The organism is Methylocystis sp. sgz306128 (genome assembly GCF_056032725.1).
The window spans coordinates 57672-115342 of sequence record NZ_JBVYWO010000008.1 but is presented as its reverse complement, the minus strand read 5'-3'; the positions used below and the strand labels follow the sequence as shown (position 1 = coordinate 115342).

The following is a 57671-nucleotide window of genomic DNA, read 5'->3' as shown; positions in this document are numbered from 1 at the left end:
GACGACATAATAATCTTCCGTCAGCAACTGGCCGGACACATAGAAGGCCACCGAATCCGGCCCATGTTCGGCAATGGCCCTTGAAAAGCGCTCTGCGACGAGGTCAAGCGCCTGATCCCAGGAGGCTGGGCTGCCCTTGATGCGCGGCTCAAGCAGGCGGCCTTCGAGCCCGATGGTCTCGGCCAGCGCCGCGCCTTTCGAGCACAATCGCCCGAAATTGCTTGGATGATCCGGATCACCCTTGATGCGGACATCGCCCTCGCGGGTGCGCTCCGCAATGATGCCGCAGCCGACGCCGCAATAGGGGCAGGTGGTGCGCGCCTGCGACATAGCCTCGCCGCCCGTCATCCGGCGTCTGCCTGCGCTTGCGCCCGGTATTCGATGAAAACCGTGCCATTTTCCACCCGCGCCGCATAATGGCGCGTGCAGCCCTTGTCGGGCGCCACCACATTGCCCGTATCAAGTTCGATCACCATGCTGTGAAGCGGGCAGGTGACATGGCGGCCATGAACAATGCCCTGCGCCAGCGGCCCGCCCTTGTGCGGGCAGCGGTTGTCCAGAGCGAAGACCTCATCGTCGGCGGTGCGAAAAACGGCAATGTCCTTTTGGTTGATCCGCACCAGGCGGGCGCCGAGTTTTGGCAGGCTGTCGAGGGAGCCAATTTCAATCCATTGCATCAGGCAAGCTCCAGTTCGGCCATGGGCGTGAATTCATGCTTGTCCACGCCTTCTGCGGCGCGCTCGGCCCATGGATCGCGCTGGGCAAATTGCTGCGAATGGGCAAAACGGGCGAACAAGGCCTTGCGGTTTTCGAGGTCGTCGACAATTGATCTGCGGATGTTGTCGAGGCCCACGCGGTCGCACCATTTATATATTCGCTCCAGATATCGGCCCTGCTCGCGGTAGGCCTGCGTCAGGGCGACAATCACCTCCAGCGCCTCGTCTTCCGTTGCCACCTTGGTGAGGAATTCGGTGCCCTTGATATGCAGGCCGGCTGCACCGGCAAAGTGAATCTCATAGCCTGAATCGACGCAGATGACGCCGATATCCTTGCAGGTCGCTTCGGCGCAATTGCGCGGACAGCCGGAAACGGCCAGCTTGACCTTGGCCGGGGTCCATGAGCCCCACATGAACTTTTCCAGCCTTATGCCGAGCCCGGTCGAATCCTGCGTGCCGAAGCGGCACCAGTCGGAGCCGACGCAGGTTTTCACGGTGCGCAGGCCCTTGGCATAGGCATGGCCGGAAACCATGCCAGCCTTGTTCAGGTCAGACCAGACGGCGGGCAGGTCTTCCTTCCTGACGCCAAGCAGATCGATGCGCTGGCCGCCGGTGACCTTGACGGAGGGAATTCTGAATTTGTCCGCCACATCGGCAATGGCGCGTAGTTCGTTTGGCGTAGTGACGCCGCCCCACATGCGCGGCACAACCGAATAGGTTCCATCTTTCTGAATGTTGGCGTGGACGCGCTCGTTGATGAAGCGCGATTGCTGGTCGTCCTGATATTCGCCGGGCCAGCTTGCCAGCATGTAATAATTGAGCGCGGGCCGGCAGACATGGCAGCCATCCGGCTTTTTCCATTCCATGAACCGCATCGCGGCCGGAATGGTCTTCAGCTCCTGCGCGACAATGATGCGCCTGACCTCGTCGTGGCTGTAATCGGTGCAGGCGCAGATCGGCTTGACCTTTGGCGCCTCGGAATAATCGCTGCCAAGCGCATTGGCGAGAATCTGCTCCACCAGCCCGGTGCAGGAGCCGCAGGACGAGGATGCCTTGGTATGGGCGCGCACATCCTCGACCGTGAACAGCTTCTTTTCGGAAATGGCTTTGACGATGGTGCCCTTGCAGACACCGTTGCAGCCGCAGACTTCCGCTTCATCGCTCATGGCGGCGGCGGCATTCTGGCCGCCATGGCCGCCCTCGCCGATATGGGCCGCGCCGAACATCAGACGCTCGCGCATCTGTCCGACGTCGGTGCCGTCGCGCAGGTGCTGAAAATACCAGGCGCCGTCGGCCGTATCGCCATAGAGCACCGCGCCGATAATCTTGTGGTCCTTGAGCACGATGCGCTTGTAGACGCCGCGCCCGGCATCCTGCAGCACAATCTCCTCGCGGTCCTGCGCCGGAGCAAAATCGCCGGCCGAGAACAGATCAATGCCGGTCACCTTCAGCTTGGTCGAGACCTGTGAACCGCCATAGCTGGCGAAAGCCTTGAGCGCGAGGTGATTGGCGCAGACCTTGGCCTGATCCCAGAGCGGGGCCACGAGGCCATAGACCTGCTTGCGGTGCTGCACACATTCGCCCACCGCATAGATACGCCCGTCATAGGTCTGCATCGTGTCGGAGACGACAATCCCGCGTTCGCAATGAAGCCCGGCCTTGCGGGCGAGTTCCGCATTTGGCCGGATACCGACCGCCATCACCACGAGTTCAGCATCGATTTCGCTGCCATCGGCAAAGCGGACACCCGTCACGCGGTCCGTGCCGAGAATGGCCTCGGTCTGGGCCGGCATCTTGAACGCCATTCCGCGCTCTTCGAGGGACTTGCGCAGCAGGCCGGCGGCAACAGGGTCAAGCTGGCGCTCCATCAGGGTTTCCACCAGATGGACAACCGTGACCTTCATGCCGCGCTTCATCAGGCCGTTCGCGGCTTCAAGGCCGAGCAGCCCGCCGCCGATCACCACCGCACTTTTATAATGCGCCGCCGCGGCCACCATCTGGTTGACATCGTGAATGTCTCGGAAGCCGACGACGCCGGGCAGGTCCTTGCCGGGCAGGGGCAGCACGACGGGGCTTGAGCCGGTGGCGATGAGCAGCCGGTCATAAGCCGCGCGCGCCCCGCTCTCGCTCACCACCTCGCGGGTGCGCCGGTCGATCATGGCGATCGTCTCGCCGCTCCGCAGCTCGATATTGTTGGCCTCATACCATTCCGGGGTATTGAGCATGATCTGATCGATGGTTTTTTCGCCAGCCAGCACCGGCGAGAGCAGGATGCGGTTGTAGTTGCCGTAAGGCTCCGCTCCGAACACGGTGATGTCATAAAGATCGGGCGCCCGCTCGAGCAGCAGTTCGACCGTCCGCATTCCGGCCATGCCATTGCCGATGACTACCAGTTTTTGCCGTTTGACGCGTTCCAGCATGTTCGCCTCTCACATCTGAAGATGATGAGGGTGAAGCAAGCGGCGTGCCAACATATCGTAATAAGAAATATTGAACATTATCAATCATCGGCAGCCGGCTCATGCGAGCCACTCGTTGTGCAGCGCACAAAAATTGGGCGTTTGCGGAGAAGTTGAGCGCAATCTGCCTTCATTCATGGTTCTGACCGAATTTACGGGCACCCGGCGCGGGCCGGTTAGATCGGATGCCGATGGAATCCATGCGCTTTCTTCATTTGGCACGGCCATTGCTTGAATGTCGTCACGGCCCGGACGGATGGCATCCTCCGGTCTGCCCTCTCCCGCCCCGCGGGTTATGTCGAAAGGGTTCAGCATGAATTTGGGTGAATTCAAAAAAGCCGGACATTGGCCCACGCTGGTGGCGGCATTTCTATATTTTGACATCGGCTTCATGGCCTGGACGTCGCTTGGCCCACTCATTGTCTATATCACGCAGGCGCTGCATCTCTCTGTCGACGAGAAATTCACGCTGATCGCCATTCCCGTGCTGGCGGGGGCTATATTCCGCATTCCGCTCGGTGCGCTGGCCGACCGGATCGGCGCGAAAAAAACCGGCATCGGCGCGCAGGTGACCGTGATGCTGGCGACGGCCTGGGTGGCGGCATTCGGGCTTGGCAGCAAGGAAGCGGTGGAAATCTTTGGTCTGTTTCTTGGCATCGGCGGCGCATCCTTCGCCGTGGCGCTGCCTCAGGCCAGCCGCTGGTATCCGCCGCACTATCAGGGTGTTGTCATGGGCATTGCGGGAGCGGGCAATATGGGCGTCGTGCTCGATACGCTGCTTGCGCCGAGCATCGCCGAACATTTCGGCTGGCGCGGCGTGTTTGTGGCCCTGCTGGTGCCGATGGCGTTGATTCTTGGATATTACGTCATCGCCGCCAAGGATGCGCCGGGCGAGCGCAGGCCCTTTTCGCTGCGCGCCTATGGGCGTCTGTTGGGTGATCCGGACAGCCGCTGGTTCATGCTGTTCTATTTCATCACATTTGGCGGCTTTGTCGGATTGGCCAATGCGCTGCCGCTCTATTTCACTGTGCAATATCACGTCTCGGCAGTGGCCGCGGGGCTGCTGGTGGCGCTGATCGTGGCTTTCGGCTCCGGCTTCCGGCCTGTCGGCGGCATGCTCGCCGACCGTATCGGCGGGATAAAGGCGCTTTCTGGTCTGTTTGGCGTGGTGGCGTTGGCCTATGCGCTCATCGCTCTCCTGCCGGAAGGCGCGGCGCCCGCAACCGGCGCTCCCGGCTGGTCGCTGGCGCAGATGCCGCTTGTGGCCTGGCTGGCTGCGGCCATATTCTCGCTGGGCGCTCTGGCCCTTGGCATGGGCAACGGCTCTGTCTTTCAGTTGATTCCGCTGCGGTTCAAGGCCGATATCGGCGTTATGACCGGGCTTGTCGGTTGCGCGGGGGGTGTCGGCGGCTTTTTTCTGGCCAAGATGCTGGGACTGTCGAAAGGCTTGACGGGCGGCTTTGGCGCAGGCTTCCTGTTTTTTGCGCTATTGGCGCTTTGCGGTCTGATTGGCCTTGCACTGGTGAAGGCGCGCTGGCGCACCACCTGGGGCGCGGTTTCGGGCGCGCGCGTCTAGCGCTGAAAGGGTGTTCTGTTGAATATGGCGCAGCGGACCGCGCACTCCCGGAAGCTTCAGGTCCGGCTTGGCTTTGCCAGCCGGACGGGTCTGCGCGAAACCAATCAGGATTATGTTGCCGCGCTCATGCCGCAGGATGAGTCCCGGGCCATTGTTGCCGCAGTGGCCGATGGCGTGGGCGGCCACAAAGGCGGGCGCGAGGCCGCCGAACTTGCTGTCCGCAGCTTTATCGACGGCTATTATGCCCTGCCCGAGACCCTTGGCCCGCGCCGCGCCGGTTCGCGCGCGCTGGAAGCCATCAACAGCTGGATTCACGCTCAGGGAAAACATGATCCGCAGCTTGCCCGCATGGCCTGTACATTTTCCGGGCTCATCCTGCAGCGGCGCATCTGCCATATTCTTCATATCGGCGATTCCCGCGTCTATCGCCTGAGCGACGGACAGCTTGAGCGCCTCACCGAGGATCATGTCGCCGGACGCGCAGATTATGCCCATATCCTGCATCGCGCCGTCGGCTTCGAGGACAGCCTGCGGCTGGATTATGCCTCGGTCGGACTGCGGCAGCACGACCGCCTGATGGTGTGCAGCGACGGCGTACACGGCAGCCTTGCGGATGCAAGGCTGCGCCTGCTGCTGGGCGAGCGCCTTGACGCCGAAGAGACCGCCCGGAGCCTTGTTGAAGCCGCCCTGGCGGCCGGCAGCCAGGACAATGTCACGGCGCTTGTTCTTGATATTCTGGATGTTCCTCTGGCGCAGCCACTGGAACTGCAGGCCCATATGGCGGCCTTGCCCATACGGGATCTGCCGCGCAGCGGCGATGTGGTGGATGGGTTTCATCTGGAAGGCTTGATCTCCGACGGGCGCTATTCGCGTCTCTTCCGGGCGCGCGACGCTGCCATGAACCGCGCGCTGGTGCTCAAGTTTCCGCATCCGCGCGTGGCCTCCGAGGATACTTTCCGGCTGGCCTTCCTGCGTGAGAACTGGGTGGCGGCGCGGGTGCGCAGCCCCTGTGTCGGTGAAGTCATCGAGCTTGCGCCTTCGCGCCAGAGCCGCCTCTATTCCGTCATGCCGCTTTATGAAGGCGAGACTCTGGAACAACGGCTCAGGCGTCATCCGCGCCCTGCACTCGGCGAAGGCATCGCGATCGCGGCAAAGCTCGGGCGGGCGCTTAACGCCCTGCACCGCGCGGGCATCATCCACCGCGATGTGAAGCCGGATAATATCATACTGACACCTGACGGCGGCCTGCGGTTGATCGATCTGGGTGTCGCCCGCATTCCGGGCATCGAAGATCTGCCTGAGGCCGAACCGCCCGGCACGCCAAGCTATATGGCGCCGGAAATGTTCGACGGCGAGGCAGGCGACGAGCTTTCCGATCAGTTTGCCTTTGGCGTGACGCTCTATCGCATGTTTGCGGCGGCCTATCCTTATGGCGAGATAGAGCCGTTCATGCGGCCGCGTTTCGGCACGCCCGCGCCATTGGCGAAATACCGGCCCGATCTTCCCGCCTGGCTCGACAATGTCCTGTCGCGGCTCTACCACCCTCAGCGCCCTCAGCGCTATGGCGATATTGTCGAATTCATTCATGAACTTGAAAGCGCGGCCACGCTTGCCCGTCCCGTGCATCCGGTCAGGCGTTCGCTTTATGAGCGCAATCCGCTCTTGTTCTGGCAGGCGCTGGCAGCCGCGCTGCTGGTTGCGCTCCTCGTCGTGCTGGCGCGCCGTTAGAGCGGTTTCGTTCCGTTTACCCGGCTGTTACCGCGCAGGTGTCACAGTTCCAGCAGTCTTCTGGCCGCCGCCTCATCCGTGATCAGCGTGTGGCAGCCGGTGCGCCGGATCGTGGCGCGGATGGCGGGTGCACGGGCCGCGCCGCCGGAGGCGAGCACGACGTGGCGCGCCCGGCTTACCGTTTCAAGATCGACCGACATCACGCGCTCATTGAGCGGATGATTTACGGAGCGGCCCTCCGCATCGAGAAAATTGCACATCGTGTCGCCGATGCAGCCAAGCGCGATCAGTTCCTCAAGCTCCTGCGGCTTAAGCAGATTGCGCGACAGCGAACTGGCCGCCGTGCTGATATCGCCCGAACTCAGCACCGCAATATCGAGATTCTCCGCCAGTTCAAACAACCGGCTGAGGCCGCAAAGGTCAATGAGATGACGCTTGGTCGCTACCGAGTCGACAAGCAGCGGCGCGAGAAAAATATAGCATTCCGCGCCAAGCTGGCTGGCAAGCCGCCAGGTAAAATCCACCGGGTTGTTGAGATGCGCTTCAAGAATACCGCCGAGCAGTGAAATCACCTTGACGCCGTTCTTGCGCGCCGGGCGGAAACTGGCCAGCGATGCCGTCAGCGTGCGGCCCCAGCCGACGCCGATCGAGCAATTGTCGGTCACGGCCTCGGAGAGAAATTTGCCGAGCGCCAGCCCGACGGCCTTTGCCGTGCTCTCGACATCGGCCGCAGCCGGAACGACAATGGCCTCGTCAAGCCCGAAGGCCTTTTCCAGCCTGAAGCCCAGTTCGTCGCATTCCGTGATGCCGGAACTGATCCAGATCTGCACTTCGCCGCGCTTGAGTGCTTCCTCGAGAATGCGGATGACCGTCGTGCGGCTCACGCCGAGTTTTTCGGCGACATCCTTCTGGGTCAGGCCCTGATTGTAATAGAGCCATGCGGCCCGCAGACGCAGGGACGAAGCCTCGGATAGCGCAACCTGTGTTCCTCGTCTCAGTTTGGCCACGTATTCATCTCCCGATACCGCCCGCGCGCCGCTGCGCACAGTCGGATTTATGAAATCAGATTAGCGCAAAATAGGACATTTGCCAAATCATATTGACATAAGTCGCTAACGGGGCAATAGATGGTCGAGGTTGCATTTATCATTCAGCGCGGGATGGCGCGCCGTCAGCGGCGCCCAAGTCCATTGCCATAATTTGCCAGCGGAGGCGCTCATGCCCAAAGAACTCGTGGTTGATCCCAATCGCACGCGCCGGAGCGGCGAGATCAGTTTCGCCAGAATTCCGGTTCATGCCTATTCCACCCCATTTGCGCAGGAGCGCGCGGCGCGCGGCGATGTCGCTCTGCGGGAGGCGCTGCGCCACATGCTGGTTATCCGCGAATTCGAGAGCATGCTCAATTCGTTCAAATCGACCGGACGTTATGGCGATATTGCGTTCAATTATAAGGGGCCGGCGCATCTCTCCATTGGCCAGGAGGGTGCGGCGGTGGGCGCGGCCATGGCGCTGGAGCCGGAAGACCACATTTTCGGCTCGCACCGCAGCCACGGCGAATTCATTGCCAAGGGGCTTTCGGCTATTGGCAAGCTTGATGAAGACCGCCTCGCCGCGCTCATGCAGGGCCATCAGCAGGGCGCGTTGCTGGCCTCGGTGGACAAATTCCTTGGCGGCGAGGGCAAAAGGCGCGCCGAGAACTTTCTGCTTCTTGGCCTGCTGGCCGAAATCTTCATGCGGGCGAATGGCTTTAACGGCGGCATGGGCGGGTCCATGCATGCGTTTTTTCCGCCCTTCGGCGCTTTTCCCAACAATGCCATCGTCGGCGCATCCGCCGGAATTGCCACGGGCGCGGCCTTGCGCAAGATGCTCTCCGGTGCGCCGGGCATTACGGTCGCCAACAGCGGCGACGGTTCAACCGGTTGCGGACCGGTGTGGGAGGCCATGAATTTTTCCGCCATGGCGCAATATGGCACGCTCTGGAAGCGTGACATCGAAGGTCTGCCGGTTCTTTTCTTCTTCAATAATAATTTCTATGCCATGGGCGGCCAGACCAGCGGCGAGACCATGGGCTGGGATCGCCTCGCGCGCATAGCCGGTGCAGTCAATCCTCAATCCATGCATGCAGAGACGGTGGACGGGGCAAATGTGCTCGCCGTGGCCGATGCCGTGGCCCGCAAGCGCGCCTTGCTGCTGCAGGGCAAGGGACCGGCGCTGCTCGATGTCGAGTGTTATCGCCTGAGCGGCCATTCAACAACGGATGCCAATGCCTATCGCTCGCGTGAAGAAATCGCACTCTGGGAATCGCATGATCCGATCGTGCAGTTCAGGAGCCGGCTCATCGATGCGGGCGTTCTGAGCGAGGCGGAATATGCCGCCCTGCATCAGGACGTCGTCGGGCAGATCAGCGCGGTCACGGCCGCCGCGGTCAATCCCGAGGCCGCGCCGCCGGTCAATATTCAGGCTGATCCGATCTTGATCGGCAAGCTGATGTTCAGCGATACGCAGATCGACGTGCCGTCAGGCAAGGCCAGAGTGCTGGCCGAGCCCGAAGCCGCCGCACGTGTGCGCCAGGACAAGCGCAAGGCCAGATTTGGTCTGGGCGAAAATGGCGAGAAGCTCTCGTCCATGCGCGCCATAACGCTGCGGGACAGCCTTTTCGAGGCGATCCTGCACCATATGATCCATGACGAGAGCCTGATCGCCTACGGCGAGGAATGCCGCGAATGGGGCGGTGCGTTCGGCGTTTACCGCGGTCTTTCCGATATCCTGCCCTATGACAGGCTGTTCAATTCGCCCATCTCCGAGGCGGCGATCGTCGCCACAGCGGTAGGCTATGCGCTGGAAGGCGGGCGGGCGCTCGTTGAGCTGATGTATGGTGATTTCATTGGCCGCGCAGGTGATGAGATTTTCAACCAGATGGCGAAATGGCACGCGATGTCCGGGGGTATGCTCAAGGTGCCGGTGGTGCTGCGCTGCTCCGTGGGAAGCAAATATGGCGCGCAGCATTCGCAGGACTGGACAGCGCTTGTCGCGCATATACCCGGCCTCAAGGTGGTTTATCCGGCCACGCCCTATGACGCCAAGGGCCTGATGGCCTCGGCCCTTTCCGGCAATGACCCCGTCGTCTTCTTCGAAAGCCAGCGTCTCTACGACACGGTCGAGCAATTTCATCCCGAAGGCGTACCGGCCGATTATTATCGTATTCCTTTCGGCGAACCCGAGATCAGGCGCGAGGGCCGCGATGTCAGCATTCTGACCATCGGCCCCTCGCTTTATGCCGGCCTTGCCGCTGCCGATCAGCTGGAGGCAAGCCACGGCATTTCCTGCGAGGTGATCGACGCGCGCACGCTCGTGCCATTCGATTACGACAAGGTGCTTGCATCGGTGGGCAAGACCGGACGGCTGATTGTTGTCTCGGAGGCTTCGGAACGCGGCAGCTTTGCCATGACGCTGGCCAGCACGATCACCCGTTTTGCCTATGGCAGCCTGAAGGCCGCGCCGCGCGTGCTCGGCACGCCGAACTGGATTGTGCCAGGCGCGGAAATGGAATCGACCTATTTCCCGCAGGCTGATGATATTATCGATGCCGTCACCAGCGATTTCTATCCTGATCTGCGCCTCAACCGCCGCGGCGTGCGGAACTGGAATGATCTGGATCTGGCGAGACGGGCCCTGTGATCGGACAAAATTTCGGGAGAACTGCAATGGATGTGCCTGTACTAGTGCCCCAGCTGGGCAATGAAATCACGGAAGCCGAAGTCACCGAATGGATCAAACGGGAGGGCGATGAGGTCAGGGCCGGCGAGCAGATTGTCGTCATCACCACGACCAAGCTGAGCATGGAGATTGACGCGCCCGTTTCCGGCAGATTGTCCCGGATTGTTGCGCCAGAGGGTGATCTCGTCGAGGTTGGCGCAACTCTCGCGATAATTTCAGCCTGAGCCGGATCATGACCGACCTGAAAAAGGCTGCGCCGCTTCGCAAGCTCGCGGGGGAAGCTGGCCCCGATATTGTGCTGATTCATGGCTTTGGCGCGGATCGCCTGTCCTGGCTGGCCAATGCGCCGGTGCTCGGCGCGCATTTCAATGTCTGGGGGCTGGATCTGCCCGGCCATGGCGGTGCCCCGCCTGCACAGGCCCGCTCACTTGAGGATCTTACCGCTCTGGTGCAAGCCGCCATCGAGACCAGCCCTGTGCAGGACTTTCATCTGGCCGGTCATTCCCTCGGCGGCGCCGTTGCGCTTGCGCTGGCCTGCGCGCTGGCTGAGCGCGTCCGCTCCCTGACGCTGATAGCCCCCGCCGGTCTGGGGCAAGATCTTGACCGGGAGTTTGTTACGCAATTTGCCGCGCTCAGGGATGCCGGGGAAGCGGAACGGCTGCTCTCGCGCCTTGTTGTGCGCCCGCGTCTCATCAGCCGGCAGATGGTGGCCCGCGTGCTGGATCATCTCGAAAAGCCCGGCATACGGCAGGAACTTGCCGCCATCGGCGCTGTGGCCGTCCATGCCGAAAAGCCGGTCGCGGATCTGCTGCCGCGCCTGCCCGCGGCCCTGCCAAGGCTTGTTGTCTGGGGTGGCGAGGATCGGATCAATCCGATGGACCGCGCCAAGGCGCAGGCTGTTCACGCGCAGATGCATGTGCTGCCAGCCGCAGGGCATATGCCTCATGTTGAGGAGGCGCGCGCATTTAACGAAATTTTTGAGAGTTTCCTGAACCAGAGCCGGTAGGCGCTCCGGTTTCGGCCTCAGGGCACAAGCTTCTCAAGATCGGGCAGGAGCACCACGCTTTCCTGTTCATTGGGATCAGTGCGCGAGACCACCGCCGTGCAGGGTTCGGTCTTGCTCAGGTTATAGGGCAGATGCGGCACATTTGCCGGGATATAGACGAAATCCCCGGCCCGCGCGATCATATGGTTTTCCAGCCTTTCGCCATAATACATGCCGGATTCGCCGCTCAGCACATATATCGCTGTTTCATGCGATTCATGCTTATGGGCTCTGGCGCGAGCGCCGGGCGGCATGGACAGCAATTGCATATGGATGGCCTGCGCGGCCGTGGTTTGCGCGCTGATCGCGGGAGCATAGGTCAGGCCCTGCTTGCCGACGAAGGGCGCGCCGGCGCGCAGCAGCCTGCACTCTGGCGCTGATGTGTCCGGTATGGAATGCGCAGGCATGGAATCTTGCGACATGGCGATGCTCCGTTGGAAGACGGCTCAGGATATCAGCAATGCCAGCGCCGCGCCAATCCGCCGGACGGTGCCCGGATTTCCCTGCGGCCAACTCATGTTAATCGGAATCAGAACTCTCGCAGCGTGACTATGTCTTGATTTTGATACTTATAAGAATAATCAGAAATATCTATTCGTAAGATAAGAATAATATTTTTTTGATGTTGCTTATCCGGTCTCTTATCCTAACGTAATGCATTCACTTTTTGCAATCTTGCGTTGGCACCTGGCGCTGTGTCTTCTGGCCGCAGTGTCAGCAAGTATATACACATTGCCTGCCAAGGCCTACGTCCTGCTTCAGGAAGATTGCCGCGGCCGCGTCACCGACGATTGTCTTGCCGTCGGCAGCCTGAAGTTTGTCTTCGTCACCGGCCGCATTGTTTCGAGCGATCTCGATTTTTATGAAAAGCTGGAACGCTTCTGGCCGAGGAACAAGCCCTTTCCCGTTACCTATCTCGCTTCGCCCGGCGGCAATCTGAATGCAGCCCTCGGTATCGGGCGCATATTGCACGAGCATCAGGGCGTTGTCATATCCGGCAATCCGCTGACGAAGGAGGATCCGCGCAGCTGCAGTTCGGCTTGCACGTTCATTGCCGCGGGCGCGGTCGAGAGGCACATGAGTCACCTCGGGCTGCATGGTGCGGCGATCGTCCATAAAAACAACAGCCTCGAATCGGGCGGGGCGTTCCTGAAAGGCCTTGTCGAGAACTATCTCGACGAGATGGGCATGCAGCCTGAGATGAAACACATCATTTCGATCACGCCCTTCTATACCATGGTCAATCTCACCTATGACGAGACCAAGCCGGCGCAGGATCAGCTGATTGTCCGGCTTGGATTTCACATGCCCTACACGGGCGCTGTTCCCGACAATCACTTTCCCAACGCGCCGCTGCAAAGGCCGGCAGGCGAAGGCGTGGAATTACGTTTCATCGTGCAGAACGGCGATCTCAATGCCTTGCCTGAATTGATCAAATATGAGCTGTCCGAAGACAATGGTCACAAACCCGACTTTGCCGATGCAATAAAATGGCTCGAATTGGGTGCCGACCAGGGCGATGCCTTTGCCATCCATGCTCTGGCGGATGCCTATGCCAACGGACATCATGTTCTCAAGAACACGCAATATGCGCTCAGCCTTTATCAGGATGCCGCAGAGCATGGCTTTGCCGAAGCTGAAAACGATCTGGGTCTGGCCTATTTTGGCGGGGAAGGCGTGGAGAAAAATCCTTCGATGGCGGTGTTCTGGATTACACAGGCGGCTATACAAGGTTATGTTCCGGCCTATGGTTCGCTCTGCGAAATGTATATTGCGGGCAATGTCTTTGCCAGAAACGATGTGGACGCTTATAAATGGTGCGCGCTGGCCATGGACCAATTGCCAAACGGCCAGACGCGAACACGCGCCACCAGTTTTCTCAAAGCGCTCACCGCCCGCATGACGGACAAGGAATTGTCCACGGCCTCGCAGCTCGCATTGCGCATCAAGCTTTCCAAGCTGGCACAAAACGAAAAGGATGTCTGGCACCGCTGAAAAGAGCGAACGGCCCTCAGACCTCGCTGGTGCTTTCCTGTTCAAACTGATGATGATACAGGCTGGCGTAAAGCCCCTGCTTTTTCAGCAGCTCATCGTGAGCGCCGTCTTCCACGATCCTCCCGCCATCGAGAACAAGAATTCTGTCGGCATTCAGGATCGTTGTCAGGCGATGTGCGATGACCAGCGTGGTGCGCCCCTGCATCAGGCGGTCGAGCGCCATCTGCACCATATGCTCGGACTGGCTGTCCAGCGCCGAAGTGGCTTCGTCCAGCAGCAGGATCGGCGCGCCTTTCAGAATGGCGCGTGCAATGGCGATGCGCTGGCGCTGGCCGCCGGAGAGCTGGACGCCGTTCTCGCCGACATTGGTTTCGTAGCCCTTGGGCAATGCGCTGATGAATTCATGCGCATAGGCATCGCGTGCCGCGGTTTCGATCTCTTCGTCGCTCGCGTCAAGGCGTCCGACGCGGATATTGTCGCGGATATTGCCCGCAAACAGATAGGTGTCCTGGCTGACGAAGGCGATATGTCCGCGCAGCGACGCAACGCTCAGGTCGCGGATATCCTGTCCGCCGACACGGATCGTGCCCTTGTTCACGTCATAGAAACGCTGCAGAAGGGCGAACAATGTTGACTTCCCGCCGCCGGAGGGGCCGACAAGGGCCGTCTTGCTGTGCGGGGCAATATCGAGATTGATGCCGCGCAGCACAGGCTGACCCGCGCGATAGGAAAATTCCACAGAATCGAAGGAAATAAGCCCCGTTTTTCTGTCTTTCGCGTAAATATCCAGATCCCGGGATTGGAGAACAAGCCCATCCTCGCGTTCGGTCACATCGGCCGGAGAATCGAGGACATCGAACATCATGTTCACACCGAAGATGCTCTGTTCCAGATTGATCTGCAGGCGGGCAAGACGCTTGGCTGGTTCATAGGCAAACAAAAAGGCCGTGAGGAACGAGATGAAATTGCCCGGTGTCTGGTCGCCCTTGGCTGAAGCCCAGCCAGCATAAAGCAGAATGATGCCGATAGCCATGCCGCCAAGAGACTCCATGAGCGGGCTGGAACGCGCCTGCAGCGAGATCAGGCGGTTGGCGCGCTGCTCCAGCGCCAGCACCGCCTCTTCCATCTGCCCGCGCATCCGGGGTTCGAGATTGAAGCTCTTGATGATGCGGGCGCCCAGCACCGTCTCCTGCAGCAATTGCATTGCCCGCGTCGCAAGCAGGAATTCCTGTTCCATGACACCGCGCACGCGCCGGATCAGCCGCGAGACGCCGAGAATGGCAATGGGCGCAATGACGAGCGTAATGACCGTAAGCACAGGCGTCTGGATCAGCATGACCGAAATGAGGCTGACCAGCGTCAGGAGGTCGCGTCCGAAGCTGACAACGATCATGTTGATCACGTCGCGAGCAGAATTCGCGCCGCCCGATACACGCATGACCAGTTCGCTCGAGGGCGTCTTGGTGAAATAGTCAAGCCCGAACTTCAGCACATGCTTGTAGACGCGCTGCTGCACATCGGCCACGATGCGGTTGCCGACACGCCCGAGCGTCACATCCTGTCCGTAGCTCGAAAGCCCCTTGGTCGCGAATATACCAATGATGACGAAGCACAGCGGCAACAGCAATTGCATGTCGTGATTGATCAGCATGGCGTTGACCACATCGCGCATGATCCACGCCGAGAGGGCGGTGCTGCCCGAAACCATCACCATGAAGACCGCTGCAAGCGCATAATAACGCCAATAATGCAGAAAATTTTCTGAGAACAGCCGCCGGATCACCGCGCCGTTTTTGCCGCCAAGGATAAAAAGCCGCCGCTTTTTGCGCTGAACATGTTCGTCCACCAAATTATGCCCTTCTTGTCCCCGGCCGCATCTCAGCCTGACAGCCAACTATCATATTCGCGCGCGCCTGCAAATTGCGCATTGCCCGGTGATGCCCATTGAACCGGCTCGACGCAACCTGTTCCGTCTGCGGAACGGGGAAGAACCGGACTTCATTATGCCTTTGGGTCTGGTTGATTAAAAGTAATAAAGAGCAAAAATCCTTATATAATTTAAATATATTTCTAAATTTAGACTCATAACCAAATATTAATTCGAAATTGATAATTTTATTGAAGTAATAATAAAAGAGTATGCGATGAATATCCGAGTCTTGCGTTTTGTATTAAGCCTGTTGTTGCCGTGCGGCGCAATTATCGCATTTTCTGATCTGAAAGCGGAGGCTGAGACGTTGCAGAGTGCCTTGCAGGCCGCTTATGCGAACAATCCCTCGCTATCCGGCCAGCGTGCGGCAACACGGGCTGCGGACGAAAACGTTCTCAGAGCGCGTTCGGGCTTTCTGCCCCAGATCGGATTATCAGGGCAGAGCGGGTATCAGAGTTCTGGCTATGAATATCCGAGCTTCCGTTCGGTAACGAAATCTACCAGCCACCTTCGCCCGAGCTCAATCGGTCTGACCGTGCAACAGAACCTCTGGAATGGCAACAAGACGGCCAACAGCGTCCTGCAGGCACAAGCCGGCGTGAACTCCAGCCGCGAACGTTTGCGTCTGACCGAGGAATCCGTGTTCCAGTCGGGGATAAAGGCCTATATGGATGTTGTGCGCGACAGAGCGATTCTGGCGCTGCAAAGCTCCAATCAGGACGTGCTGAATGAGCAGCTCAAGCAGACGCGGGGCCAGTTTTCGCTGGACAACGCGACGCGCACCGATGTCGCTCAGGCCGAGGCGGCGCTGGCGCGCGGCACGGCCGATCGTCTGACAGCGGAGTCGAATCTCAAATCCAGCGAGGCGGCCTACCGCCAGGTTTTCGGCAGTCTGCCAGGAGAACTTCAATCGCCGCCGCCTGCGGGAAATGGCATCCCGGCCACGCTTGACGAGGCTGTTAGGGGTGCGCTCAAAGAGCATCCCGCAGTGCGCGGAGCCAGAGAAGATGTCCGGGCTGCTCAGCTGAATGTCGATATCGCCCGCGCGGCCTTCTTTCCGGTGCTCTCTCTGTCGGGGCAAATTCAGAAGAGCTACAATTCCTACAACAGTCTCGATAATTCACGGAATTGGGTTGCCGGCATCTCGGCCAGCCTGACCGTGCCGATTTACGATGGCGGGCTGACGGACGCAACGCAGCGTCAGGCGCGCGAGCAGCTCACGCAGCAGCAGGCGGATCTGGACGCCCAGCAAAACAAGGTGCGCGCCGAACTTGTCTCAGCCTGGGGCGTATTCAGGAACAGCGCGGCCGTCATCCGCGCCGCACAATCGGAGGTAGACGCCGCAGCCATTGCGGTGACCGGCGTGCGCGACGAGGCCCAGTTCGGCCGGCGCACCATTCTTGACATACTCAACGCCCAGCACGCGCTGGTCAGCGCCCGCGTCAATCTCGTCAAGGCGCAGCACGATCAGGTTGTCGCGTCCTATGATCTTCTCGCGGCGCTGGGGCGCCTGTCCTTCGAATATCTCCGGTTACAGGGCAAGGCCTATGACGCGGAGGCACATCTGCTCGAGCGCGTTCAGTTCGGTTTCGGCCTGCGCCTCGCTACCCTGACGGATGAGGATACAGGCGAAAACGCGCCGGTCGCAGCTCAGTCCCGGGACTCGCGCCAGTAGGGCTCCACCTTGCCCTTGAGCTTGATGGTCATCGCATTGCCGAAACGATCCCTCGCGTTCCCGGCCGTGACACGCACCCAGCCCTCACTGACGCAATATTCATCGATATTGGTGCGGTCCGCGCCGTCGAAAATGACGCCGACGCCGCGTTCCAGCGCGGCCTCGTCATAATAGGGACTCTTGGGATTGGCGCTGAGGCGGTCGGGCAATGCATCATTCATGATCGGCTCTTTCCTGAAGTTTTTCAGCCAATGGCCTGATCAGCGGCTTTTCGTCAAGAGCTTTGGCCGCGAGGCGGAAAATTTTGCAATTATCGACATTTGCGTCGAATTTGGTAATCTTGGGTAGCATTTGCAGAAAATAGGTTGAACTGTTCAATTTTTTGGTTTATGGAACGTTCCAATAAAGAGTTTCTGAAATAATGAATATGCCTGGGGAGGCAATAACTGGGAGGCTGAGGCAAAGGCTGCCTCGGGAAATTGTGCTGCGGCTCCGGAGCCCGACACAAACCGATTTTGCAGCCATCTCCCTTCATTTTATTTTCCCGGGCCCTATTCTTTATCGCAAGGAGGGGCATGAATGAGCGCGCTTCGCTGGGGTCTGATCGGGGCAAGCACGATCGCCAGGGAATGGGTGATTCCGGCTATTCGCGCCGCGGGTGGCCTGCCACGCATTGTCATGTCCTCAGATGCGGCGCGCGGCGCTGATTTTGCCGCCGCAAATGGTGTTGAGCACGTTGCCGGAAGCCTTGACGAGGTTTTTGCCGATGTCGATGCCGTCTATATTTCTACCACCAACGAGTTGCACAAGCAGCAGGCTCTGGCCGCCATCGCAGCGGGCCGGCATGTTCTGTGCGAAAAGCCTCTGGCTATGAGCCTCGGGGATGCGCGCATCATGGTGAAGGCCGCGCAGGAGGCCGGAGTGGTGATGGCCACCAACCATCATCTGCGCAATGCCGCCACGCACCGCGCCATGCGCGCGGCCATCGGCGCGGGCAGGATTGGCAAGCCCCTGTTTGCGCGGGTGTTTCATGCGGTCTATCTGCCGCCGCACCTGCAGGGCTGGCGCATCAATAATCCGGGAGCCGGTGCGGGCGTTGTTGCCGATATCACGGTGCACGACGCCGATACATTGCGATTCGTGCTCAACGATGATCCGGTGGAGGTAACCGCGTTCACGCAGGAAGGCGGCATGGGCGCGCCGGGCATCGAAGATGGGGTCATGGGCGTTGTAAGGTTCGGCTCCGGAGTTCTGGCGCAGTTTCATGATGCCTTCACCTGCCAATATGCCGGAACGGGTTTTGAGGTGCATGGCACGGAAGGCTCGCTCATCGCGCGCAACTGCATGACACAAAAGCCGGTCGGCGAGGTTGTGCTGCGGCATCAGGGCGGCGAGGAGCAACTGGCCCTCGTTCATGAAAATCTTTACGAGCGCGCGATACGCGCATTTCATGGCGCTGTCAGGGGCGAATGCGCCCCCGCTGCGACCGGAGAAGACGGCGTCAGATCCATGGCGCTTGCCTTTGCCGCGCTGCAATCGGCGCGCGAAGGGCGGGCCATAAAAGTGGAGCCGGGAATTTGAATGCCGGATGCGCAGGCGTTTCGCGCCCGCGGCGCGGGTGCACGCGGCGCGCTGGCAGGTGGACATTGGCGCTGAAAAGCGTCTGTATGAATGAGACCGGATACAGCCTGATGCGGACAGCCCGTAATAATGGGGTCGCACAGACTGTTGAAGGTTCATGCGGGCCGGTAAGGCCGGAAGATTCCGGTCGGGGCCAGAGTGATACGCGCCGGACGTTCTTCCGGCAAAGGACCAAGGGAGAAACAGATGTCAAATAGAACAAAATTGCTGGCCGGGGTTATGTTGGCTGCGTTCGGATTTGCAGCGCCGGCTCATGCCCAGGTTAAGGAAGTGCAGATGCTGCACTGGTGGACCTCGGGCGGTGAAGCTGCCGCTCTGAACGTCCTCAAGCAGGACCTCGCCAAGGAAGGCTATACTTGGAAGGACGTTCCGGTTGCAGGCGGCGGCGGCGATGCCGCCATGACCGCCCTCAAGGCCATGGTCGCTGCCGGCAACAACCCGACGGCCTCGCAGATGCTTGGCTACACGGTTCTTGATTACGCGGCTGCCGGCAAGATGGGCGACCTGACTGCGACCGCCAAAAAGGAAGGCTGGGACAAGGTCGTTCCCGCCGCTCTGCAGAAGTTCGCTGTCTATAAGGGCAAGTGGGTCGCTGTTCCGGTGAACGTGCACTCGGTCAACTGGCTGTGGATCAACAAGGCCGTCCTCGAAAAGATCGGCGGCACCGAGCCCAAGACCTTCGACGATCTCATTGCCCTTCTGCAGAAGGCCAAGGCAGCCGGCGTGATTCCGCTGGCGCAGGGCGGCCAGCCCTGGCAGGAAGCCACCATGTTTGACTCTGTCGTTCTCGCGACCGGCGGTGCAGACTTCTACAAGAAGGCTTTCAACGATCTCGACCCGGCTGCTCTGAAGTCGGATACGATGAAGAAGGCTTTCGACAATCTCGCCAAGCTGCGCGAATTCACCGATCCGAACTATGCCGGACGCGACTGGAACCTTGCCACCGCCATGGTGATCAAGGGTGATGCGCTCCTGCAGGTGATGGGTGACTGGGCGAAGGGTGAATTTGTCGCCGCCAAGAAGGTTGCCGGTACCGACTTCCTCTGCCCGCGCTTCCCGCAGACTCAGGGCAGCGTGATTTATAATTCGGACATGTTCGGAATGTTCAAGGTTCCGGCTGACCGTCAGGAAGCCCAGATCGCACTTGCCACGGCAACGCTGTCCAAGAGCTTCCAGTCCGCCTTCAACGTGGTCAAGGGTTCGGTTCCGGCCCGTGTCGACGTTCCGGATACCGCCTTTGACGCTTGCGGCAAGGCCGGCATGAAGGATCTGGCTGAAGCCAACTCCAAGGGTACGTTGTTCGGCTCGCTGGCGCAGGGTTATGGCGCGCCTCCGGCTGTGGCCAATGCCTACAAGGACGTCGTGACCAAGTTCTTCCATGGCGAAATCAAGACCTCCGAGTCGGCTGTTGCCGAACTCTCGAAGGCGATCGACGCTGCCAAGTAAGAACGGACCTCGCGTCCGGGACTCCGCCTCATCCCGAGCCTGTCGGAAGACAAGGCCGCGGGATGAGGTTGGATAAGGTCTCCGCTCATACGGAGGAGACAGAATCTCCTGCTTTGCATTCCCCACCCTGACTTATCGAAGGGTGGGGGAACACTTCCTGTTCACCCAGCTCAAGGATTGCAGCATGACGCTCGCAGCATCCAGTTCCGTACACGCGCGCCGCGACCTGCGCAGCCGTCTTCAGGACGCGCTGCCGAAACTGGTGCTGGCGCCCAGCTTTGCCGCTCTGCTGTTTTTTGTTTATGGGTTCATTCTCTGGACCATCTATCTTTCATTCACCAATTCCAAGGCCTTCCCGAGCTACGATCTGGTGGGCTGGATATCCTATAAGCGCCTGTGGGGCTGGACTTTCGAATATGACCCGCCTTCAAGCTGGTATACGGCGATTGTCAATATGGGCCTTTTCGGGGGACTCTATGTGGTCTTCTGTCTGGTTCTCGGCCTGACGCTGGCAATCCTGCTCGACCAGAAAATCCGCGGCGAGGGTGTGCTGCGCCCGATCTATCTCTATCCGCTGGCGCTGTCCTTCATTGTGACCGGAACCGCCTGGAAGCTGTTCCTCGATCCCGGCATCGGACTTGAAAAGGCCATGCATGTCTGGGGCTGGACAAGCTTCAAGTTCGATTGGGTGGTCAATCCGCGCATGATGATCTATTGCGTCGCGATTGCCGGCATCTGGCAGAGCTCGGGTTTTGTCATGGCCATGTTTCTTGCGGGCCTGCGCGGCATTGACGGCGAGATCCTCAAGGCGGCCCAGATTGACGGCGCGTCGGCCTTCCAGACCTATCGGCGCATCATCATCCCGATCATGCGGCCGGTGTTTCTCTCGGCGCTGATCGTGCTCGCGCATATGGCGATCAAATCCTATGATCTCGTGCTTTCGGTGACGGGCAAGAATCCGGGCGGGGCGGCGGAACTGCCCTCGACCTTCATGTATTCCTACACCTTCACCCGCAACCAGATGGCGATCGGCTCGGCCAGCGCCGTGATCATGCTGATGACGATTGCCGCCATCATGGTGCCTTATCTTTATTCCGAACTGCGGGAGAAGAAATAATGAGCGTCGACGCCCTTCTCAAAGCGCCGGTGCGCGAGCCCTCGCGTTCTTCGGCCACCAGCCGTGTCATCATCTATGGCCTGCTGCTGATTTTTGCCCTGATCTACCTGCTGCCGCTGGTTGTGATGGTCATGACATCGCTGAAGCCGCTTCCCGAAGTGACGGGCGGCAACATGTTCGCGCTGCCGCACCAACTGACCTTCGAGCCCTGGACCAAAGCCTGGGGCAAGGCCTGCGTCGGCCTGACCTGCGAAGGCATCAAGGGCTATTTCTGGAACTCCATCAAAATGGTGGTTCCGGCCGTGCTCATCTCCACCATATTGGGCGCGCTCAATGGCTATGTGCTGACCAAATGGCAGTTCAAGGGACACCGTCTGGTGTTCGGGCTGATGCTTTTTGCCTGCTTCATTCCCTTTCAGTCGGTGCTTATTCCCATGGCGACCGTGCTGGGCCAACTGGGCGGGCTGGGCGAGAGCCTGACCGAGACATTCGGCTGGGATTTTGGCTTCGGCGCGCCGACCGAAAATCTCGTGATCGTGCATGTGGTCTATGGTCTCGGCTTCACCACCTTGTTTTTCCGCAATTATTATGACGCCTTTCCCACCGAGCTGATCAAGGCGGCGCAGATGGACGGTGCGGGCTTCTTCCAGATTTTCCGCCGTATCCTGCTGCCCAATTCCATGCCGATCTTCATCGTCACGGTGATCTACCAGTTCACCAATATCTGGAACGACTTCCTGTTCGGCGCGACCTTCGCCGCAGGCGATTCGATGCCGATGACGGTGGCGCTCAACAATGTGGTCAACACCTCGACCGGCGTCGTTGAATATAACGTCAATATGGCTGCGGCGATCATCGCCGCCCTTCCCACCCTTTTTGTTTATATTGTCGCGGGCCGCTATTTTGTGCGCGGTCTCATGGCAGGCGCCGTCAAAGGATAGAACCATGGCCTTTCTCGATATTGTGAACCTGAAAAAAAGCTTCGGCGCGGTTGATATTCTCAAGGGCATCGACCTTGAACTCGACAAGGGCGGATTTCTCGTGCTGGTCGGGCCTTCGGGCTGCGGCAAATCCACCCTGCTTAATACAATAGCCGGGCTTGAAAGCATCACTGCCGGCGAGATCCGCATCGACGGGCAGGTGGTCAATGATCTGCACCCGTCCAAGCGCGACATTGCCATGGTGTTCCAGTCCTATGCGCTCTACCCCAACATGACAGTGGCGCAGAACATTGCCTTCGCGCTCGAAATGCGCGGCGTTCCGGCAGCCGAGCGCGCTGCGGCGGTGGACAAGGCGGCCAAAACCCTGCAGATCACGCATCTGCTGGGCCGCAAGCCCAGCCAGCTCTCCGGCGGCCAGCGCCAGCGCGTCGCCATGGGCCGTGCGCTCGTGCGCGATCCGCGCATCTTCCTGTTCGACGAACCGCTCTCCAACCTCGATGCGAAGCTGCGTGTTGACATGCGCGTCGAGATCAAGCGCCTGCATCAGACAACCGGCACAACCATTGTCTATGTCACGCATGACCAGATCGAGGCCATGACACTGGCAACCAAGATCGCCGTTCTGAAGGATGGCGAAGTGCAGCAGTTCGGCACCCCATCTGAAATTTACAACAAGCCGTCGAACCTGTTTGTCGCCGATTTCATGGGCTCGCCCGCGATGAACCTGATCGAGGGCACGATCGACCGCTCCGGCGGCGGGGTGCGCGTCGTCATGCAGCGCGAGGGCGATGACGCCATTACGCTTGCCCTGCCGGGCGAGGTGAAGAATGCCGCGCAGGGCCAGAAGGTGATTCTTGGCATCCGCCCTGAAGCCATCACCGATCCGGCCAGCGCCGACCATCATTCGACGCATATCGAAAAGGTCAGCGCCCATGTCGATGTGGTGGAACCGGCTGGCGCCGACACTTTTGTCGTCACCAAGCTTGGCGGCGCCGAGGTCACGGCGCGTCTTCGCGCCGATATCGACGTCGTTTCGGGCAAGCCGATGGTTTTCGCCTTCAACATGGAAAAGGCTGTCATCTTTGATCCGGCGACGACCAAGCGGATCGATTGATGACGAAGCAGCCGGATATTCTGATCATTGGCTCGGGCATGGGCGGGGCAAGCCTCGCCTATGGGCTTCGGGGTTCCGGTCTCAAGGTTCATGTTCTGGAGCGCGGCACCCACCTGCCGCGCGAGCCGGAAAACTGGAGCGTAACCAGTGTTTTTCATCAGAAGCGCTATCGCTCCGGCGAGGAATGGCGCGATCAGGATAACCGCGCCTTCAAACCGAACCAGCATTATTTTGTCGGCGGCAACACCAAGATGTACGGCGCCTGCATCATGCGCTTTCGTCCGCGGGATTTTGACGCCGTCGAGCATCATGAGGGCATTTCGCCTGCCTGGCCGATCTCCTATGACGAGCTGGAGCCCTATTATTCCCGCGCCGAATCCATGCTGGGCGTGCGGGGCGAGGCCGGGCTTGATCCGGGGGAGGGGCCGCGCTCCCGTCCTTATCCGCATGCGCCCATCGCGCATGATCCGCCGATCGCACGGCTTTTTGAACATCTCAGGAAGAGCGGCTACAGGCCGTTTCCGCTGCCGGCTTCCGTGCAGCAGGGCGATGGCGGCAAATGCATCCGCTGCAAGACCTGTGATGGTTTTCCGTGTCAGGTCGATGCCAAGGGCGATGCCGAGAATTGCGCCCTTCGTCCGGCGTTGCTTGATCCCGATATCACCATGGAAACCTCTGTCCGGGTTTTGCGCCTGCTCACCACGCCGGACGGCAGGCAGATTGACGGCGTCGAGGTGGAAACGCCGCATGGGCGCGAGATCCGCCGCGCGCCGGTTGTCGTGCTCAGCGCCGGTGCGATAAATTCCGCCCTGCTGATGCAGCGCTCGGCCAATGGCGCGCATCCCGATGGTCTTGCCAATGGCTCCGGCCAGCTTGGCCGCAATTATATGGCGCATCATCTTACGGCCATGATGTGCGTGAACCCGTTCAGACTCAACGAGACGGTCTATCAGAAGACCATTTCGATGAATGATTTTTACTGGGGCACCGACAGCTTCAGATATCCGATGGGTAATCTGCAGATGCTCGGCAAATTGCAGGCAGGCATGCTGACCGCCGAAGTGCCGCTTGTGCCGCGGCCCGTCATGCAGGCTTTGTCCAACCGCTCGATCGACTGGCTCGCCATGAGCGAGGATCTTCCCGATCCGGACAACCGCGTTCTGCCTGATGGCGAGGGCGTGAAGCTGATCTGGCGCCTGAACAACCGTGTGCCGAACCGCAGGCTTGCCGATGAACTGCGCAAGATCATGCGGGCCTTTGGTCATCCGCTGATTTTCGAGAAACATGGCGGCATCGAGACCACATCGCATCAATGCGGCACGTTGCGCATGGGCGCCGATCCCGCCTCCTCCGTTCTCGATCCGTTGTGCAAGACCTGGGAAATCGACAATCTCTACTGTGTCGACGGCGGGTTTTTCGTATCCTCCGCAGCCGTCAACCCGTCGCTGACCATCGCGGCGCAGGCCCTGCGTGTGGCCGACCATCTCCGGGCGCGGCTGGGGGTCTGATGGCGCGCGCTCCGGGGCTGTTTCCAGCCCTGACTGGGGTGCCCTTCTGAACCTCGCGCGATCTCCCCCGTCCTGAGCCTGTCGAAGGACGGGGAAAGGAATTGCCTTAATCGGCGATCACGGCCTCGGCGGCATGTCTGGCGCCGGCCTTGAGCGGCAGTTCGTCCATGCGCAGCAGGAAGAGAAAGGCGCAGAAGAAGCCCAGCGCCGCCGCCATGAAGATCAGGCGGAAAGCGGCGATCGCGACATCGCCGGTCAGCACCCGGTTGAGCATTTCCACGCTCTGTGCGCCGGTTCCGGCCAGCAGGATGGCGCCGAATATGGCCACCAGCAGCGCGCTGCCAAGCTGGCGGAAGAAATTGGCTGTGCCTGTGGCCGTGCCGAGCTGATGCGGCTCCACCGCATTCTGGATGGCGACCGTTGTGACCGGCAGCAACGTGCCCAGACCGATGCTCACCAGTCCGATGATGACCTCGACGCCGGCCAGCGGCAGGGACTTGCCGCCCAGCGCCAGAATGCTCAGTCCAAGAATGGCGAACAGAAGACCCCAGATCGGCAAACGCTTGTAATGCGTCAGATAAAGCATCACGCGCCCCGAAAGCGTTGCGCCGCAGACCGTGCCGATCATCAGCGGAATGAGCGCCAGCCCGGAATCGGCGGCGCTCAGCCCCGAGACGCTTTCAAAATAGACCGGCATGTAAATGGTCAGCCCGATATAGGTGCCCATGCCGAAAAAGGCCGAAAGCGTTCCGTTGAGCACCACTTTATTGCCCAGCAGTTCGACGGGAATGAGCGGTTCATGCGCAGTGCTGACGCGAAGGCCGAAGGCGGCCCAGAAAACCAGCGAAATGCCGACCAGCGCGGCGATGGGCAGCGACGTCCAGGCAAAGCGGATGCCGCCGAAGCTGAGCGCCAGCATGATCGACACAGTGGCGAGCATCATCAGCACCGCGCCCAGAATGTCGAGCTGGTGCGGACGGTCATGACGCGGCAGCCTGCGCAGCGACGAACTGGTCATGGCATAGGCGGCAATGCCGAGCGGCAGATTGATCCAGAAAATCATCGACCAGTGCAGATGCTCCGTGAAGAAGCCGCCCAGCACCGGCCCCAGCAGGCTCGACATCATGAAGACGCTGGCAATGTAAACCTGATAGCGCCCGCGCTCCTTGGGCGCGATGATATCGGCGATGATCGTTTGCGCCAGCGAGATAAGCCCGCCGCCGCCCGCGCCCTGCGCGGCACGGGCCACAATGAGAATGAGCATCGACGGCGCCAGCGCGCAGGCGATGGAACCGAGCGTGAAAATGACGATGGCGGTGAGAAGCACCACCCGCCGGCCATGAATGTCGCTGAGCTTGCCATAAAGCGGGGTGACGGCGGTCGCCGTCAGCAGATAGATGCTGGCCACCCAGGATATCTGATCCGGGTCGCCGAGGTCCCGTCCGATCGTGGGCATGGCCGTGGCGACGATGGTCTGATCCAGCGCGCCGAGCAGCATGGCCAGGATGATGCCGACGACAATGGTTTTGATATCCCGTTCGGAAAGAGCAGGAGCAGAATTGTGAACGTGCATGGAACTCATTTTACAATTGGCGCCGGATGCTTGGAGGGCGACGATAAGAACAAAAGCTTATACCCATCTGTCGCATACGTCGCAGCGTGACGATAATTTCTTGTTGCATGGCTGATACGCGAAAATTGAATGGCTCGGGGCAGGTGCCGGTTGCTTTGGCGGGAGAAGCCGCATAAAGACGGGCAATCAAAATGAGGAGAAGTTCATGCGCGCCAATAACAGAGCCGCCGACGCCCTGCGTCCTGTATCGATCGAACGCAACGTGGCGCGCTATGCCGAGGGCTCCTGTCTGATCAAGTTTGGCGAGACGCACGTGCTCTGCACGGCCTCTCTGGAGGAAAAGCCGCCGGCATGGCTGCGCGGTCAGGGCAAGGGCTGGGTCACGGCGGAATATTCCATGCTGCCGCGCGCCACCCATTCGCGCACACGGCGCGAATCGACCAGCGGCAAGCCTTCGGGACGCACGCAGGAGATTCAGCGTCTGATCGGCCGCTCGCTGCGCGCCGTCGTTGATCTTGGTCTGCTCGGGGAACGCCAGATCACGCTGGATTGCGATGTTCTGCAGGCGGACGGCGGCACGCGCACGGCATCCATCACCGGCGCCTTCATCGCGCTGACCGATTGCATTACCTGGATGCGCGGGCGGTCCATGCTGAAAGATTCGCCGATCAGAGATCATGTGGCGGCCATTTCCTGCGGGATTATCAAGGGCGTGCCGATGCTCGACCTTGATTATAACGAGGATTCCACCGCCGAGACGGATGCCAATTTTGTCATGACCGGCAAGGGCGGCATCGTCGAGGTGCAGGGCACAGCCGAGGGCGTGCCTTTCACCGAGGCGCAATTGGGCGAATTGCTCGGACTTGCGCGCGGCGGCATTGCGCAGCTGGTCGATGCGCAGAGGCAGGCGCTGATCGGCTGATCAGCGTATCGGCCCGTAGAAAATGAAAAATGCCCCCGCGGCGATGAAGCCGAAGCCGACGGCGTGGTTGAGCGTCAGCTGCTCCTTGAGCACGAAGGTGGAAAATCCGGCGAAGACCGTGAGGGTGATGATCTCCTGCATGGTCTTGAGCGCAGCCGTCGAATAGACCTGATGGCCGATGCGGTTTGCCGGCACGGCCAGCCAATATTCAAAAAACGCAATGCCCCAACTGGTGAAGACCGCGCTGTATATGGGCGAGCCGACATATTTCAAATGGCCGTACCAGGCGAATGTCATGAACACATTTGAGGCGAACAGCATGAATATCGGCAAGGCAGCCGGAGAGCGCAAAAATTAAATCATGGCGATCGTTAGTTCCAGGCGCGTCTCTCATAGTCGATAGCATAGGCTCGCGGGTTTGCCCCGATGGCTGCCATGCCATGAAGCACCGCTTCCGGATTGACAAGAAGGGCTGTGCCGACGCGCTTGGCCAGACCGTCCACCGGAGCCTTGTTTTCGAACGCAGCGCGGAATGTGGCCGGAGCAAGACGCGCGATGATGCGGGGCAGAATGCCCCCCGCCAGAGTGACGCCGCCGGTTGCGGCGAAGGTGATGGCCATGTCTCCCGCGAACCGGGCGACGATCTTCCAGTAGGCATTGATCGTTGCCGCCTCATTGCTTGCCGCGTCGGCCAGAGCGGCGGACACGATGGTCGGGCCGTCCTGCCCGGGAATGGCCAGCCCGCGGGCCTTGGCGCGGGCATTGTGGATGCGGATAAGGCCGGCGCCGTTCATCACGCTTTCGGTGGTGACGCGGCCAAAGACCCGCTCGAGATGCGGCCAGAATGCTTCTTCTTCCGCGCCGACGGGGCCAAAATCGATATGGCAGGCCTCGGAAGCCACCGGCACATGCCGGCCGCCCGTCTCGATCAGCGCGCCGATGCCAAGACCGGTGCCGGGGCCGAGAATGAGGCGCGGGCCGGGGCCGGCTGTAATCTGCGGGCCGATGACATGCAGCCATTCCGGGCGGAAAGCGGGCAGGCTCAGCGCCTGCGCCTCAAAGTCATTCAGGAGCAGTCCTTGGCTCAGGCCGAGCGCCGCCGCAATCTTCGGGCCGTCCATCAGCCATGGCGCATTGGTGAGCTTGAGCGTGAGGCCATTGACCGGCCCTGCCCCGCAGGCGATGACGGATCGCACTTTGACATCGAGCCCTGTCATGGCTGCCGTAATGGCTTCCGCAAGGCCAGGGAAGCTTGCGGTTTTCAGACGGGCAATGATGGTCAGTTCGCCGCCCGCCTCACGGATGAGGCCGAACCGGGCATTGGTTCCGCCGATGTCACAAACAAGAAGCGGGAATTCAAACATGCGCCCGGTCTCCGGAGAAGGAATGATTTCATTGAACTTTCGTCTGGTTTGGCGAAGGGCGCGCCGCCTGTCAATGGCCAAAACATCCAACCGGGCCAGTTTGCCTGTGCAACGCAAGCAGCGCTTGGAAAAGCAGGCCAAAGCGCTTATGAGGGAGCCACTTCCTTTCAAAAATACAGGTGTGTCATGGATCAATATGCCAGTCTTTTTCCTCTGGGCAAGGATACGACGCCTTACCGCAAGCTCTCCTCTGACGGCATCAAAGTGCTGCATCTTGGCGGGCGCGAAGTGCTTTCGGTGAGCAACGAGGCCATCCGCTTGCTGGCCGAGCAGGCGATGATCGATATCAACCACCTGCTGCGGCCGGGCCATCTCGCCCAGCTTGCAAAAATTCTCGATGATCCGGAGGCTACCGAGAACGACCGCTTCGTCGCCTATGACCTGCTGAAGAACGCCAATATCGCGGCGGGCGGCGTGCTTCCCATGTGCCAGGATACCGGCACAGCCATTGTCATGGGCAAGAAGGGCAATCATGTCTGGACGGAGGGCGAGGACGAAGCTGCGCTCGCGCAGGGCATCAAGGACGCCTATCTCAAGAAAAACCTGCGCTATTCGCAGGTTGCGCCTTTGTCGATGTTCGAGGAGCAGAACACCCGCACCAATCTGCCCGCCCAGATCGAGATTTACGCGGCATCGAAGCATGAGCAGGCCGAGGACACCTATAAATTTCTGTTCGTCGCCAAGGGCGGCGGTTCCGCCAACAAGACATTTCTGTATCAGGCGACGCCGTCTCTTCTCACCCATGACCGGATGGTCGCCTTCCTGAAAGAGAAGATTCTTACCCTCGGCACCTCCGCCTGCCCGCCCTATCATCTGGCTATCGTCATTGGCGGCACCTCAGCCGAACTGGTGATGAAGACGGTGAAGCTCGCCTCCACCAAATATCTCGACAATCTGCCCACCTCCGGCGGGCCGGACGGCCATGCCTTCCGCGATCTTGCCATGGAGGAGGAAATTCACCGGCTGACGCAGCAACTCGGCGTCGGCGCGCAGTTCGGCGGCAAATATTTCTGTCATGACGTGCGTGTCATCCGCCTTCCGCGCCACGGCGCCAGCCTGCCGATCGGGCTTGGCGTGTCCTGCTCGGCGGACCGGCAGGCCATGGGCAAGATCACGCGGGAAGGTATTTTCCTTGAGGAGCTGGAACATGATCCGGCCCGCTTCCTGCCCGCCATCGACGAATCCGAATTTGAGAAAGGTGTCGTCAAGGTCGATCTTAACCAGCCGATGACGGATATCCTGAAGCTGCTTTCGGCCTATCCGATCCGCACCCACCTTTCGCTGTCCGGGACGATGATTGTTGCGCGCGATGCCGCCCATGCCAAGATACGGGAGCGGCTTGAGCGCGGCGAGCCGATGCCCGAATATATGAAGAACCACCCTGTCTATTACGCCGGTCCGGCAAAGACGCCCGCCGGCTATGCCTCCGGCTCGTTCGGCCCGACGACGGCAGGGCGCATGGACAGTTTCGTCGATCAGTTTCAGGCCGCTGGCGGCTCAATGATCATGCTGGCGAAGGGCAACCGGTCGGCTGCGGTTCGTGAGGCCTGCAAGCGATATGGCGGCTTTTATCTCGGCTCGATCGGCGGGCCGGCCGCGCGTCTCGCGCAAGATTGCATCAAGAAGGTTGAAGTACTCGAATACCCGGAACTGGGCATGGAAGCTGTCTGGCGTATCGAGGTTGAGGATTTCCCGGCGTTCATTGTCATCGACGACAAGGGCAACGACTTCTTCAAGGAGCTCAATCTGGGCTGAGCGGCGGCCACGCCTCTCGCTTATGTTGCTTCTGCAGAACCTTATAGCAGCAGACCAACCTCACCCTGAGCTTGTCGAAGGGTGAGGCAAGGCAGGGCTTCAGCCGCACCAGTAAACCTGCGCCTTGCCGGTGTTGAGGGCGGCGCGGACCGGCATGTCCAGCACGTCGGCGGGCGCGGCGCAGGCCTGCTCATAGACGGCGCGCTTGCCTGCGCCCTCAAAATGCAGGAACAGGTTTTGCGCGGTGAGCAGTGCGGGTGCCGTGAAGGTCATCCGCGGCTCCGGCGCGCCGGGCGCACGCATCGGCAGCACGAGCGGCGCATCCGGCATCAGCGCCGCGGCCAGATTATCGCCCTCCGGAAACCATGAGGCCGTGTGGCCGTCATCGCCCATGCCCAGCACCACGGCGTCAATCGGCAGCGGCAGGGCGTCCAGTCCGGCCATGATGCCGTCAAGGCCCGCTTCCGGCGTTTCGGCCTCGCTTACCAGCGGCACGAAATGTGCAGGCGTCGCCTCATTGACCAGCAGATGCTGATAGACCAGCCGCGTATTCGAGCGCTCTGAGCTTTGCGGCACCCAGCGTTCATCGGCCAGCGTGACGAAAACCCGGCTCCAGTCGAGCTTCTGCCAGGAAAGCGCCGCGAAAAAGGCCAGCGGCGTTCGCCCTCCCGAAACTGCGAGCGAGGCGCGCCCGCGCTGGACGATGCCCTCGCGCAGACATTTGGCCACGGCTTCGGCCAGAGCCTCGGCCAGCAGCGCACCGGAGATGAAATGATGATCGTAAGCGCTCATTCGATGTCTTCGTTCCAGGTGCGGCCATCGCGCTCCACAAGCGCAATCGAGGAAACCGGCCCCCAGGTTCCGGCCACATAGGGCCGCGGCTGATCGGAACTGTTGGCCCAGGCCGCGCGGATCGGATCAATGAAACGCCATGCGGCTTCCACTTCGTCGCGGCGCATGAACAAGGTTGCATTGCCGCGGATGACATCCATCAGCAGGCGTTCGTAGGCTTCCGGAATATGGCCATCGAACGTGGTGGCGAAGCTCATGTCCAGCGGCACATGCTGCAGGCGGATGCCGCCCGGCCCCGGCTCCTTGATCATCAGCCACAGCTTGATGCCTTCGTCCGGCTGGAGGCGGATCACCAGCCGGTTGGGCGGGATCATGCCCACGCTCTCGCCGAAGATCGAGAATGGCACGGGCTTGAAGACGATGGTGATTTCGGACACGCGCTGCGGCATTCGCTTGCCGGTGCGGATGTAAAACGGCACATCCGCAAAGCGCCAGTTGGCGACATTGACCTTCAGTGCCACGAATGTTTCGGTATTGCTGCTGTCGCGGCCCAGTTCTTCAAGGTATCCGGGTACAGCAGCTCCATCGCTCACTCCGGCGCGATACTGGCCGCGCACAGTGAGGTTGCCAGCATTGGAGGCGGTGATCGGCACCAGCGATTTCAGCACCTTGAGCTTCTCGTCGCGCACTGCATCGGCGTCGAGCGAGGAAGGCGGCTCCATCGCCACGAGGCAGAGCAATTGCAGAAGATGGTTCTGCACCATATCGCGCATGGCGCCGGAATTGTCGTAATAGGGGCCGCGGCCCTCGACGCCGATCGACTCGGCCGCCGTAATCTGCACATGATCGATATGCGCAGAGTTCCATATCGGCTCGAACAGGGCATTGGCGAAGCGCAGTGCCATGAGATTCTGCACCGTCTCCTTTCCGAGATAATGGTCGATGCGGTAGATCTGCTTTTCACTGAAGACCTTGCCGATGGCATCGTTGATGGCGGCGGCGGATTTGCCATCCTTGCCGATGGGCTTCTCGACGATGATGCGTGAATTCGGGGTCACCAGTTTCTGGCGAGCGAGGCCATCCGCGATAGGGCCGAACAGATCGGGGCTCGTGGCGAGGTAATAGGCTCGTATCTTGTCGGGATGGGAATTGAGATGGCTGGCCAGAACATCCCAGCCGGATTCGCCCTTGGCGTCCACGGCGACATAATCGACGCGGGACATGAAACGTTCGATGCAATTTTGTTCAAGCGCGTCAGGGGCGACAAATTTTTTGAGGGCGTCAAACACGCTCGCCTTGAAGGCTTCAACATCCATGTCCTTGCGCGAAATGCCGATAATGCGGGTGGGTTCAGAAAACTGGTGGTCGGCATCGCGGCGGAACAGCGCCGGAAACAATTTGCGATAGGCAAGGTCGCCAGTGCCGCCGAAGACGACAAGATCGAAAGGTTCGACGGTGACTATACGGCTGACCATGCGGACTTCCCTCTTTATAACCTATATACTAGCCTGCATCGGACCATCGGTCGATGCCCGGGCGGTGAATAGCATAGGATCGTTCCAAAACCTAGACGTTCGTCGTATGATTCGTTAATTCGGCAGTGAGGGTGCGATGAAGGTTCTGGTGGTGGGCGGCGCGAATATCGACATTAAATGCCGCATTGATGCCGATCTCGTCATGGCTGCTTCAAACCCGGGAACTGTCAGTGTTTCGGTCGGCGGCGTCGGGCGCAACATCGCTCATAATCTGGCGCAGCTTGATGCCGAGGTGCATCTTGTCACCGCGCTGGGCGATGATCTTCATGCCGAAATGATCCGGCGCGCGTGTGAGGGGGCGAAAATTGCGCTCTCGGCCCATCTGTCCGCCAGGCCGACAGGAACCTACACGGCCATTCTCGATCAGGCGGGGGATCTCGTGGTTGGCGTGGCGGCGATGGAGTGCATCGTTGATCTCGCGGTTGTCGCCTTGGAGCCCGTTCTGGCGCGTGTGCCGCATCCCGACTGGCTGGTCGCCGATGCCAATCTTGATGCAGATGTGCTGATGTTTCTGGCCGGACATGCGCGGATGGCGGGCGCAGCTTTTGCCTTCGAGCCGGTGTCCGTGGCCAAATGCACGGCGATTTTGCCGGCTCTGCGGCGCTACGGGCTGGATTTCATGTCGCCGAACCGCGCCCAGCTTGCCGCACTTGTCCATGATGGGGCAAATCTGGATATGAACGATCTCGCCCCGGCCTGCGCGGCGCTGCATCGGCAGGGCGTGCGCAATATCATTGTTGGGCTGGGGCCGCAGGGGGCCTTCTGGTCCGACGGGCGCGCCAATGGCCGCGTTCCGGCTCTGGCAGAGGCCGTTGTCGATGCAACCGGGGGCGGCGATGCAGCCTTTGCCGGAGCACTCTGGGCGCTTCATCGCGGCGAAAGCCTCGATGTTGCTGCCATCAGCGGTCAGAGGGCGGCTGCGCTGGCGGTGAGCGTGCCACAAACAGTCAATGCGCTGCTTTGCGCGCGCTATCTGAAGGAAGAGGTTCATGATTGATTTTGATATTGCCGACGAAGTATCGGCGGCGCTCGGCAAGGGTGCGCCTGTCGTTGCCCTCGAATCCACCATCATCTCGCATGGCATGGCCTATCCCGCCAATCTCGAAATGGCGCGCGCCGTCGAAGCCATCGTGCGTGAAAACGGCGCGGTTCCGGCAACTTGCGCGGTGGTGGGCGGGAGGGTCAAAATTGGCTTATCGCCCGCCGATCTCGAGTTCTTTGCGCAGGCGCCCGGCATTCTCAAGCTGTCGACACATGATCTGGCCTATTGCATCGCGATCAGGCGTCATGGCGCGACCACGGTCGCGGCAACCATGCGTCTGGCGGCACTGGCCGGTATCCGCGTCTTTGCCACCGGCGGCATCGGCGGCGTGCATCGCGGCGCGCAGCAGAGCTTCGACATTTCTGCCGATCTCATTGAGCTCGGCCGCACGCGCGTTGCCGTTGTCGCGGCCGGGGCAAAGGCCATTCTCGATCTTCCGGCCACATTGGAGGTGCTCGAGACGCAGATGGTGCCGGTGGTTTGCGTCGGCACCGATGAATTTCCCGCCTTCTACTCGCGCAGTTCCGGCCTGAAAGCGCCCTTGCGGCTGGATATGCCGCAGGAGATCGCCGCCATGCTCAGGGCGCAGGATCGGCTGGGCCTGCCCGCCGGCGCGCTGATCGCCAATCCCGTGCCGCAGGCCGATGAAATTCCGGCGGGCGAGATCAATGGCTTTATCGGGCGCGCGCTGGCTGAGGCCGAGGCGCAGAAAATCGCGGCCAAGGCGGTGACGCCTTTTCTGCTTGCCCGCATCAGCGACCTGACGCAAGGCCGCAGCCTTGCCACCAATATCGCCCTTGTCAAAAACAACGCGCGGCTGGCTGCGCAGATCGCCGGAGCTTATGCTGCCGGATAGCGGCCTCGCGGCTGACTCACGCCTGCCCGGGCTTTTTCTCGACATGGCCGCCGAAGCCTTTGCGCATGGCAGAAAGCATCTTTTCAGCGAATGTATGCCCCTGCCGTGAGCGAAACCGGGTGAACAGGGCTGCAGCCAGCACGTCTGCGGGCACGGCTTCGGACAGGGCAGCGTCCAATGTCCAGCGGCCCTCGCCCGAATCCTCGACATAGCCCGAGAAGCCAGCAAGATCATTGTCTTCCGCAAGACCCGCTGCGGCAAGATCAAGCAGCCAGCTCGAAACCACCGAGCCGCGCCGCCAGCTCTCCGCAATATCGGGCAGGTTGAGATCAAAACGCAATTCCTGCGGTAATTGTTCCGAATTGGCGTTTTTCATGATGTCGAACCCCTCGGCAAAGGCCTGCATCAATCCATATTCGATGCCGTTATGCACCATTTTGACGAAATGTCCGGCGCCATGCGGCCCGGCATGCAGATAGCCCTGCTCCGGTCGCGGATCCCGGCCTTCGCGATGCGGTGTCTTGGGGGTGCTGCCCGCTCCGGGCGCCAGCGTCGCGAATATCGGATCTAGCCGGTCGACCACGGCCGCTTCGCCGCCGATCATCATGCAATAGCCGCGCTCAAATCCCCAGACGCCGCCGCTTGTGCCGACATCGACATGATGCAGGCCCTTTTCCTGCAGGCTTTTGGCGCGGCGGATGTCATCCTTCCAGAAGGTGTTGCCGCCATCGATGATGACGTCGCCCGGCGCAAGCAGTGCCGAAACCTCATTGATTGCCGATTCGGTGATCGCGCCTGCCGGCAGCATGATCCATATGGCGCGCGGCGCCTGCAATTTCTCCACCATCTCCGCCAGTGACGCGCAATTGAGCGCGCCTTCCTGCGCCAGCGCCGCCCCGGCGGCAGGGTTGGTATCAAACACGGCACAGCTATGGCCATGCTGCAGCAGGCGGCGCACGATATTGCCTCCCATGCGCCCGAGGCCGATCATTCCCAATTGCATGTTTGTTCCTTTCGGGGCGGTATGTGTTATTTCGTAACGGGTTGGCGCCGGAGTTCATCCTGAATCTTGCGACCGCAGGCGAGCGCAAAATCGGTCAGGCGGGCGCGGCCTTGCACGTCAAGCCGATCCTGAATCGTCGCCGTCCACAGATCGTTTGTCTCAAGATCCTGCCTGAGGCAGGCAAATGCCTTCGCGCACAGGATGTCGGAGCCGCCGGCCTCGCGGCATTGCATGCGGAATTCCGCTTCAAAAGGCGTTTCGTGCGGCAGCAGGCTGGTTGTGCCCAGAAACAGGCCGAACAGGATGGGCTGATGCAGCAGATAGATGGCAAGGGAATGGCGCCCGCACCATAACAGCGCCCGCATCGCCCGGTTGGGCTGACGCCTTGGGCGGTTGTCATTGGCAAATTGCGGCCGGCGCAGAACGAGCCGCGCGTAAACCATGCCGGCGAGGACAGCGGCAAGGCCCGGAAACAGCGGCGCGAAATCATTGGTGCGCGGCAGGGTCTCGCCAAGGCCGAGCCAGACCAGCCAGATCGGATCAAATATGGGCGAGGCGAGCAGCGAGGGCAGCGCGATAGCCAGAAGGCTGAGGGCAACGAGCAACGGCAGCGGCGCCTTGATCAGCAACAGGCCAATCACCGAACTGACGAAGATATTGTGGAGAATGCCGAAGAAAATCCAGTCCTGCGGCATGAACAGGAAAGTGGCGAGCGAGATTGCCGCCGCGCCGAGACCAAGCATGCCAAGCCGCCGCCAGAACCTGCGGCGAAAATCGACGCGCGCACTGGCGAGGATCAGGCTGATGCCGACCAGCGCCAGAAAGCTCATGGCAATAATATGCGCGATGGCGCGTCCCACGGGTGAACCGGCGAGATCCGCCGGCACAAGGCGGAAATAGCCCAGATCCCAGCTCAGGTGATAAAGCACCATGGCCAGAACGGCGAAGCCGCGGGCAAGGTCGACGCCCAGACGGCGGTCATGCGTGCTTGGGGCGGCGGCGGGGCGCAGGGCAAACCGAAATTTCATCATATGCGTTCACAGGACAAGATGGAGCGCCTCCAGACCATGAAAATGATAGCTATTGCGATAGACGGGCGGGCGCGCAAGGCGCATATGCGGCAGCCGCGCAAACAGAATTTGAAAGGCAACCTGCATTTCAAGCCGCGCCAGCGGCGCGCCGATGCAAAAATGAATGCCCGCGCCGAATGAAACATGCGGGTTATGTATCCGCGTTGGCATGAACTGAGCCGCATTCTCAAACCGCGCCGGATCGCGGTTGGCAGCGCCCAGCATCAGGCCGATGCGCTCGCCGCGGCGCAGCTGGACGCCGGCATAGTCGAGATCCTCCAGCACATAGCGGTCAAACAGATGCAGGGGCGCATCGAACCGCAGGATTTCCTCGACGAAACGCGCGGTGCTTTCGTCATCGGCGAAAACGGCAGCGGGGTCGATGCCCTGTTCGAGCACGGCTTTCATGCCATTGCAGATGGCGTGAACGCTGGCCTCATGCCCGGCATTGAGCAGCAGGATGCAGGTGCCGATCAATTCATCTTCGGTGAGTTTTTCTCCATCGGCTGCGGCCGCGTTGAGCACCGCGATGAGATCGTCGCCCGGATGGCGGCGTTTGCGGTTCAGCAGGTCCCGCAGGAATTGCGAGAATTCCAGCGTTGCCGCCACCGCCGAATCTTCCGCGGCGCGCGTGCGCCCGAACTGATACATGGCGACCATGCGGTGCGACCAATCCAGCAGCGCCGGAATATGCTCGCGCGGCACACCCATGAAATCGGCGATGATGGTGGCGGGCAGCGGCGTCGCGAAGGCGCTCAGAAGATCGATCTCGCTGCCGCGGAAACTGTCGATCAGTTCATGCGCAAGCTGCGCGATGCGCGGGCGCAGCCGCTCCACCTGCCGCGAGACAAAGGCCCGGTTGACCAGCATGCGCAGGCGGGTGTGCGCGGGCGGCTCCAGTTGCAGAAGGGCGCGATCATCCATGTCGTAAAATGGCCGGACATGTTCGGGATATTCGGGGAGGCCGAGCGCGGCGCGGCTGGCTATATGGGTGATCTGCCGGCCAAACCGCCTGTCGCGCAGCAGCGCGTTCACGTCGTCATGGCCGATAAAGCACCAGAAACCATATTGTTTCCAGAAAAAAACCGGGCTAAGGGCGCGTATCTGTTCATAAACAGGGTAGGGATTCTGGAAAAAGGCGGGCGCGCGCGGATCAAGGTCGAGCTGGCGGCGCTGCAAATCAAACTGAAACATGGAGCCCTCGTGAAGCAGGTGCATTCTAGCAGCCTGCAGGGCTTAGGAAAGCCGGAATCGCGCGCGCCATTCATGCCCGGCGGCGCGCGCTCCGGATATCCCGCCGGCGTCAGCGCTCGCGCGCCGCTTCCTTCACGGTCTTCATCAGCGGTGAGAGCAGATAGCTCATCACACTGCGCGATCCGGTGCGGATTTCAACGGAGACGCGCATGCCCGGCTGGACAGGCTCCAGACGATGTTCTGTTGCGACCGCAGTTTTTGCCATGGCTATCCGTGCCGGGTAGGAGAGATCATAGGCCGGTGGCGGCGCATTCGGATTTCCGGTTATGCTGGCGATCTGCTGCGGTGTCGCCGCATCGCGGCCGATAGATTTGATTGTCCCCGCGACCAGTCCGTAGCGCGTGAACGGAAAAGCCTGGAATTTCAGTTCGACCGGCTGGCCGTCGCGCACAAACCCGATGTCGCTGTTCCCGATGAGCGCTTCAATTTCAAGGCCGCCATCGTCGGGTACGATCGTCATCAATGTATCGGCGGATGTGACGACGGCGCCCTTTGTGTGGATCTTGATGCTTTGCACCGTGCCCGAAACGGGTGATGTCAGCAACCGGTAGCTGACGCGCTGACGGGTCTTGATGATCTGCTGCTCCAGTTCGGCGACCTTCTGCAAAGACTTGGTGCGCCGGTCGGCGGCATCGATCATGTAATTGGCCCGCGTTTCTTCCAGCTTGCCGAGCAGGTTCTGGATGCCGGATTCGACTTCCTGATTCTTGGATTCCATTGCATGCAGCGCGGCTTCCTTTTCAATCAGCTGCTGGCTGGCGTCGATGACCGGCATGCGCGTGCCGAATTTCTTGTCGTAGAGCGCCATGGCCATATTATATTTCTCGTGCAGCAGCGGCAATGTTTCGCGCGTTTTCTGCATTTCGATTTTGGCGGAGTCCAGCGCCGCGCGCTGGCGGGCAATTTCCGCCTGGGACGCGGTTTCCTGCGCCGCGAGTTTCTCGATTTCATTGATCGTGCGCTGGCGCGCTGCCTCGACACGCGCTGGATTGATCGTCTGCGGTACGGAGAATGTCGCTGCCGGGTCTTTGAGCATCAGCAGGCGGGCGGATTCGGCGTCCAGTATCGCCTGATCGTGATCATAGAGCAGTTGATTGAGATCGGATTCGACATCGACGGGGTCAAGCTCCACGAGTGTCTGCCCCTTTTCAACGTGATCGCCATCCTGAACGGGAATGGACTTGATCGCCGCCGTTTCAAGCGGCTGGATCACCTTGGAATGACCGATCTGGATGACATGTCCTTCCGCTACCGCCACCATGTCGAGTTCGGCCAGGCTGGCCCAGATGATGCTGACGGTCACCATCAGGCAAAGCGTCAGCGCCGTAATGCGCGCGGTTGGCGAAGGCGGCGTTTCGATGACCTCGAGTGCGGCAGCGAGGAAGGCTGATTCGTCGCGCGTGCGGCGTGCGGCCTTCGCGGCTCTGGCGCGCGTCTTGCGGTCTGGCGCGGGAGGCGGTGCAGGCGCCTTCGGCGCGAGCTTGCGGCTTTTGGCCTTTTCGGATCGGCTCAGAAGATTGAACTTTGTCATTCTATTGCTCCGACTGACGCACGAGTTCGCTGTAGATGCCGTTTTTGGCCAGCAGCTGGTTATGGTTGCCGCTTTCGGCAACGATGCCCTTGTCCATGACGAAAATCCGGCTGGCATCGCGCACCGTCGACAGGCGATGGGCGACGATGATCACCGTACGGCCCTGACTTATCAGCCGCATGTTGCTCTGGATGATTTTTTCGCTGCTGTAATCGAGCGCCGATGTGGCCTCGTCAAGGATCAGAATACGCGGGTTGCTGATGAGCGCCCGAGCGATGGCGATGCGCTGGCGCTGCCCGCCCGAGAGGTTGGAGCCGCGCTCCTCAAGTACGGTGTCATAGCCGTGGGGCATTTCCAGAATGAACTCGTGCGCGCCAGCCAGAGTGGCGGCATGAATGATGCGTTCCATTTCCAGCGCGGGGTTGGCGAGCGCGATATTGTCGCGCACCGACACATTGAAGAGCACATTCTCCTGCAGCACCACGCCGATCTGGCGCCGCAGCCAGGCCGGATCCATCAGCGCTATATCCATCCCGTCGATCAGGATCCGGCCGCTCTGCGGCACATACAGCCGTTGCAGCAATTTTGTCAGGGTCGATTTTCCGGAACCCGAGCGTCCGACAACCCCGATCACTTCGCCCGGCTGAATCTCGAGCGAGAGGTTGCGCAGCACCTCCTGCCCTCCGGGCTGGTAGCGGAAGGTTACCTGCTCAAGGGTGATGGCGCCCTGCAGCGCAGGCAGGTTCTGCCGGGCATTGGGGCGGATTTCCGTCGGCGTGTTGATGATGTCGCCCAGACGTTCCATTGAGAGGCGGAACTGTTGAAAGTCCTGCCAGATCTGCGCCAGCCGCAGCACGGGTCCGTTGATCTGCCCCGACAGCATGTTGAAGGCCACGAATTCGCCGATCGTCAGCTGATTTGCGATAACCGCCTGCGCGCCGAACCACAGTAGCGCCGCCGTGGTCAGCTTGCTTGTGAGCGTGACAAGCTGGCTGCCGGTTGCATTGAGTGTGACGACGCGCAGCGCGGAATTGGTATAGCTTGCCAGTTGTTCTTCCCAGCGCATCCGCACCTGCGGCTCCACCGCCATGGCCTTGAGCGTCTGAATCCCTGCGAGGCTCTCCACGAGCATCGACTGGTTTGCCGCGCCATGCTGGAATTTTTCCTGGACGCGCTCTTTGAGAACCGGCGTGATGAAAAGCGAAATAATGGCATAGATGGGCACCGAAATCAGCACGATCATCGTCAGCAGGGGGCTGTAGACGAACATGACGGCGATGAAGATCAGGCCGAAAACGACATCCATCACCGAAGTCAACGCAGAGCCCGTGAGAAACTGGCGGATGTTTTCAAGTTCGCGTACGCGGGCCACGGTCTGGCCGGTCTGGCGGCTTTCAAAATAGCCGATCGGCAATTCGATCAGATGGCGGAACAATTGCGAGCCCAGAATCGCATCCATGCGGCTCGTCGTGTGGCTGAAGGTGTAGGTTCGCAGCCAGTTCAGAGCCGCCTCGGCAAAATTCATGAGAACGAGGCCGATACAGATCACTTCCAGCGTGGTGATGCCGTTGTGAACAAGCACCTTGTCAATGACCACCTGTGTGAACAGCGGACCGACCAGCCCCAGAATCTGGATAAAGACCGAGATGAGCAGCACCTCGCCCAGGACGCCGCGAAAGCGTTTGATAACCGGGATGAACCAGCCGATGCCGAACAGGCGTGATGAGGCCAGCAGGGACTTGCGCCGCGTGGCCATGACCAGACGGCCCGTCCATTCGCGGGCAATTTCCTCAAAGCTCCACTCGCGCGGCTCGCCGCCGCCCACGCCGATGAAACAGCCATTCTGCGTTGTCCGTCCGATAACAAAAAAGCGGCCATCGTGAAACTCGCCGATCGCCGGTTTGGGCAGTGCTTCGAGCCGGTCGATGGAAGATTTGCGGATGGCGCTTTTGTAGCCGCTGCGGCGGGCGATGCGCACCAGATCCTCGGCTGAGGCGCGCGCTCCCGCCTTGACGAAATTGCGCTTTGCCGCCTCGGCGTCGAAGCTGTCCCCCGACAGCCCGAAGACAAGAGCTAGACAGCCGAGACCCGTATCCGGTTCGCTGACAGGCGCGGGCTTTTCGACAAGATTGAGATTTGAATTGGCAGAATTTAACATGTTTTCCGGCCCAGATTGTCAGCATGCAACACTATAATTGATATATGAATATTGCTATTAATGTATTTAATAATGATATTAGAGTAAAAATTTATACAACATATTGATTTTATTATAAATATAGCTCTAAATCATGTGCTTTTCACAATAAAATTGGTTTTATTGTATTATATATATTTATATTGAATTTTACGCTGATTTCGATTTGCCTAACCGGCGGAAATCGCGCGAAAAACAATTATGTTTTTTGACTTTTTGCCGCTAATTTTATGCGGCGGAGGGCAAAAAAATGAAAATTCGGCTGGTTCTGGCATGTCTGGGCGTCTGGCTTGTGCCTCTGGCGTCAGGCATGGCGCAGGGGCTTGCGCCTGCGCCCGAGGCCGCATCGGGGCGTGCCCATCATCAGATGGCCGAGGCACGCCGCGACATGATTGTCACGGCCAATCCGCTGGCCTCCGCTGCCGGTCAGGAAATGTTGCGCGCTGGCGGTTCGGCCGTCGATGCAGCGATTGCGGCGCAGGCGGTGCTTAATCTGGTGGAGCCGCAGAGCTCGGGCCTTGGCGGCGGCGCCTTTATGATCTTCTATGACGCGAGATCCCAGGCGATCCGCACGCTCGATGGCCGCGAGACCGCGCCCGCCGCTGCCAGAGCGGATCGCTTTCTCGAAGCGTCAGGCAAACCGTTGCCCTTTATGCAGGCCGTTGTCGGCGGCCGTTCTGTTGGCGTGCCCGGTACATTGCGCCTGCTGGAGCGTGCGCATGATGCATGGGGCCGCCTGCCCTGGGCGCGTCTGTTCGATCCGGCGATCAAGCTGGCCGAATCCGGTTTTGCCGTCTCGCCGCGCCTGCATAAGCTCTTGCAGGAAGACCCCGCCCTGCGGCTTGATCCGCGGGCGCGCGCCTATTTTTATGATCAGTATGGGCTGGCAAGGCCGGTCGGCTACATTCTGAGGAATCCGGCTCTTGCGGCAACGTTCCGTCTTATCGCGCAAAAGGGCGCCCCGGCCTTTTATGAGGGCGCCGTTGCCGCCGATATCGTCGGGACCATAGCGGCTCATCCGTCCAATCCCGGCGATATGACGCTGGCCGATCTTGCCGCTTACCATGTCATAGAGCGCGATCCCGTGTGCGGCGTCTATCATCTCTATCGCATCTGCAGCATGGGGCCGCCAAGTTCCGGCGCGATAGCTCTGGTTCAGATCCTGACAATGCTGGAGCCGCGCAACCTTTCGGCCTTGGGAGAAGGCCCGCAATCTGCTCATCTCATCACGGAGGCGGAGCGGCTCGCCTTTGCCGACAGGGCGCTCTATGTCGCCGATGCCGATTTTGTCGACGTGCCTGTGCCGGGGCTGATCGACAGCTTCTATCTCGGGCAGAGGGGGACACTCATCCGCCCCGATCGCTCCATGGGCGTGGCGCAGGCGGGCATTCCGCCGCAGAAGAAAACCTGGCTTTATGCGCCGTCCGACGGGCCAGAGCACGGCACCAGCCAGATTTCTGTCATCGATGCCGAAGGCAACGGGCTGGCCATGACCACAACCATCGAAAGCGCCTTTGGCGCAAGGCTGATGACGCAGAGCGGCTTCCTTCTCAACAATGAACTCACCGACTTTAATTTTGCTCCGCAGGAAGAAGGCAGGCCCGTGGCCAATGCCGTCGCCCCCGGCAAGCGTCCGCGCAGTTCCATGTCGCCGACGCTGGTTTTTGAACCGTCGGGCAGACTGCATGCGGCGTTGGGCTCCGCAGGAGGCGCAGATATCATCAATTTTGTCGCTAAAACCCTGATCGCCATGCTGGACTGGTATCAAAATCCGCAACAGGCGGTGGATATGGCCAATTTTGGCTCGCGCAACGGCCCGACAGAACTTGAATCCGGCACCGAGGCCGAAGCCTGGACCGAGGCGCTGAAGGCCAGGGGCCACGACGTGCGCCTCACCGACATGACATCGGGGACGCAGGCCATTCTGGTTACGCCGGCAGGCTTGCAGGGCGGCGCCGATTCGCGCCGCGAGGGTCAGGCCCTCGGCGATTGAGCGCGCCGCGGTCAGGCGGTCAGATGTTTGAACATGACGGCGCGTGCCGCATCATCCATCTCGGCCTTGAACGTGAAGCGATCCTTGAGGCCAAGCGCGCGTGCGGCAGCGGGGCGGGCGCTGATTTCGTCGACCAGTCGTTTCACGTTTGGGAATTCGGCAAAGCCGTCGTCGCCCAGAATGAACGGAATCATCCGCGCCCATCCCCACAGGCTCATGTCGAGGAAGGAATAGCTGGCGCCCCCCATGTAGGGCTGCCGGGCGAGGCGCTCTTCAATGACGCGGTAGTGCCGGCGCACCTCATATTGATAACGGGCATGGGCGTAAGGCACCTTTTCTGGCGCATAATGCTTGAAATGCACAGCCTGACCGGAATAGGGGCCTATGCCGGAGGCGATGAACATGGCCCAGGAAAGGGTTTCGGCGCGGTTGGCGGGCAGGAACCGGCCGGTCTTTTCCGCAAGATAGAGCAGGATGGCGTTGCTGTCGAAGACGATGGTGCCGTCGTCAACGATAACCGGCACCTTGCCGTTGGGGTTGAGAGCGAGAAATTCCGGCGTGAACTGGTCGCCCTTGCGCGTGTCGATGGCGACAGGCTCATAGGCCAGCCCGGCCTCTTCGAGGAAAAGGGCAATTTTGGTAGGATTGGGCGAACCATTGAAATAGAATTTAATCATTATCGTCTCCAAAAGCGGCACTGTGCGCGCGTCAGCGGCTTCTCTGCCGTCCGTGTGGCCTATCTAGGGCACTGACCTGAATTTTCTTTAAAGGGCGAAACCCTGCCATGATTTTATTGCAGAGGTCGGCCCTGATTTGATCGCAATTCTGCGTCATCAGGCCGTGCTGTGCTATTGTCGCAGAGGTTTCTTTGACAACGGATGGTTGAATTGGCCCAGATTGAGGGCAGGCCCGCGCGCCTGCTGCCGCTGATCATTGCGACCGGGCTTTTCATGGAAAATCTCGATGCGACGGTGCTGACCACCGCGCTGCCCACCATCGCGCGGGATTTTGGCACAAGTCCGGTCTATCTCAAGCTGGCGCTCACCAGCTATCTGCTTTCTCTTGCAATTTTCATCCCCACGTCCGGCTGGATGGCGGATCGCTTTGGCGCGCGAACCGTTTTCCGCGCCGCCATCATCGTCTTCGGCATGGGCTCCATCGCCTGCGGCCTGTCGCAGAGTCTCTCCGGGCTGGTGGCGGCGCGCATCGTGCAGGGTCTGGGCGGCGCGATGATGACGCCTGTCGGGCGGCTGGTCATTTTCAAGACAACGCCCAAACATGATCTGGTCAATACAATGATGTGGCTGACCCTGCCGGCGCTGCTGGGGCCGCTCAGCGGGCCGCCGCTCGGCGGCTTCATCACCACATATTTTCACTGGCGCTGGATTTTCTGGATCAACGTCCCGATCGCGGTGCTGGGCATCGTGCTGACAAGCCTTTACGTGCCCAACATGCGCGAAGACGTGCGGCGCCGTTTCGATCTGGTCGGTTTCCTGCTGTTATCGCCCGGTCTTGTGGCGCTGATGGCCGGCGCAACGCTCACCGGCCTGCATCTGGTCAGTTCCGGCTGGAGCCTTGCCTGCGCGCTGGCGGGCCTGACGCTGATATTCCTCTATGTGCGTCATGCCCGCGCCGTAGCTGATCCGATGCTTGAACTGCGCCTTTTAGACATTCCCGCGTTCCGCGCCTCGGTGCTGGGCGGCTTCCTGTTCCGCGTCGGCGTGGGCGCAACGCCGTTCCTGCTCGCCCTGCTTTTTCAGATCGGCTATGATTTCTCGCCGTTCCAATCCGGCCTGCTGACCCTCTCGACCGGTCTGGGCGCGCTGCTCATGAAATTGCTGGCTGGGCCGATCCTGCGTCGGGTGGGTTTCTGGCGTGTGCTCACGTTCAATGGTTTGTTTGCATCGGCGTTTCTGGCGGCGCCGGGCCTGTTTCATCTCAACATGCCGGTGGCGCTGATTATGGCTACGCTGCTTGTGGGCGGCTTCAGCCGCTCGCTGCAATTCACCAGCATCAACACGGCCGGCGTCTCCGATGTCCCCGAAGCTCTCATGGGCCGCGTCACCAGCATGACCTCGGTGATGCAGGAGCTTGCGTCCTCAACCGGTGTGTCGGTCGCGGCGCTGGCATTGCAAGGCTCGATGCAGTGGCGCGGGCAAGCCGCACTGACGGCAGCGGCATTTCCTCCGGTGTTTTTTCTTATCGGAGCGATAGCCGCCGCATCCAGTTTGATCTTCTGGCGTCTGCCCGCCAATACGGGCCACCAGTTGCTGCATGCCGCGGAATGATCAGCCGGCGCGGACGAGCTTTGCCCCCGGCCACAATTTCGCGCGGGCGCGCTCATATTGTCTGGCGCGCGGCAGATCGACGCCGAAATGCTCGGCCGCGTGCCAGCCCCAGCGCGGATTGTCGATAACGGCACGGGCCAGCGCAATCTGATCCGCATCGCCGCTCTGCAAAATCTCCTCTGCCTGCTGCGGCGTGGCGATCATGCCGACAGCACGGGTGACGATACCCGACCCGTGCCTGACGGCTCTGGCGAAGGGCACCTGATAGCCTGGCTCGATCCTTATGCGCGCCGCCGGATCAAGCCCGCCTGAACTCACGCAGGCGTAATCTATGCCGATGGCTTTGAGGTCGCGGGCCAATTTTACGGCATCATCCGGCACAAGTCCGCCATCCATCCAGTCGGAACCGGTGATGCGCGCGCCAACCGCAATGGAAGCGGGCACGGCCGCGCGCACAGCCCGCGCCACCGCCATGGCAAGGGCGGCGCGCTTCTCCGGCGTTCCGCCCCATTTGTCGGTGCGCGTGTTGGTGAGCGGCGAGAGAAACTGGTGGATGAGATAGCCGTGGGTCATGTGAATTTCGATGACGTCAAAGCCAGCGCGGACAGCGCGGCGGCCCGCATCGGCGAAGGCGGCGATCACCTGCTCAATGCCGGCCTCGTCCAGAGCCTGTGGCGTGTGCCAATGACCGGCGAAGGGCAGGGCGCTGGCCGAGACGGTTGTCCACGGGTCCTCGTGCGGGCCGCATGGGCCGCCGCCGTCCCACGGCACCTGCGCGGAAGCCTTGCGCCCGGCATGGGCCAGCTGCACGCCAAACAGGACGCCGGGCCCGGCGACGCGTCTGGCGCTTTCCAGCACCTGTTTCATCGCATGTTCGGTAAGGTCGTTGTACAGACCGGTGCAGCCATGTGTGATGCGCCCGCGCCGCTCGACGGCGGTTGCCTCCACCACCACCAGTCCCGCTCCGGACATGGCCAGATTCATCCAGTGCTGCAGGTGCCATTCGTTCACGACGCCGTCCGAGGCGCTGTATTGGCACATGGGCGCGATGGCGATCCGGTTGGGCGCGGTGACGGGGCCTATGTTCAGGGGCGAAAAAAGGAGGTTGGACAAATCTGTCTCCATGAAACGGGCTGCATTCAACCGGATTGATATAGGCATGCCGGGGGAAGATGGGAAGGGCCGATGACGCGGCATGGCGCAGCGCGGCGGCCGGTCACCTTCAATATTGAAGGGTATAAAATTACAATTATTAGTATTTTATAAATATATTTTCGTGCAATAGTTGTACAACAAACAACAGGCAGCATGTCACTCAGGATTTGAAAGATGCACAGCGATGCCCGGCGCGCGCCGCGCTCAAAATGCTATCTCAAGGCGCAGGTCTGTTTCGGGGACGGTGTGTTCCAGCATCCGGTTCTCGTCAAGGATATGTCCGAAGGCGGCGCCAGACTGGCCGTTGCGGACGATGTCGCTCTGCCAGATACGTTTGAACTGCGCCTGCCGAACCGGCTCAGGCCGATTCAGGCCATGCTGCGCTGGCGTCACATGGGACACGCCGGAGTTTCATTCCTGAGCGGGGCGACGTTCAGGGCTCTCGTGCCGGCTTCGGCATCCAAGGACGAGCAACTGCAGGCCATGATCGAGGAGAATGCGCGGCTGCGCCAGATCGTCGAGGAGATGAACCAGACCATCGCGCACCTCAACAAGCGCCTGTCGCGCATCGCCTATGAGGAAGCACAGCGAATGTGCTGAATCCGTGCCCCGAAACCCGGCGACAAATGCGCCGGCCTCGCCTATCATCCCCGCTCCAAACGCGGAGGAAAACATGCCGTCAGTAGTCCAGCTTGCATTGCGCCGTATCCGGACCATTCCGTCTTTGTTGATTGTCGCATTCATCATGGCCCTGACCGCAGGCTATTCGCCGCTTCTGGCCGATCGCCTCGCGCTGTGGACGATCGTCCATGATCAATGTCTGGCAAACTGGAGCGCCCGGCAGGACCCCGCACCCTGCGCCAGGCTTGATCTGGCGGCGGGTACCGGCAACGGGACGGCCATTCTCAAGGATCGCAGCGGCGTTGCGCAATATCTGGCCATTCCGACGCGCCGCGTTTCCGGCATAGAGAGTCCGGACGTGCTTGCCGCCGATGCGCCGGACTGGTTTGCAGATGCGTGGGATGCCCGCAATTTAATGGCCGAACGTCTTGGCCACGGCATCCCGGATGACGCCATCGCTCTGGCGATCAACTCAACCGAGGGGCGCAGTCAGGACCAGCTGCATATACATATCGATTGCCTGCGCGCTGACGTGAAGGCCCAGATGGCCGCGCTCGCGCCGCTTCTCTCCGGCACATTCGCGCAAAAGCCCGTGACCGTTCTCGGGCATGATTATGCAGCCATGCTTGTGCAGCGTCCCGATCTGCGCGGGCTCAATCCGTTCAGAATTGTTGCCGAGGGCCTGCCGGGCGCGCAGACAGACATGGCGCGCCGCGATATTGCCCTTGTTCATGTGACTCTGCCGTCCGGCAGCGCGGCATTTGTGCTTCTGGCAGGGCATGTCGATCTCCCGCGGCTGGATTTTGGCCATGCCGAGGAAATTCTGGATCATACCTGCGCCGGCGCGATGTAAGGCCGCGGCGGTCGTTTGATTCAGCGCAAGGCGGATATGGCGTAAATGCGCTAGAGAGCCGGTAACTTGGCCGTTCAGGCGGGGATTCTGGTCATGATGTGGAATGACGAATGGGGCGCAGGCTGGCATATGCCCTTCTTCGGGCTTGGGCCGTTGCTGGTGATCCTTCTGATCGGGCTGGGCATCTATTTTCTGGTGCGCCAGACGCGGGTGCGGCGCGATGAGATGGCCTCGCAGGAGGCGCGCGCCATTCTGGAGCGCCGCTACGCTTCCGGGGAAATATCCAAGGAGGAATTTCTGCAGATGAAGCGGGATCTTGGCTTCTAGGATGTTTTAACTTCGTCTGCCGCCCTCACCTTCGGCCCTCTTCCCGTCGCCGGGAAAGAGGACGGAGGTTTGAGCAGGCCAGATCGCTTCAGTTGGAGCTGTGATGGCCTGCAACGCTGCGCTGGTCGGGCGCAACCTTGAGAATCGAATCCGCATTGGTCGGATAGGTCACTGCATAGCCTGACGGCGCGGAGGTCACAGAGCCTGTCGACGTGAAATCGATCACCTGAGCGGCGGTGGTTGCGTTCGAATGGTCATCCTTGCCGGCGGCATAGGCGGAAGTTGCGGCGAGGCCGGCCAGCAGAACAGCGGCGGAAATGGTTGAGATCTTCATAGTTTTAACTCCTGTTCGATGTGGGGGCACCGGGAAGACGGTGCTTTTTTAACGGTGGCGCCAGCCCTGAACGGGATGTGTATGCGCCGCCGTCGATGGGAAGGTTTTATTCTTTCCTGAAAAATGATAAACAACCCTGTTTGCAAATTACATTTGCCAATCTAGCAACAATTAACTGCATTCAGGACCTTGAAATGGATCGTCTCTATTCCATGCGCGTCTTTGCCAAAGTGGTCGATACCGGCAATTTTGCCGCGGCCGCCAATGCGCTCGGCCTCGCCAATTCTGTTGTGACGCGCTATGTCGCCGATCTGGAGCGCCACCTTGGCGCGCGCCTGCTGCACCGCACGACGCGCCGTCTGAGCCTCACCGAAGCCGGCGCGCTCTATATTGACCGATGCCATCAGATTCTCGCCGAAATCGATGAGGCGGATCAGGCCGTCGGCCAGACCACGACAGCGCTGCGCGGCATGCTGCGCATCAACGCTCCCGTCTCGTTCGGTATGCGTTACCTCTCGCCGGTGGTCTCCGGTTTCATGAAGAAAAATCCCGAGGTGCTGATCGACATCACATTCGTCGATCGCGTTGTCGATCTGATTGAGGAAGGCGTCGATCTTGCCATCCGCATCGCACAGATTCCAAATTCATCGCTTATCGCCAGAAGGTTGGCGCCCTCGCGCATGGTGCTGTGCGCTTCGCCGGCCTATCTCGCAAAATATGGCACACCGCAAACGCCGGATGACCTGCTGCAGCATCGCTGCCTGCAATATGCCTATTGGTCGACGCGCGACGAGTGGCGCCTCACCAATGGCGACGGCCATGAGATCGGCCTTCGCATCAAGCCCATTCTCTATTCCAACAATGGCGAGACATTGCGCGGCGCGGCGGTCGATGACGGGGGCATAGCGCTTCTTCCGACCTTTCTGGCGGGCGACGACCTGCTACAGCGCCGTCTCGTGCCTGTGCTGCCGGGTTATGGCGCGCCGGAACTGGGCATTTACGCCGTATATAACAGCCGCCGCTACATATCTGCCAAATTGCGCGCCTTCATCGATCTTCTCGCCGCCACCTTCAGCGGAGAGCCGGAATGGGATGCATGGGCGCGGCAGGATAATTCCGGCGCGCAGGACCCCGGCCTGTGACCGGGTGCATGTTTGGCATTGCGTCCGGCGCGGTTTTTACTAATCTCGGCCGGGGGTGCAGGCGCGCATTGCCGCTGACGCCAGTTTTTCAATGACGGAGAGCAATTATGAACGATGTGCTGATCAAAGCGGGACAATTCACTTTCGGCGCGCGGCTTGAGTGGGATAATGCGCCGAAAACCTGCGCCGCCTTCATCCGGCAGATGCCCTTCGTCAGCAAGATCGTGCATGTGCGCTGGAGCGGCGAAGGCGTCTGGATACCGCTTGGCGATCTCGATTTCGGCGTATCCTATGAGAATGCCACCAGTTATCCGGCGCCAGGCCAGATCATTCTTTATCCCGGCGGCGTGAGCGAAACGGAAATCCTTCTCGCCTATGGCGCGGTGCAATTTGCCAGCAAGGCCGGGCAACTGGCGGGAAACCACTTCCTCACGCTGACCTCGGGGCTGGAAAATCTCTACACTCTGGGCCGGACGACGCTCTGGGAAGGCGCCCAGCCGATCACTTTCGAAAAGGTCTAGTTGGCCTGTCCGGTTTTGCCGGCGCGCACTTTCGCCACGACCTGCTGGAATGTATCGGCATCGACCGCGCCGGATAATTTATAGGGGCCGATGAGAAAGGCGGGCGTGCCCTCGAAGCCCATGGCCTGCGCTTCGAGATTGTTACGGGCGAGCAGGCTGCTGATGTCGGCGGCATGGGCAGAAAGGTCGGAGGAGAGACGCTTCATGTCCACGCCGCTGGCCTTGATCGTCTCCAGCATGACATCCTGCGTGCCGCGACGTCCGGTAATGCCCATCAGCGCGCCATGCACCTGCTCATACCGGCCCTGATAGCCGGCCGCTAGCGCCATCTGCGCGCCAAAGACCGATGCCTCGGTCAGAATGGGCCAATCCTTGTAAACGAGGCGGATATGCCCGTCCGATCTGACGAAATTGTCCAGCACCGGCGTGGTTTTCTTGCAGAAGGGGCAATTATAGTCGAGATAGGCCACTATGGTCACATCGCCCTGCGGATTGCCGCCGGTGGGGGCGGCCGGATCATGCAGAACCGCGTCCATGTCCACGTCGCCGCGGGCAAAAGCGGGCTGCCGCGTCAGGGCGGAGGCACATATTATCACCAAGGCAGATATGGCTATTGCGGGCAGGAAAAGGGCAGAGCGGCGGTTCATCATCAGGTTCCGGTCGGGGGTGGGGGCAAGGCCTGCGGCTGAATGTCCACTGCCAGCACATTATGGCGCAATTGCGCTTGAAAGCGCGCGCTGGTGATGAAATTTAGAGATATCGCCGGTCGGCGGCGCTGGCGCAGCACATGCGCAACATCTGACGCAGGCCATAGCAAGGCAGGAATGCCGGACAGGAGAAGAGCCAATGAGCGATGCAAGAGGGTGGCGCATTTTTGCCGGACTGAACGGCCTGCTGGGCGTGGCCATGGGGGCCGTCGGCGCCCATGTCGCCCGTGATATTGCTGCCGCCGCGCTGATCGAGCGCGCGGCGCAATATGCGCTGATCCATACGCTGGTGCTGCTGTATGTGTCCGGCGTGGGCGGCAATTTCGCGCGCGGCGCACGCTGGCTGTTTCTGGCCGGGATCGTATTGTTTTGCGGCTCGCTCTATCTGAAAGGCCTGACAGGCTGGGCGCATGCCACGCGCCTTGCGCCGCTGGGCGGCGTCAGTCTCATGCTGGGCTGGCTGGTCATAGCCCTGAGCGGCTTTGTCCGTCCAAGGACGCGCGGGCGCGGCTGAGCTGGTGCAAAAATCATGGACCCCGGCGCATTCAAGCGGCAGCGGGGTCCGGATTTGATATCACGAAATAAGTGTATTTGGCTGAATTAGCGATATGCCGCCGGTCTGCGCTTGGCCTTCACGCTTGTGGCTGCAAGGTTCGATTGTCTTTTGAGAAGCGCCGTTCCGCCTTGGCATATGGGGAGGCTTTGGCGCTGCGACCTTCTTATCGGAAGGTCAATCCAACTGGTCCGGTGGCGTCATGGCTACCTCGCTCATTCTGCCGGGCATTTCGGGGCCGGCGACCGGTCGCTGAACTTCCAGATCAAGCCAGCAACATGGGCATCATCGGCAAGCTTCGATGGTCTGTCAAATCACAGATTGTAAAGGCCGCTTGCACAAAATGATCGGAGGATCAACTGGCGACATTCGGCGTCGCGGCGATGCCGCTTTGCGCTGAACAGCGGAAATTGGTGCAAATCCCTCCAATTTTTGCAAAGATTCGCATTTTTAAACCTGAAAAAAACAGTTGCTATCAAAAATTGCATAAAATAGGCTTTGTTTGCGAACGATACATTCGCTGGACGCGGGGGTTGTGTAAGGAAAAGGTTAGCGCTGACATAAATATTCCGCGTCTCTTGAGATCGTCTCCGACGGGCTGGCAATTCCAGGATCAGCCGGGAAATCAATAAACTCAAAGTTTAGAAGCGAGGAAACAAAATGAACAGACGCGAAACACTCAAGCTGATGGGCGCAACCGCACTTGTGGGCGCCACTGCAATGCCGGGTACGCTTTTTGCCGCCGCAGAGCCCGAAATGGTGGTTGTGGTCAAGATCGCAGGTATTCCCTGGTTCAATGCTCTGGAAGTGGGCGTGAAAAAGGCCGGCAAGGAATTTGCGATCAATGCGTCCATGGTTGGCCCGTCCACCGTTGACCCGGCGCAGCAGGTCAAGCTGATCGAGGATCTCATCGCCAAAAAGGTGCAGGTGATCGGCCTTGTGCCACTGGATGTGAAGGTGACCGAGCCGGTGCTCAAGCGCGCCCATGATGCCGGCATCAAGATCATCACCCACGAAGGCCCTGAGCAGGAAGGCCGCGACTGGAACATCGAACTGATTGATTCCAAGCAGTTCGGCGAGGTGCAGATGCAGCGTCTGGCCAAGGAGATGGGCGAGGAAGGCGAATATGTCGTCTATGTCGGCACCCTGACCACGCCGCTGCATAACCAATGGGCCGATGCCGCCATTGCCTATCAGAAGGAACATTATCCCAAGATGAAGCTGGCCGCCGACCGTTTCCCCGGCGCCGATGTCACGGATGACGCCTACAAGACCACGCTCGACGTGCTCAAGGCCTATCCGAACCTCAAGGGCATTCTCGGCTTCGGCTCGCAGGGGCCGATCGGCGCGGGCAATGCCGTGCGCGAGAAACATCTTGGCAAGAAAATCGCCATTGTCGGCACCGTGCTGCCATCGCAGGCCAAGTCGCTTATCATGGACGGCACGATCCGCGAAGGCTTCCTCTGGAACCCGACCGACGCGGGCTTTGCCATGGTCTCGGTCGCGCGTCTCATGCTCGACGGCAAGGAAATCAAGGACGGAATTGAAATTCCCGGCCTTGGCAAGGCTGCAGTGGATGTCGCCAACAAGCACATCAAGGTCGACAAGATCATGAAGATCAACAAGGAAACCGTCGACGGCCTGATCGCCGGCGGTCTGTGATCTTCTGAGCTTTACGAGCCCGGGCCGGTCTGGCCCGGGCAATGTTCTCCTGTCGATCCCTTTTGCTGCAAGGCGATAAATTTTGGCACCTTTTCTTGAACTGACCCGCATCTCGAAGCGGTTCGGCGGCGTGACTGCGCTTGCCGATGTCGATCTGACGCTGGAGGCCGGCGAAGTGCATTGCATCGTCGGCGAGAACGGTTCGGGCAAATCGACACTTATCAAAATCATTTCCGGCGTACAGCCGCCGGAGCCGGGCGGCCGCATCGTCATTGAAGGCTATGCCCATTCCCATCTCAACCCCGTGGAGAGCACGCGCCACGGCATTCAGGTCATCTATCAGGACCTTTCACTCTTTCCCAATCTCAGCGTTGCCGAAAATATTGCGATCGGCCAGCATCTTGGCGGATTTCATGGCGTGAACTGGCCCCATATCCGCGAGGTTGCCGCCAAAGCCATGGCGCGTATCGGCGTCGAGATTGATCCTGACGCCAAGGTCGCCGATCTGTCTATCGCCAACCGCCAGCTTGTCGCCATCTGCCGCGCCATGGCTGCCGATGCCCGGCTTGTCATTATGGATGAACCCACCGCATCGCTCACGCGTCATGAGGTGGATGCGCTTCTCGATCTGGTGCGTGAACTCAAGCGCAAGAACATCTGCATCGTTTTTGTCAGCCACCGCCTCGACGAGGTGATGGAAGTCGCCGAACGCGTCACCGTGCTGCGGGACGGGCGCAAGGTGGGCACATTCGATGCCGCCGAAATGAACCACCACAAGCTGGCCATGCTCATGACGGGCAAGGAATTCAACTATGCCCTGTCCGAGGTCGATCTTTCGACCCGGCCGGTTCTGCTTTCCGTGCGCGATCTTTCCCGCGACGGGCATTATGCCGATGTCAGCTTCGATATCCGGGAGGGCGAGATACTCGGCATCACCGGCCTGCTTGGCTCGGGCCGCACCGAACTGGCGCTCTCGCTGTTTGGCATGAACGCGCCCGACGGGGGTGAGATCCGTCTTTCCGGCAAGCCGCTGGCGCTCAGGAGCAACCGCGAGGCCATCGACAACGGCATCGCCTATGTGTCGGAGGACCGTCTGACTCTGGGCCTCGTGCTGGAGCAGTCCATTTCGAAAAACATGATCCTGACCATTCTGGGCCAGCTGGCCGGTCGTTTCGGGCTGATCGATCCCGACGTGCGGCAGCAGGCGGTCAACCGCTGGGTGCGCGACCTGACGATCAAGGTGTCGGATACGGAAAACCCGGTTAAAACCTTGTCGGGCGGCAACCAGCAGCGCGTCGTTCTGGCCAAATGGATGGCAACCTCGCCCCGGCTGCTGATTCTCGACAGCCCGACTGTCGGCGTCGACATCAGCGCCAAGGACGGCATTTACGACATTGTGAAGGCGCTGGCCGCAAGGGGCGTCGCCGTCATCATGATTTCGGATGAAATCCCGGAGGTGCTCTATCACAGTCATCGCATCCTCATCATGCGCAATGGCCGGATCACCAGAGAATTTGACGCTCACCGCAGCTCGGAAGATGAATTGAAAGTCGCAGTCAATGCATGAAGCCTTTGCCAGATTCCGGCGCAGTCATGAATTCTGGCTGGCTGCCGTCATTCTTTTTCTCGTTGTGTGTCTTTCGGTGGCGACGGACAGTTTCCTGACCCTGCAGAATCTGTTCGATCTGCTCACCTCCTATTCCTTCCTGGGCATTCTGGCCGCCGGTCTGCTGGTGGTGCTGATCTCGGGCGGCATCGACATTTCCTTCACCGCCACTGCGTCCATCGCGCAATATGTCACCATGCTGCTTGCCAATCATTACGGCATGGGCTGGTTCAGCGTCTTTGCGCTTGCCATGTTCGTGGGCATTTTGTGCGGCCTCGTTAATGCGGTGCTGATCGACCGGCTCAATATTGCCAGCATTATCGTGTCCATTGCGACGCTCAACATCTTTTACGGCGCGCTCGTGTTCGTCACCGGCGGTCGCTACATCTATTCGCTGCCGGACTGGTTCTCAAAGGGCATCTACTGGTTCGAATATGTCGATGCCAACCAGATATCCTATGGCATCAACCTGCAGATCCTGGCGCTGATCGTCATGTTTGCGGTGACCTGGCTAATCCTGAACCGCACCAATATCGGCCGGCAGATCTACGCGCTGGGCGGCAACAGGGAGGCCGCGCAGCGCCTTGGCTTCAATGTCTTCCGGCTCAACCTGCTGGTTTATGGCTACCTCGGCCTTACGGCAGGCGTGGCTTCGCTGATTCAGGCGCAGCTCGCGCAGTCTGTCGCGCCCACCGTGCTGGTGGGCAAGGAGCTTGACGTGCTGGCCGCCGTGGTGCTGGGCGGCGCCAGCCTGAGCGGCGGCGTCGGCACGGTTCTGGGAACCGTTCTGGGGCTGACCCTGCTGGCCGTGATGCAGAACGGCCTCGTGCTGGTCGGCGTCTCGTCCTATTGGTCGCAGTTTTTCGTCGGTCTGGTCATTCTGATCTCGGTCAGCGCCACGGCCCTTTCGGCGCGCCGCAAGCGCAAGTGGAGCACGCTCGCATGACACAGGTGAACAACCCCATGCTGGGGCGCATTTTCGGCAATGTCGCCTCCGACGCCATCAACCAGCGGCTGACCATTCTGCTTGTCTCGCTGCTGCTGGTCTTCGGCCTGTTCATCGGCGGCAATTTCTTTTCCGAATCGACGCTGCAGTCCATGGCCTTCCAATTGCCTGAACTGGGCATTCTGTCGCTGGCCATGATGATCACGCTGATTTCCGGCGGACTGAACCTCGCCATCATTGCCACGGCCAATCTGTGCGCGCTGACCATGGCCTATATCATGGTTCACTTCGTGCCGGGCAGCACGGGTTTCGCATGGGTGGCCTGGCAGGTGGTGGCTGTTGCCGCCGGGCTGGGGGTCGCCGCAGTGATCGGCCTCATCAACGGCTTTGTGATTGCCTATATCGGCGTCTCGCCCATTCTGGCGACGCTCGGCACCATGACGCTGGTCAAGGGAATCGCCATTGGGCTGACGCGGGGCAATGTCATCTCCGGCCTGCCCAGTTCCATCGTCTTTCTTGGCAACGGCACCGTTTTCGGCATTCCCACGGCGATGCTGATCTTTGCCGCCGTCGCCATACCCATGGCGGTGATGCTGGGGCGCACCCCGCTTGGCAATGCGGTATATATGATCGGCTCCAATGAGGCCGCTACACGCTATTCCGGCATCGATACAAAGCGCGTCATCTTGAAGGTCTATCTGCTTTCCAGCCTGCTCGCCGCCGTTGCGGCACTGGTGATGATGGCGCGTTTCAATTCCGCCAATGCCTCCTATGCCGAAAGCTATCTGCTTGTCACCATTCTCGCGGCGGTGCTCGGTGGGGTCAATCCGGACGGCGGCTTTGGCAAGATCACCGGTCTCGTGCTGTCGCTGGTGATTTTGCAGGTCATTTCATCGGCTTTCAACCTGCTCAATTTCAGCCAGTTCCTGACATTGGCCATATGGGGCGGCATCCTCATCGCTGTGACGGCCGTGCCGAATATCCGCCACCGGCTGCGGCTCTAGGAGGCCGGACCGATGCGGGAAACGGCGCCATGCGTTGCGGTTCTTGATGTCGGCAAGACCAATATCAAGGTTGTCGTGGCCGGGGCCGACGGCACACCCGCCGAAATTCTGTCTTTCGCCAATGCGCCGCTGACCGATGGCCCCTATCTGGCCATTGACCTTGCACATATCTGCGATATCGCCGTGGACGCGCTGCACCAGCTTGGCCGGCGGCATAATATCCGCGCGCTCGTTGCCACGGCGCATGGCTGCGGCGGCGTGCTGACCGACGGAAGCGGGCCGGTTCTGCCAGCCATGGATTATGAGGCTGAGCCGCCGGACTGGCTCGCTGCGGACTATGCCGACTGCGGGCCGGGCTATGACGAGGTTTTCTGCTCGGTGAGCAGGGGCGTGCTGC

General features: G+C 60.4%; 51 protein-coding genes (2 of these 51 cut by a window edge). 30 read left to right on the top strand and 21 right to left on the bottom strand.

Going from position 1 to position 57671, the window contains the following annotated elements; all coding sequences use genetic code 11:
* The 3 genes in view from AC0N03_RS13050 to nirB are tightly spaced (each overlapping or abutting the next) and all read right to left on the bottom strand, a layout consistent with a single transcriptional unit that may run on beyond the window.
* Positions 1-348, bottom strand: the 5' portion of a protein-coding gene (locus AC0N03_RS13050) for a nitrate reductase (protein WP_474289242.1). The gene continues 2313 nt to the left of window position 1, outside the view; only the first 348 of its 2661 coding nucleotides appear in the window; the start codon lies at positions 346-348; the stop codon falls past the left edge of the window.
* Complete coding sequence (gene nirD / locus AC0N03_RS13045) at positions 345-677, bottom strand: nitrite reductase small subunit NirD (protein ID WP_474289241.1); 333 nt, start codon at positions 675-677, stop codon at positions 345-347. Before nirD ends, AC0N03_RS13050 begins: the two co-directional genes overlap by 4 nt.
* Complete coding sequence (gene nirB, locus AC0N03_RS13040) at positions 677-3136, bottom strand: nitrite reductase large subunit NirB (RefSeq protein WP_474289240.1); 2460 nt, start codon at positions 3134-3136, stop codon at positions 677-679. The genes nirD and nirB overlap by 1 nt, the downstream gene beginning before the upstream one ends.
* 352 nt (positions 3137-3488) lie before the next feature.
* On the opposite strand from nirB, the gene AC0N03_RS13035 reads away from it, so the two are divergent.
* Complete coding sequence (locus AC0N03_RS13035; RefSeq protein WP_474289239.1) at positions 3489-4751, top strand: MFS transporter; 1263 nt, start codon at positions 3489-3491, stop codon at positions 4749-4751.
* Positions 4752-4775: 24 nt separating this feature from the next.
* Positions 4776-6479 carry a bifunctional protein-serine/threonine kinase/phosphatase gene (locus tag AC0N03_RS13030; protein WP_474289238.1) on the top strand — a complete coding sequence of 568 codons (1704 nt, stop codon included), beginning with the start codon at positions 4776-4778 and terminating at the stop codon, positions 6477-6479.
* A 41-nt stretch (positions 6480-6520) separates the two neighbouring features.
* Here AC0N03_RS13030 and AC0N03_RS13025 read toward each other — a convergent pair whose 3' ends face one another.
* A complete protein-coding gene (locus tag AC0N03_RS13025) occupies positions 6521-7486 on the bottom strand; it encodes a sugar-binding transcriptional regulator (protein WP_474289237.1) in 966 nt (321 codons plus the stop codon).
* 211 nt (positions 7487-7697) lie between these two features.
* Here AC0N03_RS13025 and AC0N03_RS13020 point away from each other — a divergent pair, with 211 nt between their 5' ends.
* The 3 genes from AC0N03_RS13020 to AC0N03_RS13010 are packed head-to-tail and all read left to right on the top strand — an operon-like array spanning position 7698 to position 11202.
* Complete coding sequence (locus AC0N03_RS13020; RefSeq protein WP_474289236.1) at positions 7698-10157, top strand: alpha-ketoacid dehydrogenase subunit alpha/beta; 2460 nt, start codon at positions 7698-7700, stop codon at positions 10155-10157.
* A gap of 26 nt (positions 10158-10183) precedes the next feature.
* Positions 10184-10420 (top strand): lipoyl domain-containing protein, encoded by a 237-nt coding sequence (locus AC0N03_RS13015; RefSeq protein WP_474289235.1) that lies wholly within the window; start codon positions 10184-10186, stop codon positions 10418-10420.
* A gap of 8 nt (positions 10421-10428) precedes the next feature.
* Positions 10429-11202: an alpha/beta fold hydrolase gene (locus AC0N03_RS13010; RefSeq protein WP_474289234.1), complete on the top strand. Its 774-nt coding sequence runs from the start codon at positions 10429-10431 to the stop codon at positions 11200-11202.
* Positions 11203-11219: 17 nt separating this feature from the next.
* Here AC0N03_RS13010 and AC0N03_RS13005 read toward each other — a convergent pair whose 3' ends face one another.
* Positions 11220-11633 (bottom strand): cupin domain-containing protein, encoded by a 414-nt coding sequence (locus AC0N03_RS13005; protein ID WP_474289256.1) that lies wholly within the window; start codon positions 11631-11633, stop codon positions 11220-11222.
* A gap of 319 nt (positions 11634-11952) precedes the next feature.
* Between AC0N03_RS13005 and AC0N03_RS13000 the strand changes: the two genes are divergently transcribed.
* Positions 11953-13236, top strand: a complete 1284-nt coding sequence (locus tag AC0N03_RS13000) for a hypothetical protein (RefSeq protein ID WP_474289233.1) — start codon at positions 11953-11955, stop codon at positions 13234-13236.
* Between the two features lie 16 nt (positions 13237-13252).
* On the opposite strand, the gene AC0N03_RS12995 is transcribed toward AC0N03_RS13000, so the two are convergent.
* Entirely contained in the window at positions 13253-15082 is a 1830-nt protein-coding gene (locus AC0N03_RS12995) for an ABC transporter ATP-binding protein (protein WP_474289232.1), read from the bottom strand.
* Between the two features lie 298 nt (positions 15083-15380).
* Between AC0N03_RS12995 and AC0N03_RS12990 the strand changes: the two genes are divergently transcribed.
* Positions 15381-16841, top strand: coding sequence for a TolC family outer membrane protein (locus AC0N03_RS12990; protein ID WP_474289231.1), 1461 nt, complete (start codon positions 15381-15383; stop codon positions 16839-16841).
* On the opposite strand, the gene AC0N03_RS12985 is transcribed toward AC0N03_RS12990, so the two are convergent.
* Positions 16817-17062 carry a DUF3297 family protein gene (locus AC0N03_RS12985; protein WP_474289230.1) on the bottom strand — a complete coding sequence of 82 codons (246 nt, stop codon included), beginning with the start codon at positions 17060-17062 and terminating at the stop codon, positions 16817-16819. The two genes, AC0N03_RS12990 and AC0N03_RS12985, sit on opposite strands and share 25 nt — an antisense overlap.
* Positions 17063-17420: 358 nt before the next feature.
* Between AC0N03_RS12985 and AC0N03_RS12980 the strand changes: the two genes are divergently transcribed.
* The 6 genes from AC0N03_RS12980 (at position 17421) to AC0N03_RS12955 (ending at position 24608) form a co-directional block, all read left to right on the top strand.
* A complete protein-coding gene (locus AC0N03_RS12980) occupies positions 17421-18422 on the top strand; it encodes a Gfo/Idh/MocA family protein (RefSeq protein ID WP_474289229.1) in 1002 nt (333 codons plus the stop codon).
* Between the two features lie 279 nt (positions 18423-18701).
* The gene (locus AC0N03_RS12975) at positions 18702-19928 is read left to right on the top strand and encodes an ABC transporter substrate-binding protein (RefSeq protein WP_474289255.1); all 1227 of its coding nucleotides are present in this window, start codon (positions 18702-18704) and stop codon (positions 19926-19928) included.
* A 184-nt stretch (positions 19929-20112) separates the two neighbouring features.
* Positions 20113-21045, top strand: coding sequence for a carbohydrate ABC transporter permease (locus tag AC0N03_RS12970; RefSeq protein ID WP_474289228.1), 933 nt, complete (start codon positions 20113-20115; stop codon positions 21043-21045).
* On the top strand, positions 21045-21986 hold the full coding sequence (locus AC0N03_RS12965; RefSeq protein ID WP_474289227.1) for a carbohydrate ABC transporter permease: 942 nt from the start codon (positions 21045-21047) through the stop codon (positions 21984-21986). Before AC0N03_RS12970 ends, AC0N03_RS12965 begins: the two co-directional genes overlap by 1 nt.
* Before the next feature lie 4 nt (positions 21987-21990).
* Entirely contained in the window at positions 21991-23100 is a 1110-nt protein-coding gene (locus tag AC0N03_RS12960) for an ABC transporter ATP-binding protein (protein WP_474289226.1), read from the top strand.
* Positions 23100-24608, top strand: a complete 1509-nt coding sequence (locus AC0N03_RS12955; protein WP_474289225.1) for a GMC oxidoreductase — start codon at positions 23100-23102, stop codon at positions 24606-24608. The genes AC0N03_RS12960 and AC0N03_RS12955 overlap by 1 nt, the downstream gene beginning before the upstream one ends.
* Before the next feature lie 106 nt (positions 24609-24714).
* Here AC0N03_RS12955 and AC0N03_RS12950 read toward each other — a convergent pair whose 3' ends face one another.
* The gene (locus AC0N03_RS12950) at positions 24715-26181 is read right to left on the bottom strand and encodes an MDR family MFS transporter (protein WP_474289224.1); all 1467 of its coding nucleotides are present in this window, start codon (positions 26179-26181) and stop codon (positions 24715-24717) included.
* A gap of 205 nt (positions 26182-26386) precedes the next feature.
* Between AC0N03_RS12950 and rph the strand changes: the two genes are divergently transcribed.
* Positions 26387-27103, top strand: coding sequence for a ribonuclease PH (rph, locus tag AC0N03_RS12945; RefSeq protein ID WP_474289223.1), 717 nt, complete (start codon positions 26387-26389; stop codon positions 27101-27103).
* Here the strand turns inward: rph and AC0N03_RS12940 are convergent, their stop codons facing one another.
* Positions 27104-27424, bottom strand: coding sequence for a DMT family protein (locus AC0N03_RS12940; protein WP_474289222.1), 321 nt, complete (start codon positions 27422-27424; stop codon positions 27104-27106).
* Positions 27425-27474: 50 nt separating this feature from the next.
* On the bottom strand, positions 27475-28467 hold the full coding sequence (locus AC0N03_RS12935) for a glucokinase (RefSeq protein WP_474289221.1): 993 nt from the start codon (positions 28465-28467) through the stop codon (positions 27475-27477).
* 186 nt (positions 28468-28653) lie between these two features.
* Here AC0N03_RS12935 and AC0N03_RS12930 point away from each other — a divergent pair, with 186 nt between their 5' ends.
* Positions 28654-30282 carry a fumarate hydratase gene (locus tag AC0N03_RS12930; RefSeq protein WP_474289220.1) on the top strand — a complete coding sequence of 543 codons (1629 nt, stop codon included), beginning with the start codon at positions 28654-28656 and terminating at the stop codon, positions 30280-30282.
* Between the two features lie 99 nt (positions 30283-30381).
* Here AC0N03_RS12930 and pgl read toward each other — a convergent pair whose 3' ends face one another.
* Positions 30382-31074: a 6-phosphogluconolactonase gene (pgl, locus tag AC0N03_RS12925; RefSeq protein WP_474289219.1), complete on the bottom strand. Its 693-nt coding sequence runs from the start codon at positions 31072-31074 to the stop codon at positions 30382-30384.
* On the bottom strand, positions 31071-32549 hold the full coding sequence (gene zwf / locus AC0N03_RS12920; protein ID WP_474289218.1) for a glucose-6-phosphate dehydrogenase: 1479 nt from the start codon (positions 32547-32549) through the stop codon (positions 31071-31073). Before zwf ends, pgl begins: the two co-directional genes overlap by 4 nt.
* A 136-nt stretch (positions 32550-32685) precedes the next feature.
* On the opposite strand from zwf, the gene AC0N03_RS12915 reads away from it, so the two are divergent.
* Both AC0N03_RS12915 and AC0N03_RS12910 read left to right on the top strand, forming a co-directional pair.
* Positions 32686-33606, top strand: coding sequence for a PfkB family carbohydrate kinase (locus tag AC0N03_RS12915; RefSeq protein WP_474289217.1), 921 nt, complete (start codon positions 32686-32688; stop codon positions 33604-33606).
* Positions 33599-34507: a pseudouridine-5'-phosphate glycosidase gene (locus AC0N03_RS12910; RefSeq protein ID WP_474289216.1), complete on the top strand. Its 909-nt coding sequence runs from the start codon at positions 33599-33601 to the stop codon at positions 34505-34507. The genes AC0N03_RS12915 and AC0N03_RS12910 overlap by 8 nt, the downstream gene beginning before the upstream one ends.
* Positions 34508-34523: 16 nt before the next feature.
* Here the strand turns inward: AC0N03_RS12910 and gnd are convergent, their stop codons facing one another.
* The 5 genes from gnd to AC0N03_RS12885 form a co-directional block, all read right to left on the bottom strand.
* Entirely contained in the window at positions 34524-35510 is a 987-nt protein-coding gene (gene gnd / locus AC0N03_RS12905; protein ID WP_474289215.1) for a phosphogluconate dehydrogenase (NAD(+)-dependent, decarboxylating), read from the bottom strand.
* A 26-nt stretch (positions 35511-35536) separates the two neighbouring features.
* A complete protein-coding gene (locus tag AC0N03_RS12900) occupies positions 35537-36541 on the bottom strand; it encodes a heparan-alpha-glucosaminide N-acetyltransferase (protein ID WP_474289214.1) in 1005 nt (334 codons plus the stop codon).
* A gap of 6 nt (positions 36542-36547) precedes the next feature.
* Positions 36548-37798 carry a cytochrome P450 gene (locus AC0N03_RS12895; protein WP_474289213.1) on the bottom strand — a complete coding sequence of 417 codons (1251 nt, stop codon included), beginning with the start codon at positions 37796-37798 and terminating at the stop codon, positions 36548-36550.
* An 85-nt stretch (positions 37799-37883) separates the two neighbouring features.
* Complete coding sequence (locus tag AC0N03_RS12890) at positions 37884-39365, bottom strand: HlyD family type I secretion periplasmic adaptor subunit (RefSeq protein WP_474289212.1); 1482 nt, start codon at positions 39363-39365, stop codon at positions 37884-37886.
* A gap of 1 nt (position 39366) precedes the next feature.
* A complete protein-coding gene (locus AC0N03_RS12885) occupies positions 39367-41523 on the bottom strand; it encodes a type I secretion system permease/ATPase (RefSeq protein ID WP_474289211.1) in 2157 nt (718 codons plus the stop codon).
* Between the two features lie 289 nt (positions 41524-41812).
* Here AC0N03_RS12885 and ggt point away from each other — a divergent pair, with 289 nt between their 5' ends.
* Positions 41813-43555 (top strand): gamma-glutamyltransferase, encoded by a 1743-nt coding sequence (ggt, locus tag AC0N03_RS12880; RefSeq protein WP_474289210.1) that lies wholly within the window; start codon positions 41813-41815, stop codon positions 43553-43555.
* 11 nt (positions 43556-43566) lie between these two features.
* On the opposite strand, the gene AC0N03_RS12875 is transcribed toward ggt, so the two are convergent.
* Entirely contained in the window at positions 43567-44232 is a 666-nt protein-coding gene (locus AC0N03_RS12875; protein ID WP_474289209.1) for a glutathione S-transferase family protein, read from the bottom strand.
* Positions 44233-44442: 210 nt separating this feature from the next.
* Here AC0N03_RS12875 and AC0N03_RS12870 point away from each other — a divergent pair, with 210 nt between their 5' ends.
* Positions 44443-45843 carry a DHA2 family efflux MFS transporter permease subunit gene (locus AC0N03_RS12870; protein WP_474289208.1) on the top strand — a complete coding sequence of 467 codons (1401 nt, stop codon included), beginning with the start codon at positions 44443-44445 and terminating at the stop codon, positions 45841-45843.
* Here AC0N03_RS12870 and AC0N03_RS12865 read toward each other — a convergent pair whose 3' ends face one another.
* Positions 45844-46956: an NADH:flavin oxidoreductase/NADH oxidase gene (locus AC0N03_RS12865; RefSeq protein WP_474289207.1), complete on the bottom strand. Its 1113-nt coding sequence runs from the start codon at positions 46954-46956 to the stop codon at positions 45844-45846.
* A gap of 216 nt (positions 46957-47172) precedes the next feature.
* Between AC0N03_RS12865 and AC0N03_RS12860 the strand changes: the two genes are divergently transcribed.
* The 3 genes from AC0N03_RS12860 to AC0N03_RS12850 all read left to right on the top strand — a co-directional run bounded on the left by AC0N03_RS12860 (position 47173) and on the right by AC0N03_RS12850 (position 48799).
* Positions 47173-47598 (top strand): PilZ domain-containing protein, encoded by a 426-nt coding sequence (locus tag AC0N03_RS12860; protein ID WP_474289206.1) that lies wholly within the window; start codon positions 47173-47175, stop codon positions 47596-47598.
* Positions 47599-47671: 73 nt separating this feature from the next.
* Positions 47672-48472 carry a CDP-diacylglycerol diphosphatase gene (locus AC0N03_RS12855; RefSeq protein WP_474289205.1) on the top strand — a complete coding sequence of 267 codons (801 nt, stop codon included), beginning with the start codon at positions 47672-47674 and terminating at the stop codon, positions 48470-48472.
* A gap of 66 nt (positions 48473-48538) precedes the next feature.
* A complete protein-coding gene (locus AC0N03_RS12850) occupies positions 48539-48799 on the top strand; it encodes an SHOCT domain-containing protein (RefSeq protein WP_474289204.1) in 261 nt (86 codons plus the stop codon).
* Between the two features lie 88 nt (positions 48800-48887).
* Here the strand turns inward: AC0N03_RS12850 and AC0N03_RS12845 are convergent, their stop codons facing one another.
* Positions 48888-49133, bottom strand: a complete 246-nt coding sequence (locus tag AC0N03_RS12845; protein WP_474289203.1) for a hypothetical protein — start codon at positions 49131-49133, stop codon at positions 48888-48890.
* A gap of 194 nt (positions 49134-49327) precedes the next feature.
* Between AC0N03_RS12845 and AC0N03_RS12840 the strand changes: the two genes are divergently transcribed.
* Together AC0N03_RS12840 and AC0N03_RS12835 are read left to right on the top strand one after the other, a co-directional pair.
* Entirely contained in the window at positions 49328-50275 is a 948-nt protein-coding gene (locus AC0N03_RS12840) for a LysR family transcriptional regulator (RefSeq protein ID WP_474289202.1), read from the top strand.
* A gap of 107 nt (positions 50276-50382) precedes the next feature.
* The gene (locus AC0N03_RS12835; RefSeq protein WP_474289201.1) at positions 50383-50796 is read left to right on the top strand and encodes a DUF3830 family protein; all 414 of its coding nucleotides are present in this window, start codon (positions 50383-50385) and stop codon (positions 50794-50796) included.
* Here the strand turns inward: AC0N03_RS12835 and AC0N03_RS12830 are convergent.
* A complete protein-coding gene (locus AC0N03_RS12830) occupies positions 50793-51443 on the bottom strand; it encodes a DsbA family protein (RefSeq protein WP_474289200.1) in 651 nt (216 codons plus the stop codon). The genes AC0N03_RS12835 and AC0N03_RS12830 overlap by 4 nt on opposite strands.
* A 199-nt stretch (positions 51444-51642) precedes the next feature.
* On the opposite strand from AC0N03_RS12830, the gene AC0N03_RS12825 reads away from it, so the two are divergent.
* From AC0N03_RS12825 to AC0N03_RS12800, 6 genes are all read left to right on the top strand, one after another.
* A complete protein-coding gene (locus AC0N03_RS12825) occupies positions 51643-52017 on the top strand; it encodes a DUF423 domain-containing protein (protein WP_474289199.1) in 375 nt (124 codons plus the stop codon).
* Between the two features lie 699 nt (positions 52018-52716).
* Positions 52717-53718, top strand: coding sequence for a substrate-binding domain-containing protein (locus AC0N03_RS12820; RefSeq protein WP_474289198.1), 1002 nt, complete (start codon positions 52717-52719; stop codon positions 53716-53718).
* Between the two features lie 82 nt (positions 53719-53800).
* Positions 53801-55285: a sugar ABC transporter ATP-binding protein gene (locus AC0N03_RS12815; protein WP_474289197.1), complete on the top strand. Its 1485-nt coding sequence runs from the start codon at positions 53801-53803 to the stop codon at positions 55283-55285.
* Positions 55278-56270 (top strand): ABC transporter permease, encoded by a 993-nt coding sequence (locus AC0N03_RS12810; protein ID WP_474289196.1) that lies wholly within the window; start codon positions 55278-55280, stop codon positions 56268-56270. The genes AC0N03_RS12815 and AC0N03_RS12810 overlap by 8 nt, the downstream gene beginning before the upstream one ends.
* Positions 56267-57274, top strand: a complete 1008-nt coding sequence (locus AC0N03_RS12805) for an ABC transporter permease (RefSeq protein ID WP_474289195.1) — start codon at positions 56267-56269, stop codon at positions 57272-57274. The genes AC0N03_RS12810 and AC0N03_RS12805 overlap by 4 nt, the downstream gene beginning before the upstream one ends.
* 12 nt (positions 57275-57286) lie before the next feature.
* Positions 57287-57671: the 5' end (the start) of an FGGY-family carbohydrate kinase gene (locus tag AC0N03_RS12800; protein WP_474289194.1), read on the top strand. It continues 1019 nt past the right edge of the window; only the first 385 of its 1404 coding nucleotides appear in the window; its start codon is at positions 57287-57289; its stop codon lies off the right edge, out of view.

What these genes read in the sequence shown, in the direction of transcription:
- nirD (WP_474289241.1), bottom strand. Translation starts at nt 677, where the DNA reads ATGCAATGGATTGAAATTGGCTCCCTCGACAGCCTGCCAAAACTCGGC.
- nirB (WP_474289240.1), bottom strand. Translation starts at nt 3,136, where the DNA reads ATGCTGGAACGCGTCAAACGGCAAAAACTGGTAGTCATCGGCAATGGC.
- AC0N03_RS13035 (WP_474289239.1), top strand. Translation starts at nt 3,489, where the DNA reads ATGAATTTGGGTGAATTCAAAAAAGCCGGACATTGGCCCACGCTGGTG.
- AC0N03_RS13030 (WP_474289238.1), top strand. Translation starts at nt 4,776, where the DNA reads ATGGCGCAGCGGACCGCGCACTCCCGGAAGCTTCAGGTCCGGCTTGGC.
- AC0N03_RS13020 (WP_474289236.1), top strand. Translation starts at nt 7,698, where the DNA reads ATGCCCAAAGAACTCGTGGTTGATCCCAATCGCACGCGCCGGAGCGGC.
- AC0N03_RS13015 (WP_474289235.1), top strand. Translation starts at nt 10,184, where the DNA reads ATGGATGTGCCTGTACTAGTGCCCCAGCTGGGCAATGAAATCACGGAA.
- AC0N03_RS13010 (WP_474289234.1), top strand. Translation starts at nt 10,429, where the DNA reads ATGACCGACCTGAAAAAGGCTGCGCCGCTTCGCAAGCTCGCGGGGGAA.
- AC0N03_RS12990 (WP_474289231.1), top strand. Translation starts at nt 15,381, where the DNA reads ATGAATATCCGAGTCTTGCGTTTTGTATTAAGCCTGTTGTTGCCGTGC.
- AC0N03_RS12985 (WP_474289230.1), bottom strand. Translation starts at nt 17,062, where the DNA reads ATGAATGATGCATTGCCCGACCGCCTCAGCGCCAATCCCAAGAGTCCC.
- AC0N03_RS12980 (WP_474289229.1), top strand. Translation starts at nt 17,421, where the DNA reads ATGAGCGCGCTTCGCTGGGGTCTGATCGGGGCAAGCACGATCGCCAGG.
- AC0N03_RS12975 (WP_474289255.1), top strand. Translation starts at nt 18,702, where the DNA reads ATGTTGGCTGCGTTCGGATTTGCAGCGCCGGCTCATGCCCAGGTTAAG.
- AC0N03_RS12970 (WP_474289228.1), top strand. Translation starts at nt 20,113, where the DNA reads ATGACGCTCGCAGCATCCAGTTCCGTACACGCGCGCCGCGACCTGCGC.
- AC0N03_RS12965 (WP_474289227.1), top strand. Translation starts at nt 21,045, where the DNA reads ATGAGCGTCGACGCCCTTCTCAAAGCGCCGGTGCGCGAGCCCTCGCGT.
- AC0N03_RS12960 (WP_474289226.1), top strand. Translation starts at nt 21,991, where the DNA reads ATGGCCTTTCTCGATATTGTGAACCTGAAAAAAAGCTTCGGCGCGGTT.
- AC0N03_RS12955 (WP_474289225.1), top strand. Translation starts at nt 23,100, where the DNA reads ATGACGAAGCAGCCGGATATTCTGATCATTGGCTCGGGCATGGGCGGG.
- AC0N03_RS12950 (WP_474289224.1), bottom strand. Translation starts at nt 26,181, where the DNA reads ATGCACGTTCACAATTCTGCTCCTGCTCTTTCCGAACGGGATATCAAA.
- rph (WP_474289223.1), top strand. Translation starts at nt 26,387, where the DNA reads ATGCGCGCCAATAACAGAGCCGCCGACGCCCTGCGTCCTGTATCGATC.
- AC0N03_RS12940 (WP_474289222.1), bottom strand. Translation starts at nt 27,424, where the DNA reads ATGCTGTTCGCCTCAAATGTGTTCATGACATTCGCCTGGTACGGCCAT.
- AC0N03_RS12935 (WP_474289221.1), bottom strand. Translation starts at nt 28,467, where the DNA reads ATGTTTGAATTCCCGCTTCTTGTTTGTGACATCGGCGGAACCAATGCC.
- AC0N03_RS12930 (WP_474289220.1), top strand. Translation starts at nt 28,654, where the DNA reads ATGGATCAATATGCCAGTCTTTTTCCTCTGGGCAAGGATACGACGCCT.
- pgl (WP_474289219.1), bottom strand. Translation starts at nt 31,074, where the DNA reads ATGAGCGCTTACGATCATCATTTCATCTCCGGTGCGCTGCTGGCCGAG.
- zwf (WP_474289218.1), bottom strand. Translation starts at nt 32,549, where the DNA reads ATGGTCAGCCGTATAGTCACCGTCGAACCTTTCGATCTTGTCGTCTTC.
- AC0N03_RS12915 (WP_474289217.1), top strand. Translation starts at nt 32,686, where the DNA reads ATGAAGGTTCTGGTGGTGGGCGGCGCGAATATCGACATTAAATGCCGC.
- AC0N03_RS12910 (WP_474289216.1), top strand. Translation starts at nt 33,599, where the DNA reads ATGATTGATTTTGATATTGCCGACGAAGTATCGGCGGCGCTCGGCAAG.
- gnd (WP_474289215.1), bottom strand. Translation starts at nt 35,510, where the DNA reads ATGCAATTGGGAATGATCGGCCTCGGGCGCATGGGAGGCAATATCGTG.
- AC0N03_RS12900 (WP_474289214.1), bottom strand. Translation starts at nt 36,541, where the DNA reads ATGATGAAATTTCGGTTTGCCCTGCGCCCCGCCGCCGCCCCAAGCACG.
- AC0N03_RS12895 (WP_474289213.1), bottom strand. Translation starts at nt 37,798, where the DNA reads ATGCACCTGCTTCACGAGGGCTCCATGTTTCAGTTTGATTTGCAGCGC.
- AC0N03_RS12890 (WP_474289212.1), bottom strand. Translation starts at nt 39,365, where the DNA reads ATGACAAAGTTCAATCTTCTGAGCCGATCCGAAAAGGCCAAAAGCCGC.
- AC0N03_RS12885 (WP_474289211.1), bottom strand. Translation starts at nt 41,523, where the DNA reads ATGTTAAATTCTGCCAATTCAAATCTCAATCTTGTCGAAAAGCCCGCG.
- ggt (WP_474289210.1), top strand. Translation starts at nt 41,813, where the DNA reads ATGAAAATTCGGCTGGTTCTGGCATGTCTGGGCGTCTGGCTTGTGCCT.
- AC0N03_RS12875 (WP_474289209.1), bottom strand. Translation starts at nt 44,232, where the DNA reads ATGATTAAATTCTATTTCAATGGTTCGCCCAATCCTACCAAAATTGCC.
- AC0N03_RS12860 (WP_474289206.1), top strand. Translation starts at nt 47,173, where the DNA reads ATGCACAGCGATGCCCGGCGCGCGCCGCGCTCAAAATGCTATCTCAAG.
- AC0N03_RS12855 (WP_474289205.1), top strand. Translation starts at nt 47,672, where the DNA reads ATGCCGTCAGTAGTCCAGCTTGCATTGCGCCGTATCCGGACCATTCCG.
- AC0N03_RS12845 (WP_474289203.1), bottom strand. Translation starts at nt 49,133, where the DNA reads ATGAAGATCTCAACCATTTCCGCCGCTGTTCTGCTGGCCGGCCTCGCC.
- AC0N03_RS12840 (WP_474289202.1), top strand. Translation starts at nt 49,328, where the DNA reads ATGGATCGTCTCTATTCCATGCGCGTCTTTGCCAAAGTGGTCGATACC.
- AC0N03_RS12835 (WP_474289201.1), top strand. Translation starts at nt 50,383, where the DNA reads ATGAACGATGTGCTGATCAAAGCGGGACAATTCACTTTCGGCGCGCGG.
- AC0N03_RS12830 (WP_474289200.1), bottom strand. Translation starts at nt 51,443, where the DNA reads ATGAACCGCCGCTCTGCCCTTTTCCTGCCCGCAATAGCCATATCTGCC.
- AC0N03_RS12825 (WP_474289199.1), top strand. Translation starts at nt 51,643, where the DNA reads ATGAGCGATGCAAGAGGGTGGCGCATTTTTGCCGGACTGAACGGCCTG.
- AC0N03_RS12820 (WP_474289198.1), top strand. Translation starts at nt 52,717, where the DNA reads ATGAACAGACGCGAAACACTCAAGCTGATGGGCGCAACCGCACTTGTG.
- AC0N03_RS12810 (WP_474289196.1), top strand. Translation starts at nt 55,278, where the DNA reads ATGCATGAAGCCTTTGCCAGATTCCGGCGCAGTCATGAATTCTGGCTG.
- AC0N03_RS12805 (WP_474289195.1), top strand. Translation starts at nt 56,267, where the DNA reads ATGACACAGGTGAACAACCCCATGCTGGGGCGCATTTTCGGCAATGTC.